This window comes from Billgrantia lactosivorans, from assembly GCF_003254665.1.
Classification (GTDB): Bacteria; Pseudomonadota; Gammaproteobacteria; order Pseudomonadales; family Halomonadaceae; genus Halomonas; species Halomonas lactosivorans.
On sequence record NZ_QHGY01000003.1, the window covers coordinates 1 to 55,242 of the forward strand.

General features: G+C 65.7%; 59 protein-coding genes, 4 tRNA genes and 1 rRNA gene (1 of these 64 only partly in view). 55 read left to right on the forward strand and 9 right to left on the reverse strand.

Going from position 1 to position 55,242, the window contains the following annotated elements; all coding sequences use genetic code 11:
• The first annotated feature begins 111 nt into the window (after positions 1-111).
• From rrf to rplQ, 47 genes are all read left to right on the forward strand, one after another.
• A 5S ribosomal RNA gene (gene rrf, locus DIS04_RS08355) occupies positions 112-227 on the forward strand.
• 176 nt (positions 228-403) lie between these two features.
• Positions 404-1,387 (forward strand): biotin--[acetyl-CoA-carboxylase] ligase, encoded by a 984-nt coding sequence (locus DIS04_RS08360; protein ID WP_111413325.1) that lies wholly within the window; start codon positions 404-406, stop codon positions 1,385-1,387.
• Positions 1,384-2,223: a type III pantothenate kinase gene (locus DIS04_RS08365; RefSeq protein ID WP_111413326.1), complete on the forward strand. Its 840-nt coding sequence runs from the start codon at positions 1,384-1,386 to the stop codon at positions 2,221-2,223. The genes DIS04_RS08360 and DIS04_RS08365 overlap by 4 nt, the downstream gene beginning before the upstream one ends.
• A 117-nt stretch (positions 2,224-2,340) precedes the next feature.
• Positions 2,341-2,424 (forward strand) — tRNA-Tyr (locus DIS04_RS08370).
• Positions 2,425-2,470: 46 nt separating this feature from the next.
• Positions 2,471-2,544 (forward strand) — tRNA-Gly (locus DIS04_RS08375).
• 41 nt (positions 2,545-2,585) lie between these two features.
• Positions 2,586-2,660 (forward strand) — tRNA-Thr (locus DIS04_RS08380).
• A 144-nt stretch (positions 2,661-2,804) separates the two neighbouring features.
• Positions 2,805-2,880 (forward strand) — tRNA-Trp (locus DIS04_RS08385).
• Positions 2,881-2,948: 68 nt separating this feature from the next.
• Positions 2,949-3,317, forward strand: a complete 369-nt coding sequence (gene secE, locus DIS04_RS08390) for a preprotein translocase subunit SecE (protein WP_111413327.1) — start codon at positions 2,949-2,951, stop codon at positions 3,315-3,317.
• A gap of 8 nt (positions 3,318-3,325) precedes the next feature.
• Positions 3,326-3,859: a transcription termination/antitermination protein NusG gene (gene nusG, locus DIS04_RS08395; RefSeq protein WP_111413328.1), complete on the forward strand. Its 534-nt coding sequence runs from the start codon at positions 3,326-3,328 to the stop codon at positions 3,857-3,859.
• Positions 3,860-3,951: 92 nt separating this feature from the next.
• Positions 3,952-4,383, forward strand: a complete 432-nt coding sequence (gene rplK / locus DIS04_RS08400) for a 50S ribosomal protein L11 (RefSeq protein WP_071943762.1) — start codon at positions 3,952-3,954, stop codon at positions 4,381-4,383.
• A gap of 2 nt (positions 4,384-4,385) precedes the next feature.
• Entirely contained in the window at positions 4,386-5,078 is a 693-nt protein-coding gene (rplA, locus tag DIS04_RS08405; RefSeq protein ID WP_111413329.1) for a 50S ribosomal protein L1, read from the forward strand.
• Positions 5,079-5,337: 259 nt separating this feature from the next.
• A complete protein-coding gene (rplJ, locus tag DIS04_RS08410; protein ID WP_111413330.1) occupies positions 5,338-5,841 on the forward strand; it encodes a 50S ribosomal protein L10 in 504 nt (167 codons plus the stop codon).
• Positions 5,842-5,927: 86 nt separating this feature from the next.
• Entirely contained in the window at positions 5,928-6,302 is a 375-nt protein-coding gene (gene rplL / locus DIS04_RS08415) for a 50S ribosomal protein L7/L12 (protein WP_111413331.1), read from the forward strand.
• A gap of 232 nt (positions 6,303-6,534) precedes the next feature.
• Entirely contained in the window at positions 6,535-10,614 is a 4,080-nt protein-coding gene (gene rpoB / locus DIS04_RS08420) for a DNA-directed RNA polymerase subunit beta (protein WP_111413332.1), read from the forward strand.
• Positions 10,615-10,625: 11 nt separating this feature from the next.
• Positions 10,626-14,846, forward strand: a complete 4,221-nt coding sequence (gene rpoC, locus DIS04_RS08425; RefSeq protein ID WP_111413333.1) for a DNA-directed RNA polymerase subunit beta' — start codon at positions 10,626-10,628, stop codon at positions 14,844-14,846.
• 145 nt (positions 14,847-14,991) lie between these two features.
• Positions 14,992-15,366 carry a 30S ribosomal protein S12 gene (gene rpsL / locus DIS04_RS08430; protein ID WP_010626462.1) on the forward strand — a complete coding sequence of 125 codons (375 nt, stop codon included), beginning with the start codon at positions 14,992-14,994 and terminating at the stop codon, positions 15,364-15,366.
• Positions 15,367-15,479: 113 nt separating this feature from the next.
• Entirely contained in the window at positions 15,480-15,950 is a 471-nt protein-coding gene (gene rpsG / locus DIS04_RS08435; protein ID WP_010626463.1) for a 30S ribosomal protein S7, read from the forward strand.
• Between the two features lie 45 nt (positions 15,951-15,995).
• The gene (gene fusA / locus DIS04_RS08440) at positions 15,996-18,116 is read left to right on the forward strand and encodes an elongation factor G (RefSeq protein WP_111413334.1); all 2,121 of its coding nucleotides are present in this window, start codon (positions 15,996-15,998) and stop codon (positions 18,114-18,116) included.
• Between the two features lie 29 nt (positions 18,117-18,145).
• A complete protein-coding gene (gene tuf / locus DIS04_RS08445; RefSeq protein WP_111413335.1) occupies positions 18,146-19,339 on the forward strand; it encodes an elongation factor Tu in 1,194 nt (397 codons plus the stop codon).
• A gap of 163 nt (positions 19,340-19,502) precedes the next feature.
• On the forward strand, positions 19,503-19,814 hold the full coding sequence (gene rpsJ, locus DIS04_RS08450; RefSeq protein ID WP_010626466.1) for a 30S ribosomal protein S10: 312 nt from the start codon (positions 19,503-19,505) through the stop codon (positions 19,812-19,814).
• Between the two features lie 149 nt (positions 19,815-19,963).
• On the forward strand, positions 19,964-20,602 hold the full coding sequence (gene rplC / locus DIS04_RS08455) for a 50S ribosomal protein L3 (protein WP_111413336.1): 639 nt from the start codon (positions 19,964-19,966) through the stop codon (positions 20,600-20,602).
• Positions 20,603-20,616: 14 nt separating this feature from the next.
• Positions 20,617-21,222 (forward strand): 50S ribosomal protein L4, encoded by a 606-nt coding sequence (rplD, locus tag DIS04_RS08460; protein WP_111413337.1) that lies wholly within the window; start codon positions 20,617-20,619, stop codon positions 21,220-21,222.
• Positions 21,219-21,515, forward strand: coding sequence for a 50S ribosomal protein L23 (rplW, locus tag DIS04_RS08465; protein ID WP_111413338.1), 297 nt, complete (start codon positions 21,219-21,221; stop codon positions 21,513-21,515). The genes rplD and rplW overlap by 4 nt, the downstream gene beginning before the upstream one ends.
• A gap of 17 nt (positions 21,516-21,532) precedes the next feature.
• Positions 21,533-22,360 (forward strand): 50S ribosomal protein L2, encoded by an 828-nt coding sequence (gene rplB / locus DIS04_RS08470; RefSeq protein WP_111413339.1) that lies wholly within the window; start codon positions 21,533-21,535, stop codon positions 22,358-22,360.
• 22 nt (positions 22,361-22,382) lie between these two features.
• Positions 22,383-22,658 carry a 30S ribosomal protein S19 gene (gene rpsS, locus DIS04_RS08475; RefSeq protein ID WP_009098993.1) on the forward strand — a complete coding sequence of 92 codons (276 nt, stop codon included), beginning with the start codon at positions 22,383-22,385 and terminating at the stop codon, positions 22,656-22,658.
• An 18-nt stretch (positions 22,659-22,676) separates the two neighbouring features.
• Positions 22,677-23,009 carry a 50S ribosomal protein L22 gene (gene rplV / locus DIS04_RS08480; RefSeq protein ID WP_097790618.1) on the forward strand — a complete coding sequence of 111 codons (333 nt, stop codon included), beginning with the start codon at positions 22,677-22,679 and terminating at the stop codon, positions 23,007-23,009.
• A gap of 11 nt (positions 23,010-23,020) precedes the next feature.
• On the forward strand, positions 23,021-23,722 hold the full coding sequence (gene rpsC / locus DIS04_RS08485; RefSeq protein WP_111413340.1) for a 30S ribosomal protein S3: 702 nt from the start codon (positions 23,021-23,023) through the stop codon (positions 23,720-23,722).
• Between the two features lie 15 nt (positions 23,723-23,737).
• Positions 23,738-24,151 carry a 50S ribosomal protein L16 gene (gene rplP / locus DIS04_RS08490; protein ID WP_111413341.1) on the forward strand — a complete coding sequence of 138 codons (414 nt, stop codon included), beginning with the start codon at positions 23,738-23,740 and terminating at the stop codon, positions 24,149-24,151.
• Positions 24,151-24,342: a 50S ribosomal protein L29 gene (gene rpmC / locus DIS04_RS08495; RefSeq protein ID WP_010626474.1), complete on the forward strand. Its 192-nt coding sequence runs from the start codon at positions 24,151-24,153 to the stop codon at positions 24,340-24,342. Before rplP ends, rpmC begins: the two co-directional genes overlap by 1 nt.
• A 1-nt stretch (position 24,343) precedes the next feature.
• Positions 24,344-24,604, forward strand: a complete 261-nt coding sequence (gene rpsQ / locus DIS04_RS08500; protein ID WP_111413342.1) for a 30S ribosomal protein S17 — start codon at positions 24,344-24,346, stop codon at positions 24,602-24,604.
• Between the two features lie 39 nt (positions 24,605-24,643).
• Positions 24,644-25,015 carry a 50S ribosomal protein L14 gene (gene rplN, locus DIS04_RS08505; protein ID WP_010626476.1) on the forward strand — a complete coding sequence of 124 codons (372 nt, stop codon included), beginning with the start codon at positions 24,644-24,646 and terminating at the stop codon, positions 25,013-25,015.
• 14 nt (positions 25,016-25,029) lie between these two features.
• Entirely contained in the window at positions 25,030-25,347 is a 318-nt protein-coding gene (gene rplX / locus DIS04_RS08510) for a 50S ribosomal protein L24 (RefSeq protein WP_086507996.1), read from the forward strand.
• A gap of 18 nt (positions 25,348-25,365) precedes the next feature.
• Positions 25,366-25,905 carry a 50S ribosomal protein L5 gene (gene rplE / locus DIS04_RS08515; RefSeq protein ID WP_111413343.1) on the forward strand — a complete coding sequence of 180 codons (540 nt, stop codon included), beginning with the start codon at positions 25,366-25,368 and terminating at the stop codon, positions 25,903-25,905.
• A 10-nt stretch (positions 25,906-25,915) separates the two neighbouring features.
• Positions 25,916-26,221, forward strand: a complete 306-nt coding sequence (rpsN, locus tag DIS04_RS08520; RefSeq protein WP_111413344.1) for a 30S ribosomal protein S14 — start codon at positions 25,916-25,918, stop codon at positions 26,219-26,221.
• Between the two features lie 32 nt (positions 26,222-26,253).
• Complete coding sequence (gene rpsH, locus DIS04_RS08525; protein WP_111413345.1) at positions 26,254-26,646, forward strand: 30S ribosomal protein S8; 393 nt, start codon at positions 26,254-26,256, stop codon at positions 26,644-26,646.
• Between the two features lie 9 nt (positions 26,647-26,655).
• Positions 26,656-27,186: a 50S ribosomal protein L6 gene (gene rplF / locus DIS04_RS08530; RefSeq protein ID WP_111413346.1), complete on the forward strand. Its 531-nt coding sequence runs from the start codon at positions 26,656-26,658 to the stop codon at positions 27,184-27,186.
• Positions 27,187-27,195: 9 nt separating this feature from the next.
• The gene (gene rplR, locus DIS04_RS08535) at positions 27,196-27,546 is read left to right on the forward strand and encodes a 50S ribosomal protein L18 (RefSeq protein ID WP_111413347.1); all 351 of its coding nucleotides are present in this window, start codon (positions 27,196-27,198) and stop codon (positions 27,544-27,546) included.
• A gap of 11 nt (positions 27,547-27,557) precedes the next feature.
• On the forward strand, positions 27,558-28,058 hold the full coding sequence (gene rpsE, locus DIS04_RS08540; RefSeq protein ID WP_111413348.1) for a 30S ribosomal protein S5: 501 nt from the start codon (positions 27,558-27,560) through the stop codon (positions 28,056-28,058).
• 5 nt (positions 28,059-28,063) lie between these two features.
• Entirely contained in the window at positions 28,064-28,246 is a 183-nt protein-coding gene (gene rpmD, locus DIS04_RS08545) for a 50S ribosomal protein L30 (protein WP_010626484.1), read from the forward strand.
• 3 nt (positions 28,247-28,249) lie between these two features.
• A complete protein-coding gene (rplO, locus tag DIS04_RS08550) occupies positions 28,250-28,684 on the forward strand; it encodes a 50S ribosomal protein L15 (RefSeq protein WP_111413349.1) in 435 nt (144 codons plus the stop codon).
• The gene (gene secY, locus DIS04_RS08555; protein WP_111413350.1) at positions 28,685-30,016 is read left to right on the forward strand and encodes a preprotein translocase subunit SecY; all 1,332 of its coding nucleotides are present in this window, start codon (positions 28,685-28,687) and stop codon (positions 30,014-30,016) included.
• 52 nt (positions 30,017-30,068) lie between these two features.
• Positions 30,069-30,182: a 50S ribosomal protein L36 gene (gene rpmJ / locus DIS04_RS08560; RefSeq protein ID WP_009099023.1), complete on the forward strand. Its 114-nt coding sequence runs from the start codon at positions 30,069-30,071 to the stop codon at positions 30,180-30,182.
• A 121-nt stretch (positions 30,183-30,303) separates the two neighbouring features.
• Positions 30,304-30,660 (forward strand): 30S ribosomal protein S13, encoded by a 357-nt coding sequence (gene rpsM, locus DIS04_RS08565; RefSeq protein ID WP_010626487.1) that lies wholly within the window; start codon positions 30,304-30,306, stop codon positions 30,658-30,660.
• 39 nt (positions 30,661-30,699) lie between these two features.
• Positions 30,700-31,086: a 30S ribosomal protein S11 gene (rpsK, locus tag DIS04_RS08570; protein ID WP_010626488.1), complete on the forward strand. Its 387-nt coding sequence runs from the start codon at positions 30,700-30,702 to the stop codon at positions 31,084-31,086.
• Between the two features lie 12 nt (positions 31,087-31,098).
• Complete coding sequence (gene rpsD / locus DIS04_RS08575) at positions 31,099-31,719, forward strand: 30S ribosomal protein S4 (protein ID WP_010626489.1); 621 nt, start codon at positions 31,099-31,101, stop codon at positions 31,717-31,719.
• An 82-nt stretch (positions 31,720-31,801) separates the two neighbouring features.
• Positions 31,802-32,800 carry a DNA-directed RNA polymerase subunit alpha gene (locus DIS04_RS08580; RefSeq protein WP_111413351.1) on the forward strand — a complete coding sequence of 333 codons (999 nt, stop codon included), beginning with the start codon at positions 31,802-31,804 and terminating at the stop codon, positions 32,798-32,800.
• Between the two features lie 39 nt (positions 32,801-32,839).
• A complete protein-coding gene (gene rplQ, locus DIS04_RS08585) occupies positions 32,840-33,235 on the forward strand; it encodes a 50S ribosomal protein L17 (RefSeq protein WP_111413352.1) in 396 nt (131 codons plus the stop codon).
• A gap of 152 nt (positions 33,236-33,387) precedes the next feature.
• Here the strand turns inward: rplQ and uvrA are convergent, their stop codons facing one another.
• Positions 33,388-36,249, reverse strand: a complete 2,862-nt coding sequence (gene uvrA / locus DIS04_RS08590) for an excinuclease ABC subunit UvrA (protein ID WP_111413353.1) — start codon at positions 36,247-36,249, stop codon at positions 33,388-33,390.
• A 164-nt stretch (positions 36,250-36,413) separates the two neighbouring features.
• Here uvrA and DIS04_RS08595 point away from each other — a divergent pair, with 164 nt between their 5' ends.
• The 4 genes from DIS04_RS08595 to DIS04_RS08610 all read left to right on the forward strand — a co-directional run bounded on the left by DIS04_RS08595 (position 36,414) and on the right by DIS04_RS08610 (position 40,154).
• Positions 36,414-37,802, forward strand: a complete 1,389-nt coding sequence (locus DIS04_RS08595) for an MFS transporter (protein WP_111413354.1) — start codon at positions 36,414-36,416, stop codon at positions 37,800-37,802.
• 72 nt (positions 37,803-37,874) lie between these two features.
• A complete protein-coding gene (gene ssb / locus DIS04_RS08600; RefSeq protein WP_111413355.1) occupies positions 37,875-38,471 on the forward strand; it encodes a single-stranded DNA-binding protein in 597 nt (198 codons plus the stop codon).
• A gap of 34 nt (positions 38,472-38,505) precedes the next feature.
• The gene (locus DIS04_RS08605) at positions 38,506-39,399 is read left to right on the forward strand and encodes a sugar nucleotide-binding protein (RefSeq protein ID WP_111413356.1); all 894 of its coding nucleotides are present in this window, start codon (positions 38,506-38,508) and stop codon (positions 39,397-39,399) included.
• Positions 39,396-40,154, forward strand: a complete 759-nt coding sequence (locus DIS04_RS08610; RefSeq protein WP_111413357.1) for a lysophospholipid acyltransferase family protein — start codon at positions 39,396-39,398, stop codon at positions 40,152-40,154. Before DIS04_RS08605 ends, DIS04_RS08610 begins: the two co-directional genes overlap by 4 nt.
• 80 nt (positions 40,155-40,234) lie before the next feature.
• Here DIS04_RS08610 and fabB read toward each other — a convergent pair whose 3' ends face one another.
• Positions 40,235-41,452 carry a beta-ketoacyl-ACP synthase I gene (gene fabB, locus DIS04_RS08615; protein ID WP_111413358.1) on the reverse strand — a complete coding sequence of 406 codons (1,218 nt, stop codon included), beginning with the start codon at positions 41,450-41,452 and terminating at the stop codon, positions 40,235-40,237.
• Between the two features lie 14 nt (positions 41,453-41,466).
• The gene (gene fabA / locus DIS04_RS08620) at positions 41,467-41,982 is read right to left on the reverse strand and encodes a 3-hydroxyacyl-[acyl-carrier-protein] dehydratase FabA (RefSeq protein ID WP_111413359.1); all 516 of its coding nucleotides are present in this window, start codon (positions 41,980-41,982) and stop codon (positions 41,467-41,469) included.
• 246 nt (positions 41,983-42,228) lie between these two features.
• On the opposite strand from fabA, the gene DIS04_RS08625 reads away from it, so the two are divergent.
• Complete coding sequence (locus tag DIS04_RS08625) at positions 42,229-44,091, forward strand: putative bifunctional diguanylate cyclase/phosphodiesterase (RefSeq protein ID WP_111413360.1); 1,863 nt, start codon at positions 42,229-42,231, stop codon at positions 44,089-44,091.
• Positions 44,092-44,255: 164 nt separating this feature from the next.
• On the opposite strand, the gene phrB is transcribed toward DIS04_RS08625, so the two are convergent.
• From phrB to DIS04_RS08640, 3 genes are all read right to left on the reverse strand, one after another.
• Positions 44,256-45,698 (reverse strand): deoxyribodipyrimidine photo-lyase, encoded by a 1,443-nt coding sequence (gene phrB, locus DIS04_RS08630; protein WP_111413361.1) that lies wholly within the window; start codon positions 45,696-45,698, stop codon positions 44,256-44,258.
• A gap of 22 nt (positions 45,699-45,720) precedes the next feature.
• Positions 45,721-46,635, reverse strand: coding sequence for a MerR family transcriptional regulator (locus DIS04_RS08635; protein WP_111413362.1), 915 nt, complete (start codon positions 46,633-46,635; stop codon positions 45,721-45,723).
• 120 nt (positions 46,636-46,755) lie between these two features.
• Entirely contained in the window at positions 46,756-47,166 is a 411-nt protein-coding gene (locus DIS04_RS08640; protein ID WP_281270187.1) for a sirohydrochlorin chelatase, read from the reverse strand.
• A 128-nt stretch (positions 47,167-47,294) separates the two neighbouring features.
• On the opposite strand from DIS04_RS08640, the gene DIS04_RS08645 reads away from it, so the two are divergent.
• A complete protein-coding gene (locus DIS04_RS08645) occupies positions 47,295-48,197 on the forward strand; it encodes a TIGR01777 family oxidoreductase (protein ID WP_111413364.1) in 903 nt (300 codons plus the stop codon).
• A 33-nt stretch (positions 48,198-48,230) separates the two neighbouring features.
• Here the strand turns inward: DIS04_RS08645 and rapA are convergent, their stop codons facing one another.
• Positions 48,231-51,173, reverse strand: a complete 2,943-nt coding sequence (rapA, locus tag DIS04_RS08650) for an RNA polymerase-associated protein RapA (protein ID WP_111413365.1) — start codon at positions 51,171-51,173, stop codon at positions 48,231-48,233.
• 141 nt (positions 51,174-51,314) lie between these two features.
• Positions 51,315-52,115 (reverse strand): TlpA family protein disulfide reductase, encoded by an 801-nt coding sequence (locus DIS04_RS08655; RefSeq protein ID WP_111413366.1) that lies wholly within the window; start codon positions 52,113-52,115, stop codon positions 51,315-51,317.
• 132 nt (positions 52,116-52,247) lie between these two features.
• On the opposite strand from DIS04_RS08655, the gene DIS04_RS08660 reads away from it, so the two are divergent.
• Together DIS04_RS08660 and DIS04_RS08665 are read left to right on the forward strand one after the other, a co-directional pair.
• A complete protein-coding gene (locus tag DIS04_RS08660) occupies positions 52,248-52,490 on the forward strand; it encodes a hypothetical protein (protein WP_111413367.1) in 243 nt (80 codons plus the stop codon).
• Positions 52,477-54,054 carry a phospholipase D family protein gene (locus DIS04_RS08665; RefSeq protein WP_111413368.1) on the forward strand — a complete coding sequence of 526 codons (1,578 nt, stop codon included), beginning with the start codon at positions 52,477-52,479 and terminating at the stop codon, positions 54,052-54,054. Before DIS04_RS08660 ends, DIS04_RS08665 begins: the two co-directional genes overlap by 14 nt.
• A 30-nt stretch (positions 54,055-54,084) precedes the next feature.
• On the opposite strand, the gene DIS04_RS08670 is transcribed toward DIS04_RS08665, so the two are convergent.
• On the reverse strand, positions 54,085-55,242 hold the 3' portion of the coding sequence (locus DIS04_RS08670; protein ID WP_111413369.1) for a sensor domain-containing diguanylate cyclase. Its footprint extends 174 nt past the window's final position; only the last 1,158 of its 1,332 coding nucleotides appear in the window; its start codon lies beyond the right edge, outside the window; the stop codon is at positions 54,085-54,087.

A 55,242-nucleotide genomic window follows, 5' to 3' on the forward strand; every position in this document is an offset into this window, starting at 1 on the left:
TGACCATATAACCCCAAGGGGTCTGCGCATTGCGCACGAGATTGACGGATACGCAGGCACGGTGAGCACCGTGTCGAGACGATCACGCCAGCATGATTCCAACCGTTTTCGCCTGACGACCATAGCGAGTGGGAACCACCTGATCCCATGCCGAACTCAGCAGTGAAACCGCTCAGCGCCGATGGTAGTGTGGGGTCTCCCCATGCGAGAGTAGGTCATCGTCAGGCATTTTTTCAGAAACCCAGCTTCGAAAGAGGCTGGGTTTCGCCGTTTAGGGGCCTCCCNCTCTCACCCGAAAACCCCGAGTGCGGCAGCGCTCGGGGGTTTTCTTTATCCGATCAATGCGTTTCCGCGGCAGCGGCAGTTCGCTAGAATGACTCTTTTCCCGGTTAGGGCACAGGGCATGACCATTGGCGACCTCATTCGGCTGCTGAGTGATGGAGAGTTTCATTCCGGCGAGCAACTGGGCGAACGACTGGGCGTTTCCCGTACGGCAGTGTGGAAGCAGCTGAAGAAGCTCGAGGCAATGGACATTCCCCTCGAGGCGGTCAAGGGGCAGGGTTACCGCCTCTCCATGCCCCTGGAGCTGCTGGATGGTGGCATGATCGTGGCGGGTCTCTCGCGGCAGGGGCGCCAGCATCTGGCCCGGCTGTTCGTCGAGGAAACACTCCCCTCCAGCAACGAGTTCATTCGCCAGCGCTTTGCACAGGGCGCCGGGCACGGCGAAGTGTGCCTGGTCGAGCAGCAGAGCGCCGGTCGCGGCCGGCGTGGACGAGTCTGGTCGACCCCTTGGGGGCGCGCCCTGATGCTGTCGGTGGGTTGGCGCTTCGAATCCGGGATCGTCGCGCTGGAGGGGCTGAGCCTGGCAGTCGGAGTGGCGCTGGCCAAGGTGCTGGAGCGCCATGGCGTGAGCCCCAGGCTGAAGTGGCCCAACGACGTCCTGCTCGATGATGGCGAGGGGCAGCTGGGCAAGCTGGCCGGCATCCTGGTCGAAATCAGCGGGGATACGGCGGGGCCCTGTGAGGTCGTGGTCGGCATGGGGATCAATTTCTTCCTTCCCGAGACGTTTCGAAGCCGTATCGAGCAGCGAGTGGCGGCAGTCTATGACCAGATGCCGTCCTTGTCGCGTAACCGGCTGGCTGCGGAACTGCTGGACGAACTGATGCCGCTGCTGGCAGGCTACGAGGCGTCCGGCTTCGCTGCCTGGCAGGCGGAGTGGAACCAACGACATGCCTACCAGGGGTGCGAGGTCGAGGTGCTGCGGGGGCAGCAACACCTCGTGGCGACCGCCGAATCCGTGGACGAATCGGGCAATCTCTGGATTCACCATGGCGATCGACGAGAGCGCCTGGGGGGAGGGGAGATCAGCGTGCGTGGGCGTACATGATCCTTGACCTGGATATCGGCAACACGCTTTCCAAGTGGCGCTTGAAGGATGCGGACAGCAGCGAGATTCGCTCGCGCGGTGCCGTGTGGACCCGCGAGGAATGGAAGCCCGGCTCCGACATTCCCGACCTGGACGTGGTCGAAGCGGTGCGTATCTCGAGCGTGGCCCGACAGGCGGTGCTGGAGCAGACGGTGACGCTGCTGCAGAGCCGAGTGCGGGGGGTGCATGTAGCGCGTCCGGTGCCTGAGGCGCTGGGTGTCGTCAATGGTTACGAGGAACCCCATCGGCTGGGCGTCGACCGCTGGATGGGGGTGCTGGCCGGCTACCAGCTGGCGGGTGGCTGCTGCGCCGTGGACTGCGGCAGCGCCATCACCATCGACTTCGTGCTGCCGGGCGGCCGCCACCTGGGAGGCTACATCCTGCCCGGGCTGCGTCTCATGAAGGAGAGCCTGAAGCTCGGCACGCGCAACGTGGCCATCGATCCCGACAGCGAGGCGGAGGAGCTTCTGCTGCCCGGGAGGCGTACCGTCGAGGCGGTGAATCACGGCATTTACCTGGCGGCGGTCAGTGCGGTGAACCGCATCTATGCCGAGGTGTGCGACCGCGAGGGGGTCGCCCTGCCGATGCTGCTGACCGGAGGCGATGCCCGGGTCGTGGCGCGCGGCGTGCATTCGCCCCATGCGGTATGGCCCGACATGGTCTATGGCGGTCTCGAAGCCTGCTTCCCGCTGACCGCCGCCGAGCGAGCCGGGCGCATGTCGGGCGCGCCGCGGGTGCCGGCCCCGGCGAGCCTGGAAAAAATTCGGGCGGGCCTTGCATTCTCCATGTTGCTTTGACACAATGCAGCGCGTTCCGAGGCCAAGGGGGCGCCATTGCGATGGCCTGTCCTGGCAAGTGGCTGAAAAATAAGCCCTTGACATGGCTTCGGCAGGCGGTAGAATGAGCCGCCATCTGGAGGGGTTCCCGAGTGGCCAAAGGGAGCAGACTGTAAATCTGCCGCGAAAGCTTCGAAGGTTCGAATCCTTCCCCCTCCACCAGATAAGCCGATCCAGGCTGTCGTTCTGGGTGGGAAGGAGTGGGTAGGCGGGCATAGTTCAATGGTAGAACCTCAGCCTTCCAAGCTGATGATGCGGGTTCGATTCCCGCTGCCCGCTCCAGGTATTCCCGTCATGCGTGATGGGGGTGTCGAAAGGGTTGCGCTCATGTAGCTCAGGGGTAGAGCACACCCTTGGTAAGGGTGAGGTCGACGGTTCAAATCCGTCCATGAGCTCCAATACGGAAGGCGAGCCCAGGCTCGCCTTTCTTTCTCTTTGCGGCGAGATGGTGCCGTGAAGGGTTGCCAGTCGGCGAGTCATCCGCTATCATGGCGCCCGCTGTTGTGCATGCTTGCCTGCAAGAGGTGCTGCATACCAGGTACAGGCCAGTAGCTCAATTGGCAGAGCAGCGGTCTCCAAAACCGCAGGTTGGGGGTTCGATTCCCTCCTGGCCTGCCAACCTTCCCCAGGTTGGCATTCTTCATACGAAAACACTCGATTGCCGCACCCTGAGGAGTCTCGTTTTCATGAAACACAACGCCGAGGTGCAGGAGTCGCGCCGCGACGGGCTCAAGTGGGCGGTTGTCGTCTTGTTGCTGGTGATGGCGGTGGTGGGCAATACCTACTACGCCGACCAGGCGCTTCTCTATCGCGTGCTTGGTGTCGTCGTCCTCTGTGTGGCCGCTGCGGCCCTGGCGCTGACCACCGCCAAGGGACGGGATCTCGCTGAACTGGCCAAGAATGCCAAGAAGGAGATTCAGCGCGTCGTGTGGCCGACCCGACCCGAGACCGTCCAGACGACCGCCATCGTGCTGGTCGCCGTGCTGGTCGTCGGGCTGATGCTGTGGCTGATCGACACCCTACTTAGCTGGGCGATGTCCGGCGTCATCGGTTAGGAGTTTTCATGTCCAAGCGTTGGTACGTCGTGCACGCCTATTCGGGCTTCGAGAAGCATGTCATGCGCTCCCTCAGGGAGCGCGTGAAGATGTATGGCATGGAGGATCGCTTCGGCGAGATCCTGGTGCCGACCGAAGAGGTCGTCGAGGTGCGAGACGGCAAGCGTCGCAAGAGCGAGCGCAAGTTCTATCCCGGCTACGTGCTGGTCGAGATGGAGATGGACGATGCGACCTGGCACCTGGTCAACGAGACGCCCCGCGTCATGGGCTTCATCGGCGGTACCAAGGAGAAGCCGGCGCCCATCACCCAGCGCGAGGCCGATGCCATCCTGCGGCGCGTGAAGGACGGCAGCGACAAGCCGCGGCCCAAGACTATGTTCGAGCCGGGTCAGTCCGTGCGTGTCGTCGACGGCCCCTTCGCCGATTTCAATGGGGTGGTCGAAGAGGTCAACTACGACAAGAGTCGCCTGCAGGTCAGCGTGCTGATCTTCGGCAGGGCGACGCCGGTCGAGCTGGAGTTTTCCCAGGTCGAGAAGGAGTGACGCTTCTCGACCGCTGATTTGCTGTGCGGCCACTTCGGTGGCCGTTTAACCCGGGGAGCCGCGAGGCGCTACTACCCAACTGGAGTCTACACATGGCCAAGAAAGTACAGGCTTACATCAAGCTGCAGGTTGCAGCCGGCAAGGCCAACCCGAGCCCCCCCGTGGGTCCCGCGCTGGGCCAGCACGGTGTCAACATCATGGAGTTCTGCAAGGCGTTCAACGCCGCGACCCAGGACATCGAGCCGGGTCTGCCGACGCCCGTCGTGATCACCGTCTATTCCGATCGCAGCTTCACCTTCATCACCAAGACGCCGCCGGCGGCCGTCCTGCTGAAGAAGGCGGCTGGCATCAAGTCCGGTTCCGGTGAGCCGAACAAGAAGAAGGTCGGTACCGTGACCCGCGAGCAGCTCGAGGAGATCGCCAAGACCAAGGAGCCGGATCTGACGGCTGCCGATCTCGACGCCGCGGTGCGTACCATTGCCGGTAGCGCCCGCAGCATGGGCCTGAACGTGGAGGGTCTCTGATCATGGCCAAGCTTTCCAAGCGCGCACAGATGATTCGCGAAAAGGTGGATGCCTCCAAGGCTTACAGCCTGGAAGAGGCCGTGGCCCTGCTCGCCGAGCTCTCCACCGTCAAGTTCAAGGAGTCGCTGGACGTCGCCATCAACCTGGGCGTCGATCCGCGTAAGTCCGACCAGGTGGTGCGTGGCGCTACCGTGATGCCCAATGGAACCGGCAAGGACGTGCGCGTCGCCGTGTTCACCCAGGGTGCCAATGCCGATGCCGCCAAGGAAGCTGGTGCCGACATCGTCGGCATGGACGACCTGGCCGAGCAGGTCAAGAAGGGCCAGCTTGATTTCGACGTGGTCATCGCCTCGCCGGACGCCATGCGCGTCGTCGGTCAGCTGGGCCAGATCCTGGGTCCGCGTGGCCTGATGCCGAACCCCAAGGTCGGTACCGTGACGCCCGATGTGGCCACGGCGGTGAAGAATGCCAAGGCGGGTCAGGTGCGCTTCCGTACCGACAAGAACGGCATCATCCACACCACCCTGGGCAAGGTCGACTTCGACGCGGCCGCCATCCAGGGCAACCTGGAAGCGCTGATCGCCGACCTCAAGCGTCTCAAGCCGAGCACGTCCAAGGGTATCTATTTCAAGAAGGTCACCCTGTCCACTACCATGGGCCCGGGCCTGACCCTCGATCACTCCGCGCTGGTCTAAGGGCGCGGAGCGGAAGCAGGTGCAAGAACTTTGCGGTCCCCGAGGTCCTGCCTGGCAGGGTGCGAGGGGCGCCGTCAAAGACCGCAGGTGCCGCCCTCTTTCGAGTGGGCGGCTTAATCTCCCCTAGGGGATGCCTGCGCAGATGGTGTGGCCGCCAGAACGCTGGTGAGCACCATCACCCAGGACTTCCGTCGACGTTTGGCGGAAGAGATGGTAACCCCCGGAACCCAAGCGGTTCCGGCACGAAGGAGTGATCACTGTGCCACTAGCACTCGAAGGCAAGAAGGCGATCGTTGCCGAGGTCAGTGAAGCCGCCAAGGGCGCCCTCTCCGTCGTCGTTGCCGATTCTCGTGGCGTCACGGTCGAGAAGATGACCGGCCTGCGCAAGCAGGCGCGCGAGAATGGTGTGCAGCTGCGTGTTGTTCGCAACACCCTGGCACGCCGCGCCCTCTCCGGCACTCAGTGGGAGTGTCTGAACGAGAGCTTCGTTGGTCCGACTCTGCTGGCGTTCTCCACCGAGCATCCGGGCGCTGCCGCCCGCCTGTTCAAGGATTTCGCCAAGGACGAGAAGAACTTCGAAGTCAAGGCGCTGGCCTACGAAGGCGAGCTGATCCCGGCAAGCGACATCGACCGTCTGGCGACCCTGCCGACTTATGACGAGGCCATCGCCAAGCTGATGTCCGTCATGAAGGAGGCTTCCGCCGGCAAGCTGGTTCGCACCCTGGCCGCGCTGCGCGACCAGAAGCAGGAACAGGCCGCCTGAACGGCGAACTCATTCCTGCAGCCTGAATCGAACACTGAACAGAGCGCTCGGTGCGCCGAGGCTCCCGCAAAGTTAGGAATACCGAAATGGCACTGACCAAAGAAGACATCATCAACGCCGTCGCCGACATGTCCGTGATGGAAGTCGTCGAGCTGATCGAAGCGATGGAAGAGAAGTTCGGCGTGTCCGCCGCTGCCGCCGTCGTGGCCGGTCCGGCTGCCGGCGGTGACGCCGGTGCTGCCGAGGAGCAGACCGAGTTCGACCTGGTGCTGACCAGCGCCGGCGACAAGAAGGTCAACGTGATCAAGGCCGTTCGCGAGATCACCGGCCTGGGCCTGAAGGAAGCCAAGGGTGCCGTCGACGGCGCTCCGGCGACCATCAAGGAAGCCATGTCCAAGGACGAGGCAGAAGAAGCCAAGAAGAAGCTGGAAGAAGCCGGCGCGACTGTGGAACTCAAGTAACCCCTTGGTTTCCATGGCTTCACGCGCTGCGTAAGCTTCCACGGCTGGTGGCGGGCCTTCCCGCCGCCGGCCTTTTTCTGTTGCACTAGCGCCTTGCTGACGCAGCGTCGCTAGCAGAATCCCGACGGCGAGCTACCCCTGTGGAGCTTGCCGTCAGCGCCTGGCGGGGAGGTCCGCCGGGCGGCGCCGACCACGCATCGGTCACCCATGGTGAACAAGCTGGGGAATACAGATGGCTTACTCATACACTGAGAAAAAACGCATCCGCAAGGATTTCGGCAAACTGCCCCAAGTGATGGATGTGCCCTACCTGCTGGCGATCCAGCTTGATTCCTACTACGACTTCCTCCAGCAGGACCGCTCACCCGAGGAGCGCCTCGAGGTGGGGCTGCACGCGGCGTTCAAGTCGGTGTTCCCGATCGAGAGCTTCTCCGGCAATGCCGCGCTCGAGTACGTCAGCTACCGCTTCGGCACCCCGGCGTTCGACGTCAAGGAGTGCCAGCTGCGTGGCGTCACCTACTCCGCGCCCCTGCGGGTCAAGGTTCGCTTGATCATCTATGATCGCGACTCCTCGAACAAGGCCATCAAGGACATCAAGGAGCAGGAAGTCTACATGGGGGAGATCCCCCTGATGACCGAGAACGGCACCTTCGTGGTCAACGGCACCGAGCGGGTCATCGTCTCCCAGCTTCACCGTTCGCCGGGTGTGTTCTTCGATCACGACAAGGGCAAGAGCCACTCCTCGGGCAAGCTGCTCTATTCCGCGCGCGTGATTCCCTACCGCGGTTCCTGGCTCGACTTCGAGTTCGACCCGAAGGATAACGTCTTCGTGCGCATCGACCGTCGCCGCAAGCTGCCGGCGACGGTGCTGCTGCGTGCGCTGGGCATGAGCGCCGAGGAGATCCTCGACGAGTTCTTCGACACCAGCACCTTCCACATCGAGAAGAACGGCTTCTCCGTGGAGCTGGTGCCGTCTCGCCTGCGCGGCGAGACCGCCACCTTCGACATCAAGGATGCCGACGGCAACCTGATCGTCGAGGAGGGGCGCCGCATCACCCAGAAGCACATCCGCCAGCTGGAGAAGGCCGGCCTCGAGCGCCTCGAGGTGCCGATGGACTACCTGTTCGGCAAGACCCTGGCCAAGGATCAGGTCGATTCCAGCACCGGTGAGCTGATCTGCCCGTGCAACAGCGTGATCACCCCCGAGCTGCTCGAGAAGCTCGGCCAGGCCGGCATCACCAAGCTCGAGACCCTCTACACCAACGACCTCGACTGCGGCCCGTTCATCTCCGAGACCCTGCGCCTGGACACCACCGGTTCGCAGCTCGAGGCGCTGGTCGAGATCTACCGCATGATGCGCCCCGGCGAGCCGCCCACCAAGGAGGCCGCCGAGACGCTGTTCCACAACCTGTTCTTCACCGAGGATCGCTACGATCTCTCCGGCGTCGGCCGCATGAAGTTCAACCGCCGCCTGCGTCGTGAGGGTGACACCGGTTCCGGCGTGCTCGACAACCGCGACATCCTCGACGTGCTCAAGGAGCTGATCTACATCCGCAACGGCTTCGGCGAAGTCGACGATATCGATCACCTGGGCAACCGTCGTATCCGCTGCGTCGGCGAGATGGCCGAGAACCAGTTCCGCGTAGGCCTGGTGCGCGTCGAGCGTGCGGTCAAGGAGCGCCTCTCCATGGCCGAGAGCGAAGGCCTGATGCCGCAGGACCTGATCAACGCCAAGCCCGTCGCCGCGGCGGTCAAGGAGTTCTTCGGCTCGAGCCAGCTGTCGCAGTTCATGGACCAGAACAATCCGCTCTCCGAGGTCACCCACAAGCGCCGCGTCTCCGCGCTCGGCCCGGGCGGCCTGACCCGCGAGCGGGCAGGCTTCGAGGTGCGCGACGTTCACGCCACGCACTACGGTCGCCTGTGTCCGATCGAGACCCCCGAAGGCCCGAACATCGGCCTGATCAACTCGCTGGCCACTTACAGCCACACCAACAGCTACGGCTTCCTCGAGACGCCCTACCGCAAGGTGGTGGATCGCCAGGTGACCGACGAGGTGGTACACCTCTCGGCCATCGAGGAGGGTGACTTCGTCATCGCCCAGGCCTCGGCCAGCGTCGACGAGTCGGGCAAGCTGGTCGACGACCTGGTCCAGGTGCGTCACAAGGGCGAGACCACCTTCATGCGTCCCGAGCAGGTGACGCTGATGGACGTGTCGCCGCGCCAGGTCGTCTCCGTGGCGGCGGCGCTGATTCCGTTCCTCGAGCACGACGACGCCAACCGTGCCCTGATGGGCTCCAACATGCAGCGCCAGGCGGTGCCGACGCTGCGCGCCGAGAAGCCGCTGGTGGGGACCGGCATGGAGCGCTTCGTGGCCCGCGACTCCGGCGTGTGCGCCGTGGCGCGTCGCGGCGGGGTGATCGACTCGGTCGATGCCAAGCGCATCGTGGTACGCATCAACGAGGACGAGATCATCGGCGGCGAGGCTGGCGTCGACATCTACAACCTCACCAAGTACGTGCGTTCCAACCAGAACACCTGCATGAACCAGCGCCCCATCGTGCGCCCCGGTGACGTGGTCGCGCGTGGCGACATCCTGGCCGACGGTCCGTCCGTCGACATGGGCGACTTGGCCCTGGGCCAGAACATGCGCATCGCCTTCATGCCCTGGAACGGCTACAACTTCGAGGACTCGATCCTGCTCTCCGAGCGCGTGGTGCAGGAGGATCGCTTCACCACCATCCACATCCAGGAGCTGACCTGCGTCTCCCGCGACACCAAGCTGGGGCCGGAGGAGATCACCTCCGACATCCCCAACGTCGGCGAGTCGGCGCTGGCCAAGCTCGACGAGGCCGGCGTGGTCTACATCGGCGCCGAGGTCGGCCCGGGCGACATCCTGGTGGGCAAGGTCACGCCCAAGGGCGAGACCCAGCTGACCCCCGAGGAGAAGCTGCTGCGGGCGATCTTCGGCGAGAAGGCCTCCGACGTGAAGGACACCTCGCTGCGCGCCCCGACCGGCATGAAGGGCACGGTCATCGACGTGCAGGTGTTCACCCGCGACGGCGTCGAGAAGGACTCCCGGGCCCTGGCCATCGAGCAGATGCAGCTCGACGAGGTGCGCAAGGACCTGCAGGAGACCTACCGCATCGCCGAGGACGCCACCTTCGAGCGCCTCAAGCGCACGCTGGCCGGCCAGCCGGTCAACGGCGGCCCCAAGCTGAAGAAGGGCGACCTGCTCTCCGAAAGCTACCTCGAGGAGCTGCCGCGCCAGCAGTGGTTCAAGCTGCGCCTGCAGGACGAGTCGCTCAACGAGCTGCTGGCCCAGGCCGACGAGCAGCTCGAGAATCGTCGCAAGGAGATGGAGGAGCGCTTCGAGGACAAGAAACGCAAGCTGACCCAGGGCGACGACCTGGCGCCCGGGGTGCTCAAGATCGTCAAGGTCTACATGGCGGTCAAGCGTCGCATCCAGCCGGGCGACAAGATGGCCGGCCGCCACGGCAACAAGGGCGTGATCTCGGCGATCATGCCGGTCGAGGACATGCCCTTCGACGACAACGGCGTGTCGGTGGACATCGTCCTCAACCCGCTGGGGGTGCCGTCGCGCATGAACGTGGGTCAGATCCTCGAGACCCACCTGGGGCTGGCCGCGCAGGGGCTCGGGGTCAAGATCGACGCCCTGCTGCGCGATGCCCGTGCCCAGCAGGTGGCCGAGATCCGCGAGTTCCTGGGGCAGGTCTACAACACCACCACGGGAACGCGGGTAGAGGACCTCGACTCGCTGGCCGACGACGAGATCATCGCCCTGGCCAGGAACCTGCGCGGCGGCGTGCCGATGGCCTCGCCGGTGTTCGACGGTGCCGCCGAAGGCGAGATCAAGCACCTGCTGCGCCTGGCCGACCTGCCCGACTCCGGCCAGATGACCCTGTACGACGGGCGTACCGGTGACGCCTTCGACCGCCCGGTGACGGTGGGCTACATGTACATGCTGAAGCTCAACCACCTGGTGGACGACAAGATGCACGCCCGTTCCACTGGCTCCTACTCGCTCGTCACCCAGCAGCCGCTGGGCGGCAAGGCGCAGTTCGGCGGCCAGCGTTTCGGCGAGATGGAGGTGTGGGCGCTGGAAGCCTACGGCGCCGCCTATACCCTCCAGGAGATGCTCACGGTGAAGTCCGACGACGTGGAAGGTCGCACCAAGATGTACAAGAGCATTGTCGACGGCGACCACACCATGCATGCCGGCATGCCGGAGTCCTTCAACGTACTGGTGAAGGAAATCCGCTCGCTGGGCATCGATATCGAGTTAGAGAGCTAGGAGCCGACTCCATGAAAGATTTGGTGAAAGTCCTCAAATCGCAGTCACAGTCCGAAGAGTTCGACGCGATCAAGATCTCGCTCGCCTCTCCGGACATGATTCGCTCCTGGTCCTACGGCGAGGTCAAGAAGCCCGAGACCATCAACTACCGCACCTTCAAGCCGGAGCGGGACGGGCTGTTCTGCGCCAAGATCTTCGGTCCGGTGAAGGACTACGAGTGCCTGTGCGGCAAGTACAAGCGCATGAAGCACCGCGGCATCATCTGCGAGAAGTGCGGCGTCGAGGTGACCAAGGCGGCGGTGCGCCGCGAGCGCATGGGCCACATCGAGCTGGCCAGCCCGGTGGCGCACATCTGGTTCCTCAAGTCGCTGCCGTCGCGCATCGGCATGTTCCTCGACATGACCCTGCGCGACATCGAGCGGGTGCTCTACTTCGAGAGCTTCGTGGTCATCGACCCGGGCATGACCACGCTGGAGCGCGGCCAGCTGCTCAACGACGAGCAGTACTTCGAGGCCCTCGAAGAGTTCGGCGACGACTTCGACGCGCGCATGGGCGCCGAGGCGATCCAGGCGCTGCTCAAGGACATCGACCTCTCCGAGGAGGTCGATCGCCTGCGCGAGGAGATCCCGCAGACCAACTCCGAGACCAAGATCAAGAAGCTCTCCAAGCGGCTCAAGCTGCTCGAGGCCTTCCTCAACTCGGGCAACGACCCGGCGTGGATGGTCATGGAGGTGCTGCCGGTACTGCCGCCCGACCTGCGCCCGCTGGTGCCGCTGGACGGTGGCCGCTTCGCCACCTCCGACCTCAACGACCTGTATCGCCGGGTGATCAACCGCAACAACCGCCTGAAGCGTCTGCTCGACCTCAACGCACCGGACATCATCGTGCGCAACGAGAAGCGCATGCTGCAGGAGGCGGTCGATGCACTGCTCGACAATGGTCGTCGCGGCCGGGCCATCACCGGCTCCAACAAGCGTCCGCTGAAGTCGCTGGCCGACATGATCAAGGGCAAGCAGGGGCGTTTCCGCCAGAACCTGCTGGGCAAGCGCGTCGACTACTCGGGGCGTTCGGTCATCACGGTCGGCCCGACCCTGCGCCTGCATCAGTGCGGCCTGCCCAAGAAGATGGCGCTAGAGCTGTTCAAGCCGTTCATCTACTCCAAGCTGCAGGCCAACGGCCAGGCCTCGACCATCAAGGCCGCCAAGAAGATGGTCGAGCGCGAACTGCCCGAGGTATGGGACATCCTCGCCGATGTCATTCGCGAGCACCCGGTGCTGCTCAACCGTGCGCCGACCCTGCACCGCCTGGGCATCCAGGCCTTCGAGCCGCTGCTGATCGAGGGCAAGGCGATCCAGCTGCACCCGCTGGTGTGTGCCGCCTACAACGCCGACTTCGACGGCGACCAGATGGCGGTGCACGTGCCGCTGACGCTGGAAGCCCAGCTCGAGGCGCGGGCGCTGATGATGGCCACCAACAACGTGCTGTCGCCGGCCAACGGGGATCCGATCATCGTGCCGTCCCAGGACGTGGTGCTGGGTCTCTACTACATGACCCGCGAGAAGATCAACGCCAAGGGCGAGGGCATGGTGTTCTCCGGCCTCAACGAGGTCGAGCGCGCCTTCGGCACCCAGAGCGTGTCGCTGCACGCCCGGGTCAAGGTGCGGCTGACCGAGGTCCTCGTCGACGAGGAGACCGGCGAGCGCAGCACTGCGCGCACGCTCTACGACACCACCGTGGGCCGCGCCATGCTGTTCCGCATCCTGCCCGACGGCGTGCCCTTCGAGCTGGTCGACCAGCCGATGAAGAAGAAGGCGATCTCCAAGCTGCTCAACGAGGTGTATCGTCGTGCCGGCCTCAAGCCGACCGTCATCTTCGCCGACCAGCTGATGTATACCGGCTTTCGCATGGCGACCTGGTCGGGCGCCTCGATCGGCGTCAACGACTTCGTCATCCCCGAAGCCAAGACGGAGATCGTCGAGGCGGCCGAGGCCGAGGTCAAGGAGATCGAGGACCAGTTCTCCTCCGGCCTCGTCACCGCCGGCGAGAAGTACAACAAGGTCATCGACATCTGGTCCAAGGCCAACGACAAGGTGGCCAAGGCGATGATGGCGGGCATCTCCAAGGAGACCGTGGTCGATCGCGAGGGCAACGAGGTCGAGCAGGACTCGTTCAACAGCGTGTTCATCATGGCCGACTCCGGGGCGCGCGGCAGCGCCGCGCAGATCCGCCAGCTGGCGGGCATGCGTGGCCTGATGGCCAAGCCGGACGGCTCGATCATCGAGACGCCGATCGTGGCCAACTTCCGCGAGGGTCTGAACGTACTGCAGTACTTCATCTCGACCCACGGCGCGCGGAAGGGCCTGGCGGATACCGCCCTCAAGACCGCCAACTCCGGCTACCTGACCCGTCGCCTGGTCGACGTGGCGCAGGACATGGTGATCACCGAGACCGACTGCGGCACCGAGCAGGGCCTGACCCTGCACCCGGTCATCGAGGGCGGCGACATCATCGTCTCGCTGGCGCAGCGCGTGCTCGGCCGGGTGGTGGCCCAGGACGTCATCGACCCCAGCACCGACGAGGTGCTGATCGAGAAGGACACCCTGCTCGACGAGGTCTGGTGCGAGCGCCTCGACACCATGGGCGTCGACGAGATCGTGGTGCGCAGCGCCATCACCTGCGAGTCGACCCATGGGGTCTGCTCCTCCTGCTACGGCCGCGACCTGGCCCGCGGGCACCAGGTCAACATCGGCGAGGCGGTCGGCGTCATCGCCGCCCAGTCGATCGGTGAGCCGGGCACCCAGCTGACCATGCGGACCTTCCATATCGGCGGCGCCGCATCGCGCGCCTCCGCAGTGGACAGCGTCCAGGTCAAGCACGGCGGCCGGGTGCGGCTGCACAACATGAAGTTCGTCGAGCGCAACGACGGCAAGCTGGTGGTGGTGTCCCGCTCCAGTGCCCTGGCGGTGGCCGACGAGCACGGTCGCGAGCGCGAGTACTACAAGCTGCCCTACGGCGCCGAGCTGTCGATCAAGGATGGCGACGCGGTCGAGGCCGGCCAGATGGTCGCCAAGTGGGATCCGCACACCCACCCGATCATCGCCGAGCAGGAAGGCAAGGTGCAGTACGTCGACATGGTCGACGGCGTCACCATCCACCGCAGCGTGGACGAGATGACCGGCCTCTCCTCCATCGAGGTGATCGAATCCGCGGCGCGCCCGCAGGCCGGCCGCGACAGCCGCCCGATGATCCTGCTCACCGACGAGAGCGGCGAGCCGATCAGCGTGGCCGGCTCCAACACCCCGGTGCAGTACCTGCTGCCGGGCAAGGCGATCGTCTCGGTCGACAACGGCGCCCGGATCGGCATCGGCGAGATCGTTGCGCGTATCCCGGTGGAGGCGTCCGGCAACAAGGACATCACCGGCGGTCTGCCGCGGGTGGCCGACCTGTTCGAGGCGCGCAAGCCGAAGGAGCCGGCCATCCTCGCCGAGGTCAGCGGTACCATCAGCTTCGGCAAGGAAACCAAGGGCAAGCGCCGCCTGGCGATCACGCCCGACGACGGCAGCGATCCGTTCGAGATGCTGATCCCGAAGTGGCGCCAGATCGCCGTCTTCGAAGGCGAGACGGTGGAGAAGGGCGAGGTGATCTCCGACGGCCCGAGCAACCCGCACGACATCCTGCGGCTGCTGGGTGTGGCGGAGCTGGCCAAGTACATCACCGCCGAGATCCAGGAGGTCTACCGTCTGCAGGGCGTGGGCATCAACGACAAGCACATCGAGGTGATCGTGCGTCAGATGCTGCGCAAGGTGGAGATCACCGATGCCGGCGACTCCGAGTTCATCCCGGGTGACCAGGTCGAGCTGGTCAAGGTGCTCGAGGAGAATGCCCGCCTGGAGAAGGCCGAGAAGTTCCCGGCCAAGTACCAGCGTGTGCTGCTGGGCATCACCAAGGCCAGCCTGGCCACCGAGTCGTTCATCTCCGCGGCCTCCTTCCAGGAGACCACGCGGGTGCTGACCGAGGCGGCGGTGACCGGCAAGCGCGACTTCCTGCGTGGCCTCAAGGAGAACGTGGTGGTCGGTCGCCTGATCCCGGCGGGAACCGGGTTGGCTCACCACCAGGAGCGTCGCCGCAAGCGCGAGGACACCGAGCGCCTGCTCCACCCGTCGGCCTTCGACGTCGAGCAGGAACTGGGCGCCCAGCTCACCGCGCTCGATTCGGACGACGACGAGCTGTAGGCGGTGCGGGGCGTCAGGCGCGGGGAAGCCCAATCGCTTGACGCCCCACCCCGTTAGACCTTAGAATTCGCAGCCTTTAATAGTGGGGTGGGTGCGCCCGCGTCCGCTGAAAAGGCAAGGCAACCATTGGAGTCAGCTACACAACATGGCAACGATCAATCAGCTCGTGCGCAAGCCGCGCAAGCGCCCCGCCGCCAAGAGCGACGTGCCGGCGCTGCAGGCCTGCCCACAGAAGCGCGGTGTCTGCACCCGCGTCTACACCACCACCCCGAAGAAGCCGAACTCGGCCCTGCGTAAGGTCTGCCGCGTGCGCCTGACCAACGGTTTCGAGGTTTCGTCCTATATCGGCGGTGAAGGTCACAACCTGCAGGAACACTCCGTCGTGCTGATCCGCGGTGGTCGTGTCAAGGACTTGCCGGGTGTGCGTTACCACACCGTGCGCGGCGCCCTCGATACCTCCGGCGTGCAGAACCGCAAGCAGGGCCGTTCCAAGTACGGCACCAAGCGTCCGAAGTCCTGATCGGCCTCGGTACGTTAACGACATCCATTTCGGTCTGATAAGAGTAAGGCCGGACGTCGCCAGAGGCGGGAGTTCCGGGTTTGCCTGAAAGACCCTTCGATAGAGGGCTTGTCATGCCTAGAAGAAGAGTAGTAGCCAAGCGCGAGATCCTGCCGGATCCCAAGTTCGGAAGCGAGCGCCTGGCCAAGTTCATGAACCACCTGATGGTCAGCGGCAAGAAGTCCACAGCTGAGCGTATCGTCTACGGTGCGCTGGACACGGTTGCCGAGCGTAGCAAGGAAGAGCCGCTGGAGATCTTCGATCGCGCGCTGGAAGCCATCCAGCCGATGGTCGAGGTGAAGTCCCGCCGCGTCGGCGGCGCGACCTATCAGGTGCCGGTCGAGGTTCGTCCGTCACGTCGCCAGGCACTGGCCATGCGCTGGCTGGTGGACGCGGCGCGCAAGCGCGGTGAGAAGACCATGGTGCAGCGTCTCGCCGGCGAGATGCTCGATGCCGCCGAGGGCAAGGGTTCTGCGGTCAAGAAGCGTGAAGACGTGCATCGCATGGCAGAAGCCAACAAGGCGTTCTCGCACTACCGCTTCTAAGTGCAGCGCTTCTCAACGCATCGCCAATCAACGGGGAGTTCCACCGTGGCTCGCAAGACTCCACTCAACCGCTATCGCAACATCGGCATCGTCGCCCACGTCGATGCCGGCAAGACCACCACGACCGAGCGTGTCCTGTTCTACACCGGTCTCTCCCACAAGGTGGGCGAGGTCCATGACGGCGCCGCCACCATGGACTGGATGGAGCAGGAGCAGGAGCGTGGCATCACCATCACCTCCGCGGCGACCACCTGCTTCTGGCAGGGCATGAACAAGCAGTTCGACGAGCATCGCATCAACATCATCGACACCCCCGGGCACGTCGACTTCACCATCGAGGTCGAGCGTTCGCTGCGGGTGCTGGATGGTGCCGTGGTGGTGCTGTGCGGCTCCTCCGGCGTGCAGCCGCAGACCGAGACCGTATGGCGTCAGGCCAACAAGTACGAAGTGCCGCGCATGGTGTTCGTCAACAAGATGGACCGCACCGGCGCCGACTTCTTCATGGTCGTCGATCAGCTCAAGAAGCGCCTCAACGCCAATGCCGTGCCGATCCAGATCAACTGGGGCACCGAGGAGGAGTTCAAGGGCGTCATCGACCTGATCCAGATGAAGGCCATCCTGTGGGACGAGGAGAGCCTCGGCATGAACTACGAGCTGGTCGACATTCCGGCCGAGCTCCAGGAAACCGCCGAGGAGTACCGCGAGCAGATGGTCGAGGCCGCAGCCGAAGCCTCCGAAGAGCTGATGGACAAGTACCTCGAGGAGGGCGAGCTGTCCGTCGAGGAGATCAAGGCCGGCCTGCGCCGCCGCACCCTGGACAACGAGATCGTCCTGGTCACCTGCGGCTCGGCGTTCAAGAACAAGGGCGTGCAGGCGGTGCTCGATGGGGTCATCGAGTACATGCCGTCGCCCACCGAGGTCAAGGCCATCGAGGGTGAGCTGGACGACAAGGACGGCACCATCGAGACGCGTGAAGCGGACGACAACGCCCCCTTTGCCGCGCTGGCCTTCAAGATCGCCACCGATCCTTTCGTCGGCACCCTGACCTTCATCCGTGTCTACTCGGGTGTGCTCAACTCCGGCGACAGCGTGTTCAACTCGGTCAAGCAGAAGAAGGAGCGTGTCGGCCGTATCGTCCAGATGCACGCCAACTCGCGCGAAGAGATCAAGGAAGTGCGGGCGGGCGACATCGCCGCCTGTATCGGCCTCAAGGACGTCACCACCGGTGATACCCTGTGCGACATCGAGAACAAGATCATTCTCGAGCGCATGGAGTTCCCCGAGCCGGTGATCTCCGTGGCCGTGGAGCCCAAATCCAAGGCCGACCAGGAGAAGATGGGCGTGGCGCTGGGCAAGCTGGCCCAGGAGGACCCGTCGTTCCGCGTCAAGACCGACGAGGAGACCGGCCAGACCATCATCTCCGGCATGGGCGAGCTGCACCTCGACATCATCGTTGACCGCATGCGTCGCGAGTTCAAGGTCGAGGCCAATATCGGCAAACCGCAGGTCGCCTACCGCGAAACCATTCGCGGCAAGGTCGAGCAGGAAGGCAAGTTCGTGCGTCAGTCCGGCGGTCGTGGCCAGTACGGTCATGTCTGGCTGCGTATCGAGCCGCTCACCGAGGCGGACAAGGAAGGCGACGAAGAAATGCACTTCAAGTTCGCCTCCGAGATCGTCGGCGGTGTGGTACCCAAGGAGTACGTGGGTGCCGTCGAGAAAGGGGCCTATGAGCAGCTGCAGAACGGCGTCATCGCGGGCTACCCGATGATCGACGTCAAGGTCACGCTGTACGATGGTTCCTACCATGACGTGGACTCGAACGAGAACGCGTTCAAGGTCGCCTCTTCCATGGCTGTCAAGGAAGGGGCCCGCAAGGCCAAGGCCGTGCTGCTGGAGCCGGTGATGAGGGTCGAGGTCGTGACGCCCGAGGATTTCATGGGTGACGTCATGGGCGACCTGAACCGTCGCCGTGGTCTGGTGCAGGGCATGGATGACTCTTCCTCCGGCAAGGTCATCCGCGCAATGGTGCCGCTGGGCGAGATGTTCGGTTACGCGACCGATCTGCGCTCCCAGACCCAAGGGCGTGCGAGCTACACTATGGAGTTCGCGAGCTACGAAGAGGCGCCCTCCAGCATCGTTGAAGCCGTCATCAACCAGAAAGGCTAACCGCTAGCAAACGTAAAGAGGTTATCGAAGTGGCTAAGGAAAAATTCGAACGTTCCAAACCGCACGTCAACGTCGGCACCATCGGTCACGTCGACCACGGCAAGACCACTCTGACTGCGGCCCTGACTCGCGTTTCTGCTGAGGTCTTCGGCGGTGAATGGCGTCAGTTCGACTCCATCGACAACGCTCCGGAAGAGCGTGAGCGTGGTATCACCATCGCCACCTCCCACGTCGAGTACCAGTCCGAGAAGCGTCACTACGCCCACGTCGACTGCCCGGGGCACGCCGACTACGTCAAGAACATGATCACCGGCGCGGCGCAGATGGACGGCGCCATCCTGGTCTGTTCCGCTGCCGACGGCCCCATGCCGCAGACCCGCGAGCACATCCTGCTGTCGCGTCAGGTCGGCGTGCCGTTCATCGTCGTGTTCCTGAACAAGGCCGACATGGTCGACGACGAGGAGCTGCTCGAGCTGGTCGAGATGGAAGTGCGCGAGCTGCTCAACGAGTACGACTTCCCGGGCGACGACACCCCGATCATCACCGGCTCCGCGCTGATGGCGCTGAACGGTGAGGACGAGAACGGCATGGGCACCACCGCCGTGGCCAACCTGATCAAGGCGCTGGACGACTACATCCCGGAGCCGGAGCGTGCCATCGACCAGCCGTTCCTGATGCCGATCGAGGACGTGTTCTCCATCTCCGGTCGCGGCACCGTGGTCACCGGTCGTATCGAGCGCGGCATCGTCAAGGCTGGCGAAGAAGTCGAGATCGTCGGTATCAAGGACACCACCAAGACCACCGTCACCGGTGTCGAGATGTTCCGCAAGCTGCTCGACGAAGGTCGTGCGGGCGAGAACGTCGGCGCCCTGCTGCGCGGCACCAAGCGTGACGAGGTCGAGCGTGGTCAGGTGCTGGCCAAGCCGGGTACCATCACCCCGCACACCGTCTTCGAAGCCGAAGTCTACGTGCTGTCCAAGGAAGAGGGTGGTCGTCACACCCCGTTCTTCAAGGGCTACCGTCCGCAGTTCTACTTCCGTACCACCGACGTGACCGGTACCTGTGAACTGCCGGAGGGCGTCGAGATGGTCATGCCGGGCGACAACGTCAAGATGGTCGTCACCCTGATCGCCCCGATCGCCATGGACGAAGGCCTGCGTTTCGCCATCCGTGAAGGCGGTCGTACCGTCGGCGCCGGCGTCGTGGCCAAGATCGTCAAGTAAGCCTCGGGCTTTTGACCGATCGAAGGGGGCTCCGCGAGGAGCCCCCTTTCTGCGCACCTTGGCGGAGTGTTTGACTCTTGCCTTCGGCGTGCATATAATGCGCATCCTTTGTATGCGTGGGTAGGCGGCGGATGCCGTCCACATCCATTGGAGTTTAGGGCAAATGCAGAACCAGAAGATTCGCATTCGGTTGAAGGCATTCGACCATCGCCTGATCGACCAGTCAGCTGCGGAGATCGTCGATACCGCCAAGCGGACTGGCGCCCAGGTGCGCGGGCCGATCCCGCTGCCGACCAATCGTGAGCGCTACACCGTGCTGATCTCGCCGCACGTCAACAAGGACGCGCGCGACCAGTACGAGATCCGTACTCACAAGCGTGTGCTCGACATCGTCGAGCCGACCGAGAAGACCGTCGACGCGCTGATGAAGCTCGACCTCGCCGCCGGCGTGGACGTGCAGATCAAGCTCGACTAACCACACTAGACACCCGCGGCCCAGCGCTCTTCCGAATGCGTCGAGCAGCAGCCGCCACGCCGTGATGGCGTCATACAACGTGCTAGTGGAATGCTCTGGAAAGGGCAGCCATAGCGGGTGATAGCCCCGTACACTAAAGGAGACTGAGAATGACTATCGGTTTGGTCGGTAGAAAGGCCGGTATGACCCGCGTCTTTACCGAAGACGGTGCCTCCGTGCCCGTTACCGTGATCGAGGTTGAGCCGAATCGCGTCACCAGCGTCAAGACCGTCGAAAACGACGGCTACGCGGCGATTCAGGTCACAGCCGGCTCCCGCAAGGCCAAGCATCTCACCAAGGCGCAGGCAGGTCAGTACGCCAAGGCAGGTGTCGAGGCCGGTCGTTCGCTGATGGAGTTCCGTGTCGCCGAGGGCGACGAGGCTCCGGAGGTGGGCGGCGAACTCACCGTATCCCTCTTCGAAGCTGGTCAGAAGGTCGATGTGACCGGCACCTCCAAGGGCAAGGGCTTCCAGGGCGCCGTCAAGCGCTGGAACTTCCGTACCCAGGATGCCACTCACGGCAACTCCCTGTCGCATCGTGCGCCGGGTTCCATCGGTATGTGTCAGACCCCGGGACGCGTGTTCAAGGGCAAGAAGATGGCCGGTCAGATGGGCAATGTCCGCTGCACCGTGCAGAGCCTTGAAGTCGTGCGGGTCGATGCCGAGCGCAACCTGCTGCTGATCAAGGGCGCCGTGCCCGGTGCTACCGGCAGCGACGTCATCGTTCGCAGCGCCGTCAAAGCTGGCTGAAGGGGATAGAACCGATGAATCTGAATCTTGCTGCAGGCGCGGGTACTGTCGAAGTCGCCGACGCCACCTTTGGCAAAGAATTCAACGAGGCGCTGGTTCACCAGGTCGTCACCGCCTATCTGGCCGGTGCGCGCCAGGGCACCCGCGCCCAGAAGACCCGTTCCGACGTGCGTGGCGGCGGCAAGAAGCCGTGGCGCCAGAAGGGCACCGGTCGCGCTCGCGCCGGCACCATCCGCTCGCCGCTGTGGCGCAGCGGTGGCGTGACCTTCGCCGCGCGTCCGCAGGACCACTCGCAGAAAGTCAACCGCAAGATGTACCGCGCCGCGATGCGCTCCATCCTGTCCGAGCTGGTGCGTCAGGAGCGGCTGGTCGCCATCGACGAGTTCACCGTCGATGCGCCCAAGACCAAGCAGCTGGTCGCCAAGCTGGGTGAGCTGGGCCTGGAGAAGGCGCTGATCGTCACCGAAGAGGTCGACGAGAAGCTCTACCTGGCCGCCCGCAACATCCCCAACGTGGATGTGGTCGACGTGGCTGCCGCCGATCCGGTGAGCCTGATCGCCTTCGACAAGGTGCTGGTCACCGTCTCTGCTCTGCGTAAATTCGAGGAGAAGCTGGCATGAACCAGGAGCGCGTATTCAAGGTTCTGCTCGGTCCGCATGTGACCGAGAAGGCCGCTTTCGCCGCCGAGCGCAACCAGTATGTGTTCAAGGTGGCCAGCGACGCGACCAAGCCCGAAATCAAGCAGGCCGTGCAGGTGCTGTTTGGCAAGAAGGTCGATCGTGTCCAGGTGCTGAACATGAAGGGCAAGACCAAGCGTACCGCGCATGGTCTGGGCCGCCGCCAGGGCTACCGCAAGGCCTACGTGACCCTGGCTGCTGGTGAAACGCTCGAAGACTTCACTGGCGCCGAATAAGGGCAGGAGTACGGATCATGGCAATCGTCAAGACAAAACCCACATCCGCCGGTCGTCGCCACCTCGTCAAGGTCGTCAGCGAAGACCTGCACAAGGGCAAGCCCTACGCACCGCTGCTCGAGAAGCAGTCGCGTAGCGGCGGGCGCAACAACCACGGTCGCATCACCACCCGTCACGTGGGCGGTGGTCACCGTCAGCACTACCGGCTGATCGACTTCAAGCGCACCAAGGATGGCGTTCCCGCCGTCGTCGAGCGCCTCGAGTACGATCCCAACCGCAGCGCCCACATTGCGCTGCTGAAGTACCTGGACGGCGAGCGTCGCTACATCATCGCGCCCAAGGGCGTGAGTGCAGGCGACCGTCTCGAGTCCGGCGTGAACGCGGCGATCAAGAAGGGCAACACCCTTCCGCTGCGCAACATCCCGCTGGGTTCCACCGTTCACTGCATCGAGCTCAAGCCCGGCAAGGGCGCGCAGCTGGCTCGCAGTGCCGGTACCAGCGCCCAGCTGGTCGCCCGCGAGGGCAGCTATGCCACCCTGCGTCTGCGCTCCGGCGAGATGCGCAAGGTGCTGGCCGACTGCCGCGCGACCCTGGGGGAAGTGAGCAACTCCGAGCACAGCCTGCGTCAACTTGGCAAGGCCGGTGCGAAGCGCTGGAGAGGCGTGCGTCCGACCGTTCGCGGTGTGGCCATGAACCCGGTGGATCACCCGCACGGCGGCGGCGAAGGCCGCACCAGCGGTGGTCGTCATCCGGTGACGCCGTGGGGTGTGCCCACCAAGGGCCACAAGACCCGCAAGAACAAGCGCACCGACGCGCTGATCGTTCGTCGCCGCAAGGCCAAGTAACAGACATTAAGGGGTAACGGCTGTGCCACGTTCACTGAAGAAAGGTCCCTTCATTGACCTTCATCTGCTGAAGAAGGTTGAGGCTGCAGTGGAGAAGAACGACCGCAAACCGATCAAGACCTGGTCGCGTCGTTCCATGATCCTGCCGAACATGGTCGGGCTCACCATTGCAGTCCATAACGGTCGCCAACACGTCCCGGTGCACGTCTCCGAGGAAATGGTTGGCCACAAGCTGGGCGAATTCGCTGCCACCCGCACCTATCGCGGCCATGCGGCGGACAAGAAAGCCAAACGGTAAGCCAGAGAGGATTGAGAGATGGAAGTCACAGCTAAGCTGCGTGGCGCTCGTTTATCCGCCCAGAAGGCCCGTTTGGTGGCTGACCAGGTGCGCGGTAAACCGGTCGCCGAGGCGCTCGACCTGCTGACCTTCTCACCGAAGAAGGCTGCCAAGCTGGTCAAGAAGGTGCTGCAGTCCGCCATCGCGAATGCGGAAGAAAACAACGGCATGGATATCGACGAGCTGCGTGTCTCGACCATCTGCGTCGATGAGGGCATGACGCTCAAGCGCATCCGTCCGCGCGCCAAGGGCCGTGCGGATCGCATCCTGAAGCGCACCTGCCACATCACCGTCAAGGTAGCCGAGAAGTAGGAGTCGACCAGATGGGTCAGAAAGTCAATCCGACAGGTATTCGGCTGGGTATCGTCAAGGACCACTCCTCGGTGTGGTATGCCGAGCGCGGTGCTTATGCCGACAAGCTGAACAACGATCTCGAAGTGCGTCGCTTCCTCGAGGAGCGTCTCAAGAACGCCTCGGTGAGCAAGATCACTATCGAGCGCCCGGCGAACAACGCCCGCATCACCATTCACACTGCCCGTCCGGGCATCGTGATCGGCAAGAAGGGCGAGGACGTCGACAAGCTGCGCCGCGACGTCACCGCGATGATGGGCGTGCCCGTGCACGTCAACATCGAGGAAGTGCGCAAGCCGGAGCTCGACGCCAAGCTCGTTGCTCAGAACATCGCCGGCCAGCTCGAGCGCCGCGTCATGTTCCGTCGCGCCATGAAGCGCGCGGTGCAGAACGCCATGCGTCTGGGCGCCGGCGGGATCAAGGTGCAGCTCTCCGGTCGCCTCGGCGGCGCGGAAATTGCCCGCACCGAATGGTACCGGGAAGGTCGCGTGCCGCTGCACACCCTGCGTGCGGACATCGACTACGCCACCTACGAGGCCAAGACCACCTACGGCATCATCGGTGTCAAGGTGTGGGTCTTCAAGGGTGAAATCCTCGGGGGCATCGAAGAGGTCCGCGCCAAGGCCAAGCAACAGCCGCAGGCCGCGCCCTCCAAGAAGAAAGGTTCCAGGTAAGGGGAGAGCGAGTCGATGTTACAGCCCAAGCGCATGAAATTCCGCAAGATGCAGAAAGGTCGCAACCGTGGCCTGGCGCATCGCGGAAGCAAGATCAGCTTCGGGGAATACGGCCTGAAGGCAACCGGTCGCGGCCGCATCACGGCACGCCAGATCGAGGCCGGCCGTCGTGCGATCACCCGTCACGTCAAGCGTGGCGGCAAGATCTGGATCCGCGTCTTCCCCGACAAGCCGATTTCCAAGAAGCCTCTCGAAGTCCGTATGGGTAAGGGCAAGGGCTCCGTCGAGTACTGGGTCGCACAGATCCAGCCGGGTCGGGTCCTGTATGAAATCGAAGGCGTGTCCGAAGAGCTGGCCCGTGAGGCCTTCTCCCTGGCCGCCCAGAAGATGCCCGTGTCCACCACCTTTGTGAAACGGACGGTGATGTGATGAAAGCCCAGGAAATTCGTGAAAAGTCAGTCGAGCAGCTCCAGGAGCAGCTCTTCGAACTCCTCCGCGAGCAGTTCAACCTGCGCATGCAGAAGGCCACCGGCCAGCTCAGCCAGACTCATCTGCTCAAGCAGGTTCGTCGGGACATCGCCCGGGTGAAGACTGTGCTCAACGAGAAGGCAGGTGACTGAGATGGCCGAAGAAAAGAAAGCCCGTACGCTCACCGGCAAGGTGGTGAGCGACAAGATGGACAAGTCCATCGTCGTCATGATCGAGCGCCGCGAGCGGCATCCGATCTACGGCAAGTACGTCAAGCGCTCTACCAAGCTGCACGCCCACGACGAGACGAACCAGGCCAAGGCCGGTGACACGGTATCCATTCAGGAGTGCCGTCCGCTGTCCAAGAAGAAGGCCTGGACGCTGGTCGAGGTGATCGAGCAGGCCAGGGGCTGAGCTCGGCGAGAGCAGTCAGATTAGGTTTGGAGAAAACCGATGATTCAGACTCAGACAATGCTGGATGTCGCCGACAACAGCGGAGCGCGCCGGGTGCAGTGCATCAAGGTGCTTGGCGGCTCGCACCGTCGCTACGCGCGTGTCGGTGACATCATCAAGGTCACGGTGAAGGAAGCCATTCCGCGTGGCAAGGTCAAGAAAGGCCAGGTCCTCAAGGCGGTAGTGGTTCGCACCCGCAGCGGTGTCCGTCGTTCCGACGGTTCGCTGATCCGCTTCGATGGAAATGCGGCGGTTCTGTTGAACAACACCAACGAACAGCCGATCGGTACCCGTATCTTCGGACCGGTGACCCGTGAGCTTCGTACCGAGAAGTTCATGAAGATCATTTCCCTGGCGCCCGAAGTGCTGTAAGGAGCGAGGCGGATATGCAAAAGATCAAACGTGACGATGAAGTGATCGTCATCGCCGGCAAGGACAAGGGCAAGCGCGGCACCGTGAAGCGCGTCCTCAAGGACGAACGCTTCGTCGTGTCCGGTGTGAACATGATCAAGCGTCACACCAAGCCCAACCCCATGGCGGGCAATCAGGGCGGTATCGTCGAGCGCGAGGCTCCGATTCACGCGTCCAACGTGGCGATCTTCAACTCGGAGACCGGTAAGGCGGATCGCGTCGGCTTCCAGGTTAAGGAAGACGGTACCAAGGTACGTATCTACAAGTCGACGCAGACGCAGATCGACGCCTAACGCGAGTCGGGTAGCAAAATGGCGAACTTGAAAGAACGTTATCAGAACGAGGTGGTGGCTCAGCTCAAAGAGCAGTTCAGCTACGCCAACGTGATGCAGGTGCCGCGGATCACCAAGGTGACCCTCAACATGGGTATTGGTGACGCGACCAGCGACAAGAAGCTGATCGAGAATGCCATCGGCGACCTGGAGAAACTCTCCGGTCAGAAGCCGTTGGTGACCAAGGCGCGCAAGTCCATCGCGGGCTTCAAGGTGCGCGAAGGTTGGCCGATCGGCATCAAGGTGACCCTGCGCGCCGAGCGCATGTGGGAATTCCTCGATCGTCTGGTCAATATCGCGATTCCCCGTGTACGTGACTTCCGTGGTCTCAACCCGAAGTCCTTCGACGGTCGCGGCAACTACTCCATGGGTGTGCGTGAGCAGATCATCTTCCCCGAGATCGAATATGATAAGATCGATCGGATTCGTGGGCTGGATGTCACCATCACCACTACTGCCAACACCGACGAGGAAGGTCGTGCGCTGCTGAGCGCGCTGAACTTCCCGTTCAAGAAATAAGGGTGGGATCATGGCAAAGAAGAGCATGATTGAGCGTGAGCTCAAGCGCACCAAGCTGGTCGAGAAGTACGCGGCCCGCCGCGCCGAGCTCAAGGCGATCATCCAGAACGTGAACAGTTCCGACGAAGAGCGCTTCGAGGCGACGCTGAAGCTGCAGCAGTTGCCGCGCGACTCCAGCCCGGTGCGTCAGCGTAACCGCTGCCGGATCACCGGCCGTCCGCACGGCTACTACAACAAGTTCGGCCTCGGCCGTAACAAGCTGCGTGAAGCCGCTATGCGTGGCGAGGTCCCTGGGCTGAAGAAGTCCAGCTGGTAAGCCGCCACGGAAACATCAGGAGCGCAATGTAAATGAGCATGCAAGACACTCTGGCGGATATGTTCACCCGTATCCGCAATGCGCAGATGGCCACCAAGGAGACGGTCACCATGCCGTCCTCCAGGCTCAAGGTCGAGGTGGCCCGCGTATTGAAGGAAGAGGGCTATATCACCGACTTCGCGGTCGCTGAAGGCACCAAGCCCGAGCTGAGCGTGACCCTCAAGTACTTCGAGGGCAAGCCGGTCATCGAGCACCTGCAGCGGGTATCCAAGCCGTCCCTGCGCCAGTACAAGGGCAAGGATGCACTGCCCAAGGTGGCGGACGGCATGGGTGTGGCGATCGTCACCACCTCCAAGGGCGTGATGACCGACCGTGCCGCTCGCCAGGCGGGCGTCGGTGGCGAAGTCATCTGCACCGTATTCTAGGAGTCTGGAATGTCCCGCGTAGCCAAATATCCGGTTAAAGTGCCCGCCGGCGTCGACGTCAAGCTCGACGGCGACCAGCTGACCGTCAAGGGCGGCCAGGGCACGCTGTCCATGACCGTTCACCCGGACGTGGCCATCGCCCAGGAAGAGGGTCAGCTGACCTTCAACCCGAGCGAGAGCGCCAAGTCCTGGGCCATGGTCGGCACCACTCGTGCTCTGGTCCAGAACCTGGTCACCGGCGTCTCCGAGGGCTTCACCAAGACCCTCGAAATCGTTGGCGTCGGCTATCGTGCCCAGGCAAGTGGCCAGACGCTGAATCTGTCACTGGGCTTCTCCCACCCGGTCGAGTATTCCCTGCCTGAGGGTGTCTCCGCGGAAACGCCGAAGAACACCGTCATCGTGCTGAAGAGCGCGGACAAGCAGAAGCTGGGCCAGGTCGCCGCCGAGGTTCGTGCCTTCCGTCCGCCCGAGCCCTACAAGGGCAAGGGTGTGCGGTACGCCGACGAGCAGGTGCGTCGTAAAGAAGCCAAGAAGAAGTAAGGCAGGGTTATGAACGCGAAGAAAGAATCTCGTCTCCGTCGTGCCCGCCGCGCTCGCGCCAAGATGCGCGAGCTGGGCGTGTATCGCCTGTGCGTCAACCGTACCCCGCGTCACATCTATGCGCAGATCATCTCGCCGGATGGTGGCAAGGTGCTGGCCAGCGCTTCGACGCTGGACAAGGACCTGCGCGAGGGGGCGACCGGCAACTCCGACGCCGCCGCCAAGGTCGGCGCGCTGATTGCCGAACGCGCCAAGCAGGCTGGCATCACCCAGGTAGCCTTCGATCGTGCCGGTTACAAGTACCACGGTCGCGTGAAGGCCCTGGCCGACGCCGCACGTGAAGGCGGCCTGGAATTCTAAAGGGTTTTACGATGGCGAAGAACGAACAGAACACCGGCGACCTGCAGGAAAAGCTCGTGCAGGTCAACCGCGTCGCCAAGGTGGTCAAGGGTGGCCGAATCTTCGGTTTCACCGCCCTGACCGTCGTGGGCGACGGCAATGGTCGTGTCGGCTTCGGTCGCGGCAAGGCACGTGAAGTGCCGGTTGCGATCCAGAAGGCCATGGACCAGGCGCGCCGCAACATGGTCAAGGTGAGCCTCAAGGGCCACACCCTGCAGTACCCGGTCAAGGCCCGTCACGGTGCCTCCAAGGTGTACATGCAGCCGGCTTCCGAAGGTACCGGGATCATTGCCGGCGGCGCCATGCGCTCCGTGCTCGAACTGGCTGGCGTCCACGACGTCCTGGCCAAGTGCTACGGCTCCACCAATCCGGTCAACGTGGTGCGCGCGACCGTCAAGGGTCTCGCCTCCATGCAGTCGCCGGACGACATCGCCGCCAAGCGCGGTCTGTCTGTCGAAGCGATCACGGGGTAAATACCATGGCAGCCACACTCAAGGTTACCCAGATCCGTAGCACCATCGGCACGCTGCCCAAGCACAAGGCCACCATGAAGGGCCTGGGGCTGCGCCGCATCGGTCATACGGTCGAACTGGAAGACACCCCTGCCGTGCGCGGCATGATCCACAAGGTCAACTACCTTGTGCGGGTAGAGGGAGAGTAATCCATGAAACTCAACAGCCTGAGCCCGGCACCGGGCTCCAAGCATGGCGAGAAGCGCGTCGGCCGTGGCATCGGCTCCGGTCTGGGCAAGACCGGCGGCCGTGGCCACAAGGGTCAGAAGTCGCGCAGCGGCGGCAGCGTGAAGCCCGGCTTCGAGGGCGGCCAGATGCCGCTGCAGCGGCGTCTGCCCAAGTTCGGCTTCACCTCCATGAAGTCGCTGGTCTCCGAAGAGGTGCGCCTGAGCGAGCTGGCCAAGGTCGAGGGCGACGAAGTCACCCTGGAAACCCTGAAGCAGGCCAACGTGCTGAAGGATGCCACCCAGTTCGCGAAGATCATCCTTTCCGGCGACGTCAACAAGGCGGTCACCGTTCGCGGTCTCAAGGTCACCAAGGGTGCCCGGGCCGCGATCGAGGCCGCCGGTGGCAAGGTAGAGGACTAAATGGCCAAGTCAGGAAACATGCCGGCGATGGGCAGCGGTCTGAGTGAACTGTGGGCGCGTCTGCGCTTCGTGCTCCTCGCCATCGTGGTGTACCGTATCGGTGCCCATATTCCCGTACCCGGTATCAATCCTGACCAGCTTGCTGCCTTGTTCAGGGAGCAGCAGGGCACCATCCTGGGACTGTTCAACATGTTCTCGGGTGGTGCGCTGGAACGCATGAGCATCTTCGCCCTGGGCATCATGCCCTACATCTCGGCGTCGATCATCATGCAGCTGCTGACCGCGGTCTCGCCCCACCTCGAGCAGTTGAAGAAGGAGGGCGAGGCCGGCCGCCGCAAGATCAGCCAGTACACCCGCTACGGCACGGTGGTGCTGGCCCTGGTGCAGGCTACCGGCATGTCGGTGGGCCTGGCCGGCCAGGGTATCGCCTATACCGCTGACTTCAGCTTCTACTTCACTGCCATCGTGACCTTCGTGTCGGGGGCGGTGTTCCTGATGTGGCTGGGTGAGCAGATCACCGAGAAGGGTATCGGCAACGGTATCTCGCTGCTGATTTTCGCCGGTATCGTCGCCGGCCTGCCGGGTGCGGTGGGGCAGGCGTTCGAGCTGGCCCGCAACGAGGGCGCGTGGAACGTGCTGCCGCTGCTGGCCCTCTCCGTGCTGGGCGTGGCGACCGTGGCCTTCGTGGTGTTCATCGAGCGCGGCCAGCGTCGCATCACGGTGAACTATCCGCGGCGCCAGGTCGGTAACAAGATGTATGCCGGGCAGAGCAGCTATCTGCCGCTGAAGGTGAACATGGCGGGGGTCATCCCGCCGATCTTCGCCTCCAGCATCCTGCTGTTCCCCGCCTCCATCGGCCAGTGGGTCGGGGCCGGCGACGGCATGGAGTGGCTGCAGCGTGCATCCCAGGCCCTCGGCCCGGGGCAGCCGCTGTACATCTTGCTTTTCGCGGCGGCGGTGGTATTCTTCTGCTTCTTTTACACAGCGCTGGTCTTCAACCCCAAGGATGTCGCTGACAACCTCAAGAAGTCAGGGGCCTTCCTCCCGGGTATTCGTCCTGGCGAGCAGACCGCTCGCTATGTCGACAAGGTCATGACCCGTCTGACCCTGTTCGGTGCCCTGTACATCACTGCGGTTTCCCTGATGCCCCAGTTCCTGATCGTGGCCTGGAACGTGCCGTTCTTCTTCGGCGGTACCTCGCTGCTGATCGTGGTTGTGGTCATCATGGACTTCATGGCCCAGGTGCAGTCGCACCTCATGTCGCACCAGTACGAGTCGGTGATGAAGAAGTCCAACCTGAAAGGCTATGGCAGCGGCGGCATCATGCGCTGAGCTGCGCTGCCGGTGAGCTGGCGCGCCGCGTGCCGATTTTGGAGAAGGAACGATGAAAGTTCGAGCTTCCGTCAAGAAGATGTGCCGCAACTGCAAGATCATTCGGCGCAATGGCGCGGTCCGCGTCATCTGCATCGAGCCGCGGCACAAGCAGCGCCAGGGTTGATCCTGGCGGCTGAAGAAAGCGGTGCCGGCATACCCCTTGCCCGAAGGTGGGTAAAGGGGTATGCTGTTGCGCCTTTTGTAGCAACTAATCGAGCAAGCCGCTCAAATTTCGGAGAAAGCTGATGGCCCGTATTGCAGGCGTCAATATCCCGGACAACAAGCATGCGGCGATCTCGCTGACCTATATCTTCGGGATTGGCCGTACGCGTGCGCAGGAAATCTGTGCCGCGACCGGCATCGCGCCGACCACCAAGATCCAGGAGCTCTCCTCTGAGGAGGTCGATGCCCTGCGTGCCGAGGTTGGCAAGTACACCGTGGAAGGCGACCTTCGTCGTGATGTGACGCTGAACATCAAGCGTCTCATGGACCTGGGTTGCTATCGTGGTCTGCGTCATCGTCGTAGTCTTCCGCTGCGTGGTCAGCGGACCAAGACTAACGCACGTACCCGCAAGGGTCCGCGTAAGCCGATCCGCAAGTAACACGCACGTTCTGGCGTAAAGACAGGAATAGACATCAACATGGCTAACCCGCGTAGCAACCGTAAAAAGGTTAAAAAGCAGGTAGTGGACGCCGTCGCGCACATCCACGCCTCTTTTAACAACACGATCGTGACGATCACAGACCGCCAGGGCAACGCTCTCTCCTGGGCAACTGCCGGTGGTTCGGGTTTTCGTGGTTCTCGCAAGAGCACCCCGTTCGCTGCTCAAGTGGCAAGCGAACGTGCAGCGACCGCTGCAGCCGAGTATGGTGTGAAAAACGTCGACGTGCTGGTCAAGGGCCCCGGTCCTGGCCGTGAATCCGCCGTGCGCGCGCTGAGCGCCGCCGGCTTCCGCGTGCAGAGCATCACTGACGCGACGCCCATTCCCCACAATGGCTGCCGTCCGCCGAAGAAACGCCGCGTTTAAGGAGACAGATTCATGGCTCGTTATATTGGACCGAAGTGCAAACTGTCTCGTCGTGAGGGCACCGACCTCTTCCTCAAGAGCGGTGTGACTCCCTTCGAGAAGAAGTGCAAATCCGAGCAGATCCCGGGTGTGCACGGCCAGCGCCGTCAGCGTCTTTCCGACTACGGCTTGCAGCTTCGCGAGAAGCAGAAAGTGCGTCGTATCTACGGCGTGCTCGAGAAGCAGTTCCGCAGCTACTACAAGGAGGCCGCCCGTCGCTCCGGCGCCACCGGCGAAGTCCTGCTGCAGCTGCTCGAATCCCGACTGGACAACGTCGTCTACCGCATGGGCTTCGGTTCCACCCGTTCCGAGGCGCGCCAGCTGGTGAGCCACAAGGCGATCGCGGTCAACGGCCGCACCGTCAATGTGGCTTCCTATCAGGTCAAGCCCGGCGACGTGGTTTCCGTTCGCGAGAAGGCGAAGAACCAGGCGCGCATCCAGAGTGCACTTTCCATCGCTGCCAACCGTGGCGACGTCGCCTGGATCGAGGTGGACGCGAAGAAGATGGAAGGCACCTTCAAGGCTATCCCGGAACGCGGCGACCTGTCGGCCGACATCAACGAAAACCTGATCGTCGAGCTGTACTCGAAGTAAGCGTCGCTGATCGCGTCGTGCCGGCCCAACCGGGCCGGCAACGAGTACCGAGTAACCGTTAGGCAGCCTCAAAGGTGTAGTTATGCAGCGTTCAGTGACAGAGTTTCTCCGTCCGCGCGATATCAAGGTCGAAGAGATCAGCGCGCATCACGCGAAGATCGTGCTCGAGCCGTTCGAGCGTGGCTTTGGCCATACCCTGGGCAATGCGCTGCGTCGCATTCTGCTCTCGTCCATGCCTGGCTGTGCCGTGGTGGAAGTCGAGATCACGGGTGTCGAGCATGAGTACAGCGCAATCGAGGGTGTTCAGGAAGACGTCATCGAGATTCTCCTGAACCTCAAGGACGTGGCCATCCGCATGCACAGTCGCGACGAGGCGATGCTCTCGCTGAACAAGCAGGGCCCGGCCGTGGTGACCGCGGGCGACATCGTCCTCGATCATGATGTCGAGATCGTCAACCCGGATCACATCATTGCCCACGTCAACGAGGGTGCCGAGCTCAAGATGCAGCTCAAGGTCGCTCGTGGACGTGGCTATGAGCCGGCGGACGCCCGTGTCGGCGCCGACGACGAGTCGCGTGCCATCGGTCGCCTGCAGCTGGATGCCACCTTCAGCCCCGTGCGCCGCGTTTCGTATGCCGTCGATGCCGCGCGTGTCGAGCAGCGTACCGACCTCGACAAGCTGATCATCGACCTGGAGACCGACGGCACCCTGGATCCCGAGGAGGCGATCCGTCGCAGCGCGACCATCCTGCAGGAGCAGCTGGCCGCGTTCGTCGACCTGGAAGCCGACAAGGAGCAGGAGGTCGTGGAGGAGGAGGATCACGTCGATCCGATCCTGCTGCGTCCCGTAGACGATCTCGAGTTGACCGTCCGCAGTGCCAACTGCCTGAAGGCCGAGAACATCTACTACATCGGCGATCTGATTCAGCGTACCGAAGTCGAGCTGCTGAAGACGCCGAACCTCGGCAAGAAGTCTTTGAACGAAATCAAGGACGTGTTGGCTGCTCGCGGCCTTTCCCTCGGCATGCGGCTGGAGAACTGGCCGCCGGCGAGCCTGAAGGACGACAAGGCCTCCGCGTGAGCGTCGACTCGAGTCCCAGTTTGGTAAGGAATTGCAACCATGCGTCATCGTAAGAGTGGTCGTCACCTGAATCGTACCAGCTCGCACCGCCAGGCCATGTTCAAGAACATGAGCGTGTCGCTGATCGAGCACGAAGTGATCAAGACAACCCTGCCCAAGGCCAAAGAGCTGCGTCGCGTCATCGAGCCGCTGATCACCCTGGCCAAGCAGGACAGCGTCGCCAATCGTCGTCTGGCCTTCAGCCGTACCCGTTCCAAGGAAGCGGTCGGCAAGCTCTTCAACGAGCTGGGTCCGCGTTACGCCGAGCGTCCGGGTGGCTACGTCCGGATCCTCAAGTGCGGCTTCCGCACCGGCGACAACGCCCCCATGGCCTTCGTCGAACTCGTCGACCGCCCGGTCGTCGAGGAGGCCGAGGAAGCCGCCACCGAGGAGTGATCCCCGGCAGCGGGCCCGGCCCGGCAGTGCTGTAGCAAGACGAAAAACCCGGCTTCTCGAAGCCGGGTTTTTTTGGCTGGCCTGTCAGCTGCGGCTTGCCCGAGGCCCCGCCCCGGCGCCGCTGACAACCAAATGGCTATTTGGTCCTATAGTTATTTGGAGGTTGCCGGCTCGGCCTTCTGGCTCTTGGCCCGCTCCAGCAGCGGTCGGAGGAAGCGTCCGGTGTGAGAAACCTCCATCTCGGCAACCCGCTCGGGCGTGCCCTCGGCGATGATGCGTCCACCGCCGGAGCCGCCCTCGGGGCCGAGGTCGACGATCCAGTCGGCGGTCTTGATCACGTCGAGGTTGTGCTCGATCACCACGATGGTGTTGCCGTGGTCGCGCAGGCGATGCAGCACGACGAGCAGTTGGCGGATGTCCTCGAAGTGCAGCCCGGTGGTGGGCTCGTCGAGTATGTAGAGCGTCTTGCCGGTGTCGCGCTTGGCCAGTTCGCGGGCCAGCTTGACGCGCTGGGCCTCGCCACCGGAGAGGGTGGTGGCGCTCTGGCCGAGGCGGATGTAGGAGAGTCCGACGTCGAGCAGCGTCTGCAGGCGGCGGGCGATGGCCGGCACCGGGCTGAAGAACTCAAGCGCCTCTTCGACAGTCATCTCGAGCACTTCGTCGATGCTCTTGCCCTTGTACTGGATCTCCAGCGTCTCGCGGTTGTAGCGCTTGCCCTTGCACACGTCGCAGGGCACGTAGATGTCGGGCAGGAAGTGCATCTCGACCTTGATCATCCCCTCGCCCTGGCACGCCTCGCAGCGTCCGCCCTTGACGTTGAAGCTAAAGCGCCCCGGCTTGTAGCCCCGCGAGCGGGCCTCCTGGGTGCCGGCGAAGAGCTCGCGGATCGGCGTGAAGATGCCGGTGTAGGTGGCCGGGTTTGAGCGCGGCGTACGACCTATGGGGCTCTGGTCGATATCGATCACCTTGTCGAGCTGGTCGAGCCCCTCGATGGTGTCGTAGGGCGCCGGGGTCAGGGTGGTGGCGTGATTCAGCTCGCGGGCGGCGATCGGCATCAGCGTCGAGTTGATCAGCGTCGACTTGCCCGAGCCGGAGACGCCGGTGACGCAGATGAACAGCCCCAGCGGCAGCGTCAGGCTGACGTCGTGCAGGTTGTTGCCGCGTGCGCCGGTAAGCACGAGCCGCTTCTCGGGGTTGCCCGGGATGCGCCACCTGGGCACCTCGATGCGGCGCCTGCCGGAGAGGTACTGCCCGGTCAGCGAATCGTGATTGGCCATGACGTGCTCCGGCGTGCCCTGGGCGACGATGCGGCCGCCGTGGACGCCGGCACCGGGACCGATGTCGAGCACGTGGTCGGCGGCGCGGATGGCGTCCTCGTCGTGTTCCACCACGATCACGGTGTTGCCCAGGTCGCGAAGGTGGATCAGCGTCTTCAGCAGGCGGTCGTTGTCACGCTGATGCAGGCCGATGGAGGGTTCGTCGAGGATGTACATCACCCCCACCAGCCCGGCACCGATCTGGCTCGCCAGGCGGATGCGCTGGGCTTCGCCGCCGGAGAGCGTCTCGGCGCTGCGCTCGAGGTTGAGATAGTCGAGACCGACGTTGACCAGGAACTCCAGGCGCGCGTGGATCTCGTTGATCACCTTCTGGGCGATCTCGCCCTTGCGCCCGGGCAGGGTCAGGCGCTGGAAATAGTCCCACGCCTCGCCGATCGGCAGCTGCACGAGCTGCGGCAGCGTATGCTCGTCGACGAAGACGTGGCGGGCCTCCTTGCGCAGGCGGGTGCCGTGGCAGGAGGGGCAGGCGCGGTCGGCGATGTAGCGCGCCAGCTCCTCGCGCACCATGCTCGACTCGGTCTCGCGGTAGCGCCGCTGGAGATTGGGCAGTACCCCCTCGAAGGGGTGCTCGCGGGTCACCCGGCGGCCGCGGTCGTTGACGTAGCTGAAGGCGATCTCGTCGTCGCCGCTGCCGTAGAGAATGATCTCCTTCTCGTGGCGGGCGAGCTCCTGCCACGGCGTCTCCAGCGTGAAGCGGTAGTGCTCGGCCACCGCCTGCAGCTGGCTGAAATAATAGACGCTGCGTCGGTCCCAGCCCTTGATCACCCCCTCGGCCAGCGACAGCTCCGGGTGGCTGATCAGCTTGTCGGGATCGAAGACCTGCTGGACGCCGAGGCCGTCGCAGGTGGGGCAGGCACCGGCGGGGTTGTTGAACGAGAACATCCGCGGCTCGAGCTCGGCGATGGCGTAGCCGCACACCGGGCAGGCGAAGCGCGCGGAGAAGGTGATGTCCTCGGCCTCGCCGTCCATGAAGTGGACCACGGCGATGCCGTCGGCCAGGTTGAGGGCGGTCTCGAACGACTCCGCCAGGCGCTGGGCCAGCCCGTCACGTACCTTGATGCGATCCACCACCACGCTGATGTCGTGCTTCTTGTTCTTGTCCAGCGGGGCGATGTCGTCGAGCTCCAGCGCCTGGCCGTTGACCATCACGCGCACGAAGCCCTGGGCGCGCAGCTCGGCGAGCAGCTGCAGGTGCTCGCCCTTGCGCCCCTTGACCACCGGGGCCAGCAGCATCAACTTGCTGCCCTCGGGCAGGGCGAGCACCTGGTCGACCATCTGCGAGATGGTGCTGGCCTCGAGGTCTTCGCCGTGCTCGGGACAGCGCGGCGTGCCGGCGCGGGCGAACAGCAGGCGCAGGTAGTCGTAGATCTCGGTGATGGTGCCGACCGTGGAGCGCGGGTTGTGGGAGGTGGACTTCTGTTCGATGGAGATGGCCGGCGAGAGCCCCTCGATGTGGTCGACGTCGGGCTTCTCCATCATCGACAGGAACTGGCGGGCGTAGGTGGAGAGCGACTCCACGTAGCGCCGCTGGCCCTCGGCGTAGAGGGTGTCGAAGGCCAGCGACGACTTGCCCGAGCCGGAAAGCCCGGTCACCACGATCAGGCTGTCGCGGGGCAGTTCGACGTCGATCTGCTTGAGGTTGTGGGTGCGGGCACCCCTGACCACGATCCTGTCCATTCACACCTCATGGCGCTCGGCAAAACCTCGATTATACGCGCGCGGCCGACGACGCGCCAAAGCGCCGCCGGCGCGAACGTTTCCTGCGCGGGCGGGAATCGTTAGAATGGTCGGCTCATCGAGAGGGCCGCGGCCCGCCTACCCATGGAAGCGTGTCATTCCCTATGCGCAAGGTCTCTGGACTGCTGCTAGCCTCCGAACGGCGAGCCATCACCGGCCTGGCCGGCCTCTATGCCACGCGCATGCTGGGGCTGTTCATGGTGCTGCCGGTGCTGGCGCTGTATGCCGACGAGCTGGATGGCGCCACGCCGCTGCTGGTGGGCCTGGCATTGGGCGTCTACGGCCTGACCCAGGCGGTGCTGCAGATCCCCTTCGGCCTGCTCTCCGATCGCCTCGGGCGCAAGCCGGTGATCGCCGGCGGCCTGCTGCTGTTCCTGCTCGGCAGCGTGGTGGCGGCGTCCGCCGACAGCATCGGCGGCGTGATCCTGGGGCGCTGCCTGCAGGGCAGCGGTGCCGTGGCCGCGGCGATCATGGCGCTGCTTGCCGACCAGACCCGCGAGCAGGTGCGTACCGCCGCCATGGCCACCATCGGCCTCTCCATCGGCGTGGCGTTCGCCGTGGCCATGGTGGTCGGCCCCTGGCTGGCGTCGGCGTTCGGCCTCGCCTCGGTCTTCTGGTTCACCGCCCTGCTCGCCGGACTGGGGCTGCTGGTGCTGTGGAAGCTGGTGCCGCCCGCCCCGCGGCGGTTGCGCCATCGCGATGTCGGCATCGATCGCCGGCAGCTGGCGGCGACCCTCACCCGTGCCGACCTGTGGCGGCTTGATCTGTCGATCTTCGCCCTGCACCTGGTGCTGATGGCGATCTTCGTCGCCGTGCCGTTCCGCCTGGTCGAGGCGGGCATCGCGGCGGAACGCCATGGCCTGGCCTACCTCGCCATCATGGCGCTGGCCTTCGTCGGCATGGTGCCGCTGGTGGTGATCGCCGAGAAGCGCCAGCGCATGAAGGGCATGAGCCTCACCGCCATCGCGGCCATCGCCGTCAGCCTGGCCGGCCTGGCCGGATTCGGCGGCGGCTGGGGGCTGTTCGCCTGGCTGCTGCTGTTCTTCGTCGCCTTCAACCTGCTCGAGGCGATGCTGCCCTCGATGCTCAGCAAGCTGGCGCCGGCGGGGGCCAAGGGTACGGCGATGGGCGTCTATTCGACCAGCCAGTTCCTCGGCGCCTTCCTCGGCGGCATGCTGGGGGGCTTCCTGGCGCAGCACTGGGGACTGTCCGCGGTCTTCATCGGCAGCGCCGCGCTGGCCGGGCTCTGGTGGCTGCTGATGCTGAGGATGCCGGCCCCACCGCACCTGTCGAGCGAAGTGGTGGCCCTGGACGACGACCAGCACGAGGACACGCTAGACACGTTGATGGCGAGTTTCGCCGAGGTGGCCGGTGTCGAAGACGTACTGGTCGTGCCGGAGGAGCGAGTCGCGTATCTTAAGGTGGACCGGCGGCGCCTCGACGAGGATGCGCTGGCGCGCCTGATCCGCTCGAACCGCCACGGCGGCGGTTAACCTGCTCGGCAGGTGCCGGCCAGCCTGGCCGGCTCATTACAATGCACCTATTCATTACAGAGGGAGTCCAGCATGGCCCGTGGCGTCAACAAGGTCATTCTCATCGGCAACCTGGGGCAGGATCCCGAGGTTCGCTTCATGCCGTCCGGCAGCCCGGTCGCCAACCTGCGCGTCGCGACCACCGACACCTGGACCGACAAGCAGAGCGGTCAGCGTCAGGAGCGGACCGAGTGGCACTCGGTGGTGCTGTTCAACCGCCTGGCCGAGATCGCCCAGCAGTACCTGAAGAAGGGCTCGCGAGTCTACTTGGAGGGGCGCCTGCAGACGCGCAAGTGGCAGGGCCAGGACGGCCAGGATCGCTACACCACCGAGATCGTCTGCAACGACATGCAGATGCTCGATTCCCGCAGCGGCGACTTCGGCGGCCAGCCCGCTGCGAGCATGCCCCAGCAGCAGGGCGGTTATGGCGCCCAGCCGCAGGGCGGCTACGGCAACGCCCCCCAGCAGCAGGGCGGCTACGCGAGCGGCCAGCCCCAGCAGCAGCGTCCGGCGCCGGGTAGCCAGCCCCAGCAGGGCGGTCAGCCCCAGCAGGGTGGCCAGAAGCAGAACGGCTACGGCGCCCCCGACCCCGGCAGCTTCGACGATTTCGACGACGAGATCCCGTTCTGACCTCGCCCGATAGAGGGCTGCCGGAGAGTATGGCGTGAAGCTGTTGGTTCTGGATGCCGGCCACTGCCTCAATCTGGCATTGGCCAGGCTGGTGCACCGTCGCAGTGATACCGAGCTCGTCATCGAGCCCGGACTGAAAGTCGATGCGGCCATGTTGCGTGAGCTGGCGCCGGCGGCGGTGATCATCCCGCCCCTGGCGGCGCCGATGGAGATCGAACCCGCCGCGGTGGTCGCGCACGGCGAGGGCGTCGACGCCTGCCTGGCGGCGTGTCGCGAGACCGACACGCCGCTGGTGTGGTGCGTCTCCGACCAGCTCTACCAGGACGGTTTCGAGACGCCCATCGACGAGCACGTGATACCGGCACCGCGTGACGAGAGCCTCAGGCGACTGATCGCCATCGGCGATCGCATTCGCCAGAGCCACCCGCACCACCTGATCGTGCGCCTGGGGCCGCTGTTCGCCCTCGAGGGAGGGCACGCCTGGCTCAGCGGCGTGATCGACAGCCTGGTGGCCGGGGAGGAGGTGCGCGCGGCCCAGGACGTGATCCTGTGCCCGACGTCGGCGGACGCCGTGGCCATGGCCCTGGTCGGTATGCTGCACCAGCTCGCGTGCGGATCGAGCGCCTGGGGCGCCTACCACCTGGCGGGGACGGAGCCGGTCAGCGCCTACACCTTCACCTCCATGGTGCGCACCCAGCTCTCGACCCGCCTGGAGGGGCTGGGCGAGCGGGTCACGCTGGGCGAGGTCAAGGCGCTCAAGCATCACCACGACCAGCCGCTGCGGCGGGTGCTCAACTGTCGGCGGGTGCTGGAGGCCTTCGGCGTGCACCAGAAGCCGTGGCGGCTGGAAGTCGGACGCCTGCTCGACGAGTGGTGCCAGGCGCGGCGTCCCCCGCCGGTCGATGAAGCGAGCGGCCCGTCCTCATGAACGTCCTGCGCAGCCTGCTGTTCTACGTCGGGTACTTCCTCGCCATCTTCGTCTTCGGCGCGCTGCTGCTGCCCGTGGCCCCGCTGCTGGCGCTGCCGTCACGCTATCGCCTGCTCAATCTCTACAATCACTTCATTACCGCCTGGTTTCGCTGGACCTGCGGGGTGACCTACCGGGTCCGCGGCCGGGAGCATCTGCCGCCGGGGCCCTGCGTGATCCTCGCCAACCACCAGTGCGAGTGGGAAACCATCTTCCTGCAGATCCTCAAGCCGCCGGTCTGCACCGTGCTCAAGCAGGAGCTGTTGCGCATTCCCGTGTTCGGCTGGGGGCTGCGCCTGCTGCACCCCATTGCGCTCGACCGCTCGAAGCCGGCCCGGGCCATGCGGCAGGTGCTGACCCAGGGCGTGACGCGGCTGCAGGAGGGGCTGTCGGTGCTGATCTTTCCCGAGGGCACCCGGGTGGAACCGGGCCAGCGTCGGCGCTACAACAAGAGCGGCGCCGTCATCGCCTGCCGCGCCGGCGTGCCGGTGCTGCCGGTGGCACACAACGCCGGTGAGCGCTGGCCGGGGCGCCACTGGGTGAAGAACCCGGGGGTGCTCAATGTGGTGGTGGGGGAGCCGATCGAGACACGCGGACGCACGCCGGAGGAGGTGCTGGTGGAGGTCGAGGCGTGGATCGAGGCGCGCCTCGCCGAGATCTCGGAGGTTCCGCGCCCGGCGGATGCCAAGCCCGCGGTGGGGGCGAGCCCGGGCTAGCGGCGGGCCGGATGTCAGCGCAAGACGCAGAAGGCGCCCCAGCGGGCGCCTTCTGCATTGGCGAGCAGGCCCGGACGTGACTAGTCGCGATAGCGCTGCAGCACCAGGCAGGCGTTGGTGCCGCCGAAGCCGAAGCTGTTGGAAAGGATGCGGTCGAGGCTGACCCCATCGCGCATGCGGGTGACGATGTCGAAGCCGGCGGCCTGGTCGTCGAGCTCCTCGACGTTGGCCGAGGCGGCGATGAAGCCGTGCTCCATCATCAGCAGCGAGTAGATCGTCTCCTGCACGCCGGTAGCCCCCAGCGAGTGGCCGGTGAGCGACTTGGTGGAGCTCATCGGCGGCGTGGTGTCGCCGAACACCTCGCGGATCGCCTTGAGCTCGGCGACATCGCCTACCGGTGTGGAGGTGCCGTGGGTATTGATGTAGTCGATCTGGCCGTCGACCGTGGCCATGGCCTGGCGCATGCAGCGCATGGCGCCTTCGCCCGAGGGAGCGACCATGTCATGGCCGTCGGAGGTGGCGCCGTAGCCGACCAGTTCGGCGTAGATCCTGGCCCCGCGGGCCTTGGCGTGCTCGAGCTCCTCGAGTACCAGCATGCCGCCGCCACCGGCGATGACGAAGCCGTCGCGGGCCTTGTCATAGGGGCGCGAGGCCTTCTCGGGGCTCTCGTTGTACTGCGTCGTCAGGGCCCCCATGGCATCGAACAGGCACGACAGGGTCCAGTGCTCCTCCTCGCCGCCGCCGGCGAAGACGACATCCTGCTTGCCCATCTGGATCTGCTCCATGGCATTGCCGATGCAGTGGGCGGACGTGGCGCAGGCGGAGGAGATGGAGTAGTTGACGCCCTTGATCTTGAACGGCGTGGCCAGGCACGCCGAGACGGTGCTGCCCATGGTGCGGGTGACCCGGTAGGGACCGACCCGGCGCAGCCCCTTCTCGCGCATGACGTCGGCGGCCTCGACCTGGTTGGCGCTGGAAGCGCCGCCGGAGCCGGCGATCAGGCCGGTACGCTCGCTGGAGACCTGTTCGGGGGTGAGCCCCGCATCCTCGATGGCCTGGGCCATGCTGACGTAGGCATAGGCCGCGGCGTCGCCCATGAAGCGGCGCAGCTTGCGGTCAATCAGGGCATCGAGGTCGATATCCACGACCCCGGCGACCTGGCTGCGAAAGCCGCGCTCGGCGTATTCCTCCTTGAAGCGAATGCCCGAGCGCCCGTTCCGGAGCGCTTCGACGACCGTTTGTGCGTCGTTGCCCAAGCAGGACACGATGCCCAGGCCGGTGACTACCACTCGTCGCATGGGAGCCTCCTGTTTCAGAAATTCGCGGTAGAGGTGAACAGGCCGACCCGCAGGTCGTTGGCCTGGTAGATATCGCGGCCATCGACCGATACGGTGCCGTCGGCGATGCCCAGAATCAGGCGCCTTGTGATGATGCGCTTGACGTTGATGTGATATTTGACCGTGCTGGCCTCGGGCAGGATCTGGCCGGTGAACTTCACCTCGCCGCAGCCCAGGGCGCGGCCGCGGCCGGGATGGCCCAGCCAGCCCAGGTAGAAGCCCACCAGCTGCCACATGGCGTCGAGACCCAGGCAGCCGGGCATGACCGGGTCGCCGGGGAAGTGGCAGTCGAAGAACCACAGGTCGGGGTGGATATCCAGCTCGGCGATCAGCTCGCCCTTGTTGAACTGGCCGCCCTCTTCATGGATGCGCGTGATGCGGTCGAGCATCAGCATGTTGGGGGCCGGCAGCTGTGCGTTGCCGGGGCCGAATAGTTCGCCGCGGCTACACGCGAGCAGTTCTTCGCGTTCGAAAGAGTGTTGCTTGGTCACTGAGTCGTTCCGAGTCGCAGTTGTAGGTGGCCCTTCCGCAGGCAAGGCGGAGGCAGCATGGCACAGAGGCCAGCCCGCCGGGCGGCCCTGCCTAGTCTACTGGCCGAGGCCCGCGATTGCACGCCGGGCATGACGAGGCGGACGCCAGCGATTAAAGTGTCGGCGCCAAGTGTCGATACTCTAGGTAGGGTCGATGCACAGCATGGGCGCAACTTTACTCTCACCTCCGTTACCTCGGGACCTCTCATGCGGCCATCCTTCGCATTGAACCGCCCCCTGACCTGGGCTGCCATGGCAGCGCTGCCGGCCTGCATCTGGCTGCCCAGCCCCGGGTTGCGCATGGCCGCTGTCGTCATCGTCGCGGTGGGGCTGGTCGCGACCTGGCGGCAGGTGAAGCACGACCGCCAGCACGCCGATCTCATGCAGCAGGCGCTGATGCTCTCCGAGGAGGGGGTGCAGATCACCGATGCCGAGAACCGCATCCTGGCCGTCAACCCGGCCTTCACCCGCATCACCGGCTTCACCGAGGAGGAGGTTCGAGGCCTCAACGCCGCCAACCTGGCCGCGGCGCGTCACGACCCGGCGTTCTTCAAGCGCTTCTGGCAGACCCTCCACAGCAAGGGGCGTTGGGAGGGCGAGATCTGGAACCGGCGCAAGCAGGGCGACGAGTTCCCCGAGTGGCTGCGCGTCAAGGCGGTCCTGGACTCGCGCGGGCAGATCACCCACTACGTCGGTACCTTTACCGACATCTCGGTGCACAAGGCGCGCGAACAGGACCTGCGGCGTATCGGCTTCGAGGACCCGCTCACCGGCTTGCCCAACCGCCGCCGCCTGCACGACCTGATGACATCGCGGCTGCGCCACCTGCGCGCCGGCGAGAGCCTCGACATGGCGATCGTCGACATCGATGGCTTCAAGTCGGTCAACGACAGCCTGGGCGTCGAGCAGGGCGATCGCTTGCTGGCGCGCTTCGGCCAGCGCCTGGCCCGCCACGTGGCGGGCGGCGTGGTGGGGCGGCTGGGGGGCGACGAGTTCCTGGTCATCCGCACCACCACCTTCGACGATCACGACAACTGGGTCGCCGGCCTGCGTCAGCACCTGGGCGAGCCCTTCGAACTGGGCAACAAGACCCTGCGCCTGGGGCTCTCGATCGGCAGCTGCCGGGCCCCCGAGGACGGCAACGAGTCCGGCGTGCTGTTCCAGCGCCTGGAGTCGGCGCTGTACGCGGCCAAGCGTCACGGGCGCAACGTCAGCCAGCGCTTCCGCCCGGCGCTGGATGTGCAGAATGCGCCCCACATGGCACTGGTCTACAGCCTGCGCGACGCCCTGGCCAACGGCGACCAGCTCGAACTGCACTACCAGACCCAGCACCGCATCATGGACGGTGCCGTGGTGGGCATGGAGGCGCTGCTGCGCTGGCGCCACCCGGAGCACGGCATGGTGTCGCCGGTCGACTTCATTCCACTGGCCGAGCGCCACGGGCTGATGGGTCCGCTCGGCAACTGGGTCATCGACGAGGCGCTGGCGCAGATGTCACGCTGGCACGACTTGGGCCTGCCCCGTCTGCCCGTGTGGATCAACATCTCGGCGATCCAGATGTTCCAGGGCGAGCTCGAGACGGCGCTCTCGGCGGGGCTGGCGAGACACGGCATCGAGCCTTCGCAGCTGGGCCTGGAACTGACCGAGTCGGTGCTGCTCGACGAGCGCGCCGGCGACATCGTGCCGCGGCTGCAGGCACTGCGCGCCAAGGGTCATCGCATCGCCATCGACGACTTCGGCATGGGCTATTCGTCGCTCAGCTACCTGAAGAACCTGCCGCTGGACAAGCTCAAGCTCGACCGCGCCTTCATCCGCTCGCTGCCCGACGATCCCGCCGATGCCGCCATCGTCAGCGCCGTGCTGGCCATGGCGAGGGGGCTGGGGCTGGATGTGGTCGCCGAGGGCGTGGAGACCCACGGCCAGCTCGACTTCCTGCAGCAGGCGGGGTGTCGGCTGGTGCAGGGCTATCTCTACGCGCGGCCGGGCCCGGCCGCGGTGATCGAAGCACAGTGGCAGGCGCTGACCTCGGACGCGTCGGGGCTGGCGCTGCGCGCCGAGCCGACGACCTAGCCGACCGTGCCGGCGCAGAGGCTGCCGCGCCGGTGGCGTCGTCCCCACGGGCGAAAGCCGGTCGCGGCCGACCGCGTCGCCGGTCAACTCCTGTACACTTTTTGTCTAGCTTATCGACGGCGATGCAGAACGCCTCCCCGGCGGTCGTCCCCGGGCATGCGAGGTCACCTCGGGGCAGGGCGCGCGCTAGGGGCGGAGGGCGGTAGTGCCTTGAAGGCATCCAGCGCCCGGAGGCGTGCTGTCTTGTGCTCGACGATGGGCGCTGGGTAGCCGCTCGCCGCCCGCTGGGTGTCACTGGGCGCATGGCGGTCGCGGGGCGGCAGGGCGGCTAGCTCGGGCACGTACTCGGCGATGAAGCGGCCCTCCGCATCGAAACGCCGGGACTGGGTGGTCGGGTTGAAGATGCGGAAATAGGGGGCAGCGTCGGTGCCGGTGGAGGCGGCCCACTGCCAGCCGCCGTTGTTGGCGCAGAACTCCCCGTCCACCAGCCGGCGCAGGAAGTAGGCCTCGCCACGGCGCCAGTCGATCAGCAGGTGCTTGCTGAGGAACATCGCGGCGATCATGCGCAGGCGATTGTGCATCCAGCCGGTGCGCGCCAGCTGGCGCATGGCGGCATCGACGATGGGGTAGCCGGTGCGCCCCTCGCACCAGGCGCGAAAGCCGGCCTCGTCGTCGCGCCAGGCCAGCGCCTCGGTGTGCTGCTGGAAGGCGCGATGGCGGCACACCCGCGGGAAGCCGGCCGCCACGTGGTGGTAGAACTCGCGCCACACCAGCTCGTTGACCCAGCTGGCGATGCCGGCGTCACCCTCGGCCAGGCTGCCGCCGTTCTCGTTGAGCGCGGCCTGCAGGCACTGGCGATGCGAGATCATGCCCAGTGCCAGGTAGGGCGAGAGCTCGCTGGTGCCGGCGAGCGCGGGGAAGTCGCGCTGGCCGGCATAGTGGCGTGCGCGAAAGCGCAGGAAGCGCTCCAGGCGATCGGCTGCGGCCGCTTCGCCGGCCGGCCAGCGGTGCGCAGCGACCGGGGTGTCCGCGAGGCGGGGCGGCGAAGGCAGGCGATCGGCGGCGATGCCCGGCGAGGGTTGCGGCGGCGGCGCGTCGCGCAGTGTCAGCTGGGCAGCCGTCAGGCGACGATGCCAGGCGCGGGCGAAGGGGGAGAAGACGCCATAAAAGTCGCCCTTGCCGGTGAGCAGTTCGCCCGGGGCGAAGGCCACGCTGTCATGGTGGCCGGTCGCGGCGAGGCCGGCCTGCTGGAAGGCCGCAATCACGGCCCGGTCGCGACGCTGCTCGTCGAGCGGGTACTCGCGGTTGAAGTGCAGCGCGCAGGCACCGAGCTGGCGGGCGATCCCGAGCAGGGTGGCCGGCGCCTGGTCGAAATCGTCGATGTCGCGGTGCAGCAGGGGAATGCCCAGCCCGGCCAGGGATTCGCCCAGTGCCGCCACGCCGCGGTGCCAGAAGTCGAGCTTGCTGGCGCCGTGACCGTGGCGCTGCCACTGGGGAAGGCTGCGCAGGAACACCGCCACCACCGCTCCTTGGCGGGCGGCGGCGGCCAGGGCGGTATTGTCGTGAACGCGCAGGTCGCTGCGGAACCACATCAGGATGCGGGTCATGGTCGGCGGCCTCGCGATGGGCTCAGGGCTCGTGGATCAAGGGGCGCATGCGGGCCATGGCCAGGGGCAGGTCGTCGCCGAGCAGCTCCACCAGGCTGTCGGCCAGGTCGCCGCTGCGGATACGCGCGACCGGCCCGCACAGGCCCAGCGGGGCGTCGAGCTGCTCGGCCAGGCGGGGCAGCTGGCGACGGATCAGGTCGGCCCGTTCGGCGCGGCCGCTGACCAGCACCAGCGCGGCGGCCCGCAGGCGTTCCACCGCCAGCGGCAGCTCGGCGAAGGGCAGGGCGCTGTCCAGCAGCTGGACCTGATAACCGGCGTCGCTCGCGGCGAGGGCCGCGAGCAGCAGCCACAGCGTGCCGGGGTCGTCGGGCAGCGGGGCGAGCAGCAGGACGGGCCCCTTGGCCAGGCGATTGGCATGATAGAGCCGGATGCCGATACGGGTGCGCAGGAACGCCTCCAGGCAGCGGCGCTGCAAGGCGGCGCCGAGCTGGTCGCTCCAGTGCTCCTCGAGCTCGCGCAACACCGGCTGCCACAGCTCCACCAGGCAGGTGGCCACGGGATAGAGCGCCAACGCCTGGGTGAAGAGCGTCTCCATCCGGCCCTGGTCGAGGGCCTCGATGGCTGTCATCAGCTGACGTCGCTGGCTGGGCCAGTCGCCGGACGCCGGCTCGGCGGCGGGGGCGGACTGCGGTTGATCGATGAGCTCCTTGACCTGGCTGACCGGCACGCCGCGGCTCAGCCACTGCAGGATGCGCTCGACCCGCTCGATGTCCTCGCGGGCGTAGAGGCGGTGCCCCTTGGGCGTGCGCTTGGGGCGGATCAGCCCGTAGCGCCGCTCCCAGGCTCGCAGCGTGACCGAATTGACGCCGGTAATGCGTGACACCTCGCGGATGGGGTAGAGCGGTGTGTCGGCCGGGTGTGCCCCCTTGTCGGTCATGCTCGCCTGCCTCTTGTGTTGTCTTGGCCTCATGGCAACCGTGCTGCGGCGATTGCCGCGGTCCGCCGTCAGGGAATATTGTACACTAATCGGGCGATGTACAACTGATGCCGACCGCGGTCAAGTCGGCAACGCTTCCCCCGCCTGCTCGGCGATCACGGCGGCCAGGGCATCGACGAAGGCCGGATGCTCGCCCACGGGGGGCAGCAGTGTCAGCTCGATGCCGGGATGGGACGCCCTCAGCGCCTCGACCTGGGCCGGAACGTCCTTGCGCAGATGGCGCCCGGCGGCGAAGAACAGCGGGAGGATTTCGGCGTGGCGGATGCCGGCCGAGGCGAGCTCGGCAACGCTGCTTTCCAGCGAGGGTTCGCTAAGCTCCATGTAGGCCAGCTTGAGCGGTGCCTGCATGCGGGCGGCCAGGGACTCGTGGAAGCGCTCGAAGGGGGCTCGCCAGGCGGGATCGCTGGAGCCATGGGCGAGCAGGATCAGAGTGTAGGACATGGCGGTCTCCGGAAACGCGAGGTGGGGCAGCGCGAGGGAAGTCGAGCTGCGCCGTGGAACTGCCTGGTTGTGGCCAGCATAGCAGAGATGTACAACGGTTGTATAACGAAAGGCGGGGCGGCCGAGCGGCGCCTGCGGCCGGAGCGGGAGGGAGTCGGATGCGAGTCTTGGTTACCGGAGGCAGTGGTTTCGTCGGCCAGCGGCTGTGCCTGCGCCTGAAGGAGGCGGGGCACCGCCTGCAGGTGGTGTCGCGCGATCCCTCGAGCGCCAGGCGCAAGCTGCCCGAAGGCGCCGACGTGCGGCGATCGGTGCTCGATTTCGTGGATTCGCCGCCGCAGGCGATCGTCAATCTGGCCGGGGAGCCGATAGCCGCCAAGCGCTGGAGCGACGAGCAGAAGACGCGGCTGATCGACTCCCGGGTCAACGTCACCCGTGACCTGGTGATCCTCTGCGAACAGCTCGAGCAGGCCAACGGCAAGGCGCCGAGCGTGATGGTCTCGGGCTCGGCCATGGGCTACTACGGCGACCAGGGGAGCCGTGAGGTCAGCGAGGAGACGCCGCCCCACGACGAGTTCGCGCATCGCATGAACAAGCGCTGGGAAGACACCGCGCTCGAGGCGACCGACTTCGGCACGCGAGTGGCGCTGCTGCGCACCGGCCTGGTGCTGGATCAGGGTGGAGGCGCCCTGCAGCGAATGCTGCCGCCGTTCAAGCTGGGGTTGGGCGGACGCTTCGGCGATGGCCGGCAGTTCATGCCGTGGATCCATCGCGAGGATCTGGTCCGGGCGATCCTGTTCCTGCTAGAGCGCGACGATCTCGCGGGGCCGTTCAACGCCAGCGCGCCGCATCCCGTGACCAACGCCGAGTTCACCCGCCTCCTGGCCAGGCAACTCGGGCGGCCCGCCATCATGCCGGTGCCGGCGGTGGTGCTGGAGACCGCCTTCGGCGAGATGGCGCGCCTGCTGCTGACCGGCGTCGACATGCGTCCGGTACGCCTGCTCGAGGCCGGCTTCGAGTTCCGCTTCCCGACGCTCGAACAGGCGTTGGCGGATATCCTTTGAGCTCGTTTGAGAAAGGGCTGAGTTCAGCCTTTCTTATTCGCCGACGGTGACTATCACCCGCACCGCATCCAGCCGCAGCCGGGTGCCGTCGATGGCGGCGTCGAGCTGGTGACGTTCGCGGCGCAGCGCCTCGAGTTCCTCCTCGCGCACCGCCGGGTTGAGCCGCGCCAGTGCCTCCAGGCGGGCCAGCTCGGCGTCGAGCTCCTGGCGCATGCGCACCTGGGCGGCCTCGACGATGCTCGGCAGCTCGCGTTCGGCCTCCCGCTCGCCCTGGCCGAGCAGCTCGCGCAACTGATCGTGACGGCTGCGAATCAGGTCCCGCGCCACGGCCTTCTTGACCTTGCGCAGGTTCTTCGACAGCCCGGTGAAGGAGACCTTGTCGCTGAGCACGGCGCCGGATTCGTCGAGCAGCACACGCACCGCGGTAGGCGGCAGGAAGCGGTTGACGTGCAGCCGACGGGGAGCCGGGCAGTAGGTGCGGAACACCAGCTCCGCCAGCAGCCGACCCGCCGGGATCGCCGGATGCTTGAGCAGGGCGAGCGCGGTGTTGCCCATGGTGCCGTCGAGGATGCGCGCCATCATCTCGCGCAGCAGCGGATGTTCCCAGGAGAGGCGCTGCACGTCATCGCGGGCCAGGGCGCGGGCGCGTGACAGGGTGGCGGTAAAGCCCTCCTCGCCCTTGGCCAGGCCGGGCAGGCCGTCGAGCATCTGGGGGCCCGGCTGCAGGTGCAGCAGGCCGCCGCCGAGCTCCTGGCTGTCGACGCCGAAGACATCCAGCGCCTGATCGAGGTAGCGTGGCAGCGCCGGGTCGTCGTCGAGCTCGCGGATCGCCGCGGCCACCGTCTCGGCCCGGGCCGGGCGACAGGCGTTTAGCTCCAGCAGGCGGTTGCGCCCGGCGTCGCGCTGGGCCAGGCGACTCTCGAACAGGGCGCGGGTCTCGGCGATGACGTCCTCGAGCGCCTCGTCGTCGAGCAGCGCCTCGGCCAGGGCATCGCCGAAGGCGTCGAACAGCTCGTTGCCGACCCCGTGGGGCGCATCGAAGGCGTCCATTCCCTCGCGGAACCAGCGCACCAGCCGCTCGCCGGGGCTGGCGGTGAACAGCGGCACGTGGATCTCGATGGTATGGCGCTGGCCGATGCGATCGAGGCGGCCGATGCGCTGCTCGAGCTGGTCGGGATGCTGCGGCAGGTCGAACATCACCAGGTGACGGCAGAACTGGAAGTTGCGCCCTTCCGAGCCGATCTCCGAGCACACCAGCACCTGGCTGCCTTCCTCCTCGTCGGCGAAGGCCGCCGCCGCGCGGTCGCGCTCGACCAGCGTGAGCCCCTCGTGGAACAGCGGGGCGTGAATGCCGCCCAGCACGCGTAGCGCCTCGGCCAGGCCCTGGGCGGTCTCGCGGGCGTGGGCGATGACCAGCACCTTGTCGCCGGCGAAGCCCTGCTCGCCTTCGTCGGCGAGGCGCTCCAGCAGCCAGGTCACGCGCGGGTCGATCTGCCACCAGGGCTCGGCGTTGAGCGGGTCGTCGGAGAGCGCCCGGTAGGTGGCGTCGGGGTAGATGAGCGCGTCGGGGTGGTCGAGGCCGGTCTCGATCAGCAGCTCGTCGAGATGGTCCTCGTCACGCTCGAGCTTGCGCAGCACACGGCGGTACGCCGAAGGTGGCGCAAGTGGCGCCAGGTGCAGGCGGCGCGCGGGAAAGCCGCCGACGTGGCGGCGGCTGTTGCGAAACATCACCCGGCCGGTGCCATGGCGGTCGAGGAGCTGGTCGCGCAGTTGCCCTCGGGCGCTGGCCCGCTGCTCGGGGCTGCTCTCGGCCCCGGCGAGAATGTCCAGCAGGGCCAGGCTGTCGGGCTCCCCGACGATCGCCGCCACGCTGCGGCGAGCCTCGGCGCCGCCCGCGGGCAGGGCCTCCAGGGCCTCGATGGCCTGGGCCACTTCCACGTAGTGCTGCTCCTCTTCGCGGAAGGCGTCGAGACTGTGGTAGCGGTCCGGGTCGAGCAGGCGCAGGCGGGCGAAGTGGCTCTCGAGCCCCATCTGCTCGGGGGTGGCGGTCAGCAGCAGCACCCCCGGAGCGACATTCGCCAGCCGCTCGACGCAGGCGTAGCCGGGGCCGACCTGCTCGGCGTTCCAGTCGAGGTGGTGGGCCTCGTCGACGATCAGCAGGTCCCAGTCGCAGGCCAGCGCCTGCTGCTGGCGGTGGGGGTTGGCGAACAGCCACTCCTGGCTGGCGAGGATCAGCTGGCCGGAGTCGAAGGGGTTGGCCTCGGCCTGGGCCAGGCTCTGCTGTTCGTCGAGCAGGGTCACCTCGAGGGCGAAGCGGCGCAGCAGCTCCACCAGCCACTGGTGTGTCAGGCTCGGCGGTACCAGGATCAGGGCCCGTTCGGCGCGCCCGCTGAGCAGCATGCGGTGCAGGATCAGGCCGGCCTCGATGGTCTTGCCCAGTCCCACCTCGTCGGCGAGCAGCACGCGGGGCGCATGCCGCCGGGCCACCTCGTCGGCGATGTAGAGCTGGTGCGGGATCAGGTCGATGCGCGGCCCGGCCAGGCCCAGGGCGGGATTCTGCTCGATGCGATGATGATGGTGCAGGGTGCGGAAGCGCAGATCGAACCAGTCGTTGCGGTCGACCTGGCCGGTCAGCAGGCGGTCGCGGGCCTGGTCGAACTGCATGGCGTCGGCAAGGCGAGCCTCGGGCAGTTCGCGCAGTTCGCCCTGGTCGTCCTCGCCGATGTAGACGATCAGCCCGTCGACCTCCTTGCTGTCGTCGACGGTGAGGCTCCAGCCGTCGTTTGACTGGATGCGGTCGCCGCTGCCGAAGGCGACCCGGGTGAGGGGCGCCTGACGGCTGCTGTAGGTGCGGGTCTCCTGGCTGGCGCCGAACAGCACGGTGACGCTACGGTGATCGCAACTCAGGATGGTGCCCAGGCCCAGGTCGGCCTCGCCGTCGCTGATCCAGCGCTGGCCGGGTGAAAAGTCGCTCATGATGCCTCGGTCGATGCGGAATACGGTGTGCATGCCGCCGGCGAAAGCGTCGCCGACGGCAGGGCGGGCGATTCTAACGCAAAGCCTGCCATGGCTTAAGGCTGGTCGAGAAGGGCAGGAAATGGTAGGCGCGAGGCCCGCTCAAGGGTGTCGCAGCCAGTCGTCGAGCTGGGCCCGCGTCAGTTCGCCCACGTGGCGCTCCACCGCGCGGCCGTCGCGATCGAACAGCACCGTGGTGGGCAGCCCCGGCGACTCGAAGGCCGACGTCATCGTCTGGTCGGGGTCGAGCAGCGGGTAGCGGAAGGTCAGACCCTGCTCGTCGAGGTAGCGCACCACCTGCAGCAACTCCTCGCCTTGATTGATCACCACCACCGTGACGCCCTCGCGCTGGTCGGCCTCGGCCAGCAGCGGCATCTCGCGCAGGCAGGGCGGGCACCAGGTGGCCCACAGGTTGACCAGCACCCGTTCGCCCTGCAGCGCCTGCAGCTCGACCGGCTCGCCGTCGAGATTCTCCAGGGTCACGTCGGGCAGTTGGCGCAGCGGCATGTCGTCGCCCAGCGGCGCCAGGGTGACGAGCACCAGCCACAGCGCCGAGGCGCCGATGGTCAGGCCCATGGCGCCGATCATCGAGAGCAGCCGGTCGCGCAGCGCCCAGGCGCTCCAGGTCAGCGCCGCGAGCAGCCCCCACAGGCCGTGATAGCCCGGCTGCCACAGCTTGAGCACGTCCAGCGGGGCGGCGGCGTAGGCGTCGAGGTTCATGGCCACATGGCCGAGGCGGGCGCCCACCAGCCAGGCCAGCAGCAGGCCGTTGAACCAGCGCGCTCGGGCACCGGGGGGGAGCCCCAGCAGCAGCCAGGCGGCGGCGAGCAGCAGCAGGGCGCAGCCGATGGCATACAGGCGCGGGACGGATATCAGTACGGGGCCCAGGGCGAAGGCGTCCATTGGCTCAGCTCCGAGAATTGGGGTCGGCGCAAACGGCAAGACCGGGTAGAATCATCCACTTGCATCCGGCTGCTGCTCAGCAGAGCAAGCCTACTGCGCACGGATCGCACTGTCACCCGGCGGGAGCCCACCATGGCACACAAGTCGTTCGATACCCTGCGCGCCCTGGCCATCGGCAGCCAGGCGCTGGGCTTCATCCTGATCATCACGCTGGAAACGCTGATGGGAGGAGAGGCCGCCCGCCCCTGGCAGGGGGTGACGCTGGCCGCGATGGTCGCCTTTGCGCTGGCACTGGCGTTGGCGCGCCTCTATCGGCGCAACAAGGCGCGCAAGGCCATGGCGCGACGCCTGGCGGACGACGATGACGAAACCTGAGCGCGGCGGTTCGCGCCGAACCCGCGGCGTGCGCCTGCTGCTGCTGGGCCTGGTCGCCCTGCTGCTGATCGGGTGCGCGGGGAGGCCGGTTCCGCGCGAGCACGGGGGGCTGCTGTCGGCTGCCGAGAGCGAGGCCACCTGGCTGGGGCGGTGGGCGCAGCTGAGCGCCTCCGACCATCCCGGCAAGAGCGGCTTCGCCCTGCTCTCCAGCGGCCAGGACGCCTTCAGCCTGCGCGTACTGCTCAGTGAGCAGGCCGACCGGCGCCTCGATATCCAGACCTACCTGATCGGCGATGGCTTGACGACCCGGCTGCTGCTGCAGCGTCTCTTGGCGGCCGCCGACCGGGGAGTCGAGGTGCGCCTGCTGATCGACGACATGGGTGCCGTGGGCCAGGGGCAGGAGCTGGCGGCGCTCGATAGCCATCCCAACATCCAGGTGCGTGTCTACAACCCGCTGAGCGTCGGCCGCGGCACGCTGGTCGGCCGCGTACTGGCCTCGGCGCCGCAGGCCGGCCGCCAGCATCGCCGCATGCACAACAAGCTGTGGATCACCGACGGCGCCCTGGCCATCGTCGGCGGGCGCAACCTCGGCGACGAATACTACAGCGCCAGCGCGCCACGCAACTTCACCGACCTCGACCTGATGGTGCTGGGGCCGTTGGTGGAGCCGCTGTCGCGCAGCTTTCACCTCTACTGGAACCATGGCCTGGCGCAGCCCATCGGCCGCTACCACCGTGCCGAAGACACCGCCTGGCGCGAGCTGCGGTCGTCGCTCGACGAGTGGATCGCGGCCAATGCCGATTCGCCCTATTTCACCGCGCTGCGCCAGCGTTATGCCGATGTCGAGCAGGGCCCGCTGGTAGGCAGGCTGCACTGGGGGGAGGGCGTTGCCCTGTGGGATCCGCCGGGCAAGCCGGCCTGGCCTGGGCGCCCGGCGCTTGCCCGCACCATGGCCGGGGAGCTGCTCGAGCACGCCGGGGAGCCGAGCGAGCGGCTGTCGATCGTCTCCGCCTACTTCGTGCCCGGCGCGCAGGGCACGCAGCGCCTGAAGCGGTGGGCCGAGGCGGGTGTCGACGTCGAGGTATTCACCAACTCCCTCGAAGCGACCGATGTGCCGCTGGTCCACGGCGCCTACCAGACGCGCCGACGCGCGCTGCTCGACAGCGGCGTCGCGCTCTACGAAATGCGGGCCGAGAGCGAGTCCGACGACGACGGCTTCGGCGTGGGCTCGTCGGCCTCCGCCCTGCACATCAAGGCACTCAGCATCGATCACGATCGCGTGTTCGTCGGTTCGCCCAATGTCGACCCTCGTTCGGTATGGTGGAACACCGAAGTGGGCGTGCTCGCCGCCAGTCCGGGCCTGGCCGCCGAGCTCCACGAGCTGACGGAGGTCGGCGAGTCGCCGACGCTGAGCTATCGGGTCGGTCGCACGGCATCGGGTCGGCTCTACTGGCAGACCGTGCAGCAGGAAGAGAGGGTGCGCCTGTCGCGCGAGCCAGGCGGCTTCTGGCGCCACCTGGGGGCCAGGCTGGGCAGGATCGGCTGGCTCGAGTCCCTGCTGTAGGGTTGCGCGCGGCCGCGTTCGGCCGCCGGCTCAGGGGGGCGTGTCGGCGAGACCGACGCGGTTGCGTCCCGCCCGCTTGGCCCGGTACAGGGCGCCATCGGCACGGGCCAGCATCTGTTCGGGGCTTTCGCCCCGGCGGTACTCGGCGATTCCCAGGCTGATGGTGATGGCCAGCCCGTGCAGGCGTGTCTCGGCCACCTGCTGGCGCAGGCGCTCGGCGAAGATCGATGCGCCGTGGGCGGGCGTGTCCTGCAGCAGGATGGCGAACTCCTCGCCGCCCCAGCGGGCCAGCAGGTCGGTGCTGCGCAGGGTCCTGCCGACCAGGCGGGCCAGGCGCTTGAGGATGAGGTCGCCGGTATCGTGGCCATGCTGATCGTTGACCGTCTTGAACAGGTCGATATCGAACAGCAGCAGCGAGAAGCTGTTGTCACTGCGCTCGGCCTGCCGAATCGCCTTGCGCATGGCGGCGTCGAAGGCGCGTCGATTGTGCGCTCCGGTCAGGTGGTCGCGGGTGGCCTGCTGTTCCAGCTCCTGCTCCAGGCGCTTGCGTTCGGCGATGTTGTGGAACACCGCGATGAAGTGGCGGATACGACCGGCCTCGTCGTGGACGGCCGTGATCGACTGCCACAGCGGATAGATCTCGCCGTACTTGTTGCGATTCCAGATCTCGCCCTGCCAGTGGCCGGTCTCGAGCACGTCCTGCCACAGCTGGGAGTAGAACGCCTTGTCGTGGCGTCCCGACTTGAACAGCCGCGGCGTGTGGCCGATCACCTCGTCGGGAAGATAGCCGGTGATATCGGTAAAGGCCTGGTTGACCCGTTCGATGCGCATTTCCGGGTCGGTGATCAGGGTGGCCTGGCCGGTCTGGAACACGCTGGCGAGCAGCCGCAGCTCCTCCTCCTGGCGCTTGCGTTCGGTGATGTCCTCCTTCACCGCCACGAAGCGCACGATCTCCCCGGCGTCGTTGCGTACCGGCGTGATGATCTCGGATTCCCAGTAGAGTTCGCCGTTCTTCTTGCGGTTCTGTAGCTCGCCGCGCCATACCTGGCCGTTGCGCAGGGTCTGCCACAGGTCGCGATAGACCGCTTCGGGCGTGGTGCCTGACTGGATCATGGCCGGGGTCTTGCCGATCAGCTCCTCGCGCGAATAGCCGGTCACCTCCAGGAAGCGTCGATTGACGTACTCGAT

Bases quoted from the DNA above. Each gene is read 5' to 3' on its own strand.
- rpsD (WP_010626489.1), top strand. From the start codon at position 31,099: ATGGCTCGTTATATTGGACCGAAGTGCAAACTGTCTCGTCGTGAGGGC.
- rplC (WP_111413336.1), top strand. From the start codon at position 19,964: ATGACTATCGGTTTGGTCGGTAGAAAGGCCGGTATGACCCGCGTCTTT.
- rpsL (WP_010626462.1), top strand. From the start codon at position 14,992: ATGGCAACGATCAATCAGCTCGTGCGCAAGCCGCGCAAGCGCCCCGCC.
- rpsH (WP_111413345.1), top strand. From the start codon at position 26,254: ATGAGCATGCAAGACACTCTGGCGGATATGTTCACCCGTATCCGCAAT.
- DIS04_RS08595 (WP_111413354.1), top strand. From the start codon at position 36,414: ATGCGCAAGGTCTCTGGACTGCTGCTAGCCTCCGAACGGCGAGCCATC.
- rplR (WP_111413347.1), top strand. From the start codon at position 27,196: ATGAACGCGAAGAAAGAATCTCGTCTCCGTCGTGCCCGCCGCGCTCGC.
- DIS04_RS08660 (WP_111413367.1), top strand. From the start codon at position 52,248: ATGGCACACAAGTCGTTCGATACCCTGCGCGCCCTGGCCATCGGCAGC.
- DIS04_RS08635 (WP_111413362.1), bottom strand. From the start codon at position 46,635: ATGACCGACAAGGGGGCACACCCGGCCGACACACCGCTCTACCCCATC.
- rplL (WP_111413331.1), top strand. From the start codon at position 5,928: ATGGCACTGACCAAAGAAGACATCATCAACGCCGTCGCCGACATGTCC.
- DIS04_RS08580 (WP_111413351.1), top strand. From the start codon at position 31,802: ATGCAGCGTTCAGTGACAGAGTTTCTCCGTCCGCGCGATATCAAGGTC.
- DIS04_RS08645 (WP_111413364.1), top strand. From the start codon at position 47,295: ATGCGAGTCTTGGTTACCGGAGGCAGTGGTTTCGTCGGCCAGCGGCTG.
- rplQ (WP_111413352.1), top strand. From the start codon at position 32,840: ATGCGTCATCGTAAGAGTGGTCGTCACCTGAATCGTACCAGCTCGCAC.
- rpoB (WP_111413332.1), top strand. From the start codon at position 6,535: ATGGCTTACTCATACACTGAGAAAAAACGCATCCGCAAGGATTTCGGC.
- rplN (WP_010626476.1), top strand. From the start codon at position 24,644: ATGATTCAGACTCAGACAATGCTGGATGTCGCCGACAACAGCGGAGCG.
- rpsK (WP_010626488.1), top strand. From the start codon at position 30,700: ATGGCTAACCCGCGTAGCAACCGTAAAAAGGTTAAAAAGCAGGTAGTG.
- rplB (WP_111413339.1), top strand. From the start codon at position 21,533: ATGGCAATCGTCAAGACAAAACCCACATCCGCCGGTCGTCGCCACCTC.
- fabB (WP_111413358.1), bottom strand. From the start codon at position 41,452: ATGCGACGAGTGGTAGTCACCGGCCTGGGCATCGTGTCCTGCTTGGGC.
- DIS04_RS08610 (WP_111413357.1), top strand. From the start codon at position 39,396: ATGAACGTCCTGCGCAGCCTGCTGTTCTACGTCGGGTACTTCCTCGCC.
- rpmD (WP_010626484.1), top strand. From the start codon at position 28,064: ATGGCAGCCACACTCAAGGTTACCCAGATCCGTAGCACCATCGGCACG.
- DIS04_RS08655 (WP_111413366.1), bottom strand. From the start codon at position 52,115: ATGGACGCCTTCGCCCTGGGCCCCGTACTGATATCCGTCCCGCGCCTG.
- rpsQ (WP_111413342.1), top strand. From the start codon at position 24,344: ATGGCCGAAGAAAAGAAAGCCCGTACGCTCACCGGCAAGGTGGTGAGC.
- rpsG (WP_010626463.1), top strand. From the start codon at position 15,480: ATGCCTAGAAGAAGAGTAGTAGCCAAGCGCGAGATCCTGCCGGATCCC.
- rplV (WP_097790618.1), top strand. From the start codon at position 22,677: ATGGAAGTCACAGCTAAGCTGCGTGGCGCTCGTTTATCCGCCCAGAAG.
- phrB (WP_111413361.1), bottom strand. From the start codon at position 45,698: ATGACCCGCATCCTGATGTGGTTCCGCAGCGACCTGCGCGTTCACGAC.
- rplW (WP_111413338.1), top strand. From the start codon at position 21,219: ATGAACCAGGAGCGCGTATTCAAGGTTCTGCTCGGTCCGCATGTGACC.
- ssb (WP_111413355.1), top strand. From the start codon at position 37,875: ATGGCCCGTGGCGTCAACAAGGTCATTCTCATCGGCAACCTGGGGCAG.
- uvrA (WP_111413353.1), bottom strand. From the start codon at position 36,249: ATGGACAGGATCGTGGTCAGGGGTGCCCGCACCCACAACCTCAAGCAG.
- secY (WP_111413350.1), top strand. From the start codon at position 28,685: ATGGCCAAGTCAGGAAACATGCCGGCGATGGGCAGCGGTCTGAGTGAA.
- DIS04_RS08365 (WP_111413326.1), top strand. From the start codon at position 1,384: ATGATCCTTGACCTGGATATCGGCAACACGCTTTCCAAGTGGCGCTTG.
- rpsC (WP_111413340.1), top strand. From the start codon at position 23,021: ATGGGTCAGAAAGTCAATCCGACAGGTATTCGGCTGGGTATCGTCAAG.
- rpsN (WP_111413344.1), top strand. From the start codon at position 25,916: ATGGCAAAGAAGAGCATGATTGAGCGTGAGCTCAAGCGCACCAAGCTG.
- rpmJ (WP_009099023.1), top strand. From the start codon at position 30,069: ATGAAAGTTCGAGCTTCCGTCAAGAAGATGTGCCGCAACTGCAAGATC.
- rplK (WP_071943762.1), top strand. From the start codon at position 3,952: ATGGCCAAGAAAGTACAGGCTTACATCAAGCTGCAGGTTGCAGCCGGC.
- rplP (WP_111413341.1), top strand. From the start codon at position 23,738: ATGTTACAGCCCAAGCGCATGAAATTCCGCAAGATGCAGAAAGGTCGC.
- rpsJ (WP_010626466.1), top strand. From the start codon at position 19,503: ATGCAGAACCAGAAGATTCGCATTCGGTTGAAGGCATTCGACCATCGC.
- DIS04_RS08360 (WP_111413325.1), top strand. From the start codon at position 404: ATGACCATTGGCGACCTCATTCGGCTGCTGAGTGATGGAGAGTTTCAT.
- rplF (WP_111413346.1), top strand. From the start codon at position 26,656: ATGTCCCGCGTAGCCAAATATCCGGTTAAAGTGCCCGCCGGCGTCGAC.
- DIS04_RS08665 (WP_111413368.1), top strand. From the start codon at position 52,477: ATGACGAAACCTGAGCGCGGCGGTTCGCGCCGAACCCGCGGCGTGCGC.
- rplO (WP_111413349.1), top strand. From the start codon at position 28,250: ATGAAACTCAACAGCCTGAGCCCGGCACCGGGCTCCAAGCATGGCGAG.
- DIS04_RS08625 (WP_111413360.1), top strand. From the start codon at position 42,229: ATGCGGCCATCCTTCGCATTGAACCGCCCCCTGACCTGGGCTGCCATG.
- rplE (WP_111413343.1), top strand. From the start codon at position 25,366: ATGGCGAACTTGAAAGAACGTTATCAGAACGAGGTGGTGGCTCAGCTC.
- rpsM (WP_010626487.1), top strand. From the start codon at position 30,304: ATGGCCCGTATTGCAGGCGTCAATATCCCGGACAACAAGCATGCGGCG.
- rplD (WP_111413337.1), top strand. From the start codon at position 20,617: ATGAATCTGAATCTTGCTGCAGGCGCGGGTACTGTCGAAGTCGCCGAC.
- rpmC (WP_010626474.1), top strand. From the start codon at position 24,151: ATGAAAGCCCAGGAAATTCGTGAAAAGTCAGTCGAGCAGCTCCAGGAG.
- rplX (WP_086507996.1), top strand. From the start codon at position 25,030: ATGCAAAAGATCAAACGTGACGATGAAGTGATCGTCATCGCCGGCAAG.
- nusG (WP_111413328.1), top strand. From the start codon at position 3,326: ATGTCCAAGCGTTGGTACGTCGTGCACGCCTATTCGGGCTTCGAGAAG.
- rpsE (WP_111413348.1), top strand. From the start codon at position 27,558: ATGGCGAAGAACGAACAGAACACCGGCGACCTGCAGGAAAAGCTCGTG.
- secE (WP_111413327.1), top strand. From the start codon at position 2,949: ATGAAACACAACGCCGAGGTGCAGGAGTCGCGCCGCGACGGGCTCAAG.
- rapA (WP_111413365.1), bottom strand. From the start codon at position 51,173: ATGAGCGACTTTTCACCCGGCCAGCGCTGGATCAGCGACGGCGAGGCC.
- rpoC (WP_111413333.1), top strand. From the start codon at position 10,626: ATGAAAGATTTGGTGAAAGTCCTCAAATCGCAGTCACAGTCCGAAGAG.
- rplA (WP_111413329.1), top strand. From the start codon at position 4,386: ATGGCCAAGCTTTCCAAGCGCGCACAGATGATTCGCGAAAAGGTGGAT.